General features: G+C 60.0%; 44 protein-coding genes, 1 pseudogene and 1 riboswitch. Of the genes and pseudogenes, 31 read left to right on the forward strand and 14 right to left on the reverse strand.

The genetic code is table 11. The features are described from left to right. The first annotated feature begins 749 nt into the window (after positions 1-749). From GWQ22_RS10435 to GWQ22_RS10450, 4 genes and pseudogenes are all read left to right on the forward strand, one after another. The gene (locus GWQ22_RS10435; RefSeq protein ID WP_275930247.1) at positions 750-2057 is read left to right on the forward strand and encodes a 2-hydroxycarboxylate transporter family protein; all 1308 of its coding nucleotides are present in this window, start codon (positions 750-752) and stop codon (positions 2055-2057) included. 10 nt (positions 2058-2067) lie between these two features. Further along, positions 2068-3520, forward strand: a pseudogene (gene maeA / locus GWQ22_RS10440) (oxaloacetate-decarboxylating malate dehydrogenase). A gap of 17 nt (positions 3521-3537) precedes the next feature. Beyond that, on the forward strand, positions 3538-5106 hold the full coding sequence (locus GWQ22_RS10445) for a sensor histidine kinase (RefSeq protein ID WP_042038224.1): 1569 nt from the start codon (positions 3538-3540) through the stop codon (positions 5104-5106). A gap of 3 nt (positions 5107-5109) precedes the next feature. After that, complete coding sequence (locus GWQ22_RS10450) at positions 5110-5802, forward strand: response regulator (protein WP_275930248.1); 693 nt, start codon at positions 5110-5112, stop codon at positions 5800-5802. Positions 5803-5890: 88 nt separating this feature from the next. On the opposite strand, the gene GWQ22_RS10455 is transcribed toward GWQ22_RS10450, so the two are convergent. Further along, positions 5891-6790 carry a DMT family transporter gene (locus GWQ22_RS10455; RefSeq protein ID WP_212513642.1) on the reverse strand — a complete coding sequence of 300 codons (900 nt, stop codon included), beginning with the start codon at positions 6788-6790 and terminating at the stop codon, positions 5891-5893. Between the two features lie 103 nt (positions 6791-6893). Here GWQ22_RS10455 and GWQ22_RS10460 point away from each other — a divergent pair, with 103 nt between their 5' ends. From GWQ22_RS10460 to GWQ22_RS10530, 15 genes are all read left to right on the forward strand, one after another. Then, positions 6894-7727 (forward strand): helix-turn-helix transcriptional regulator, encoded by an 834-nt coding sequence (locus GWQ22_RS10460; RefSeq protein WP_275930249.1) that lies wholly within the window; start codon positions 6894-6896, stop codon positions 7725-7727. A gap of 132 nt (positions 7728-7859) precedes the next feature. Beyond that, complete coding sequence (locus tag GWQ22_RS10465) at positions 7860-8357, forward strand: hypothetical protein (protein WP_275930250.1); 498 nt, start codon at positions 7860-7862, stop codon at positions 8355-8357. Positions 8358-8375: 18 nt separating this feature from the next. Beyond that, positions 8376-9140 carry a GGDEF domain-containing protein gene (locus tag GWQ22_RS10470; RefSeq protein WP_275930251.1) on the forward strand — a complete coding sequence of 255 codons (765 nt, stop codon included), beginning with the start codon at positions 8376-8378 and terminating at the stop codon, positions 9138-9140. A 56-nt stretch (positions 9141-9196) separates the two neighbouring features. Continuing rightward, positions 9197-9610 carry a VOC family protein gene (locus GWQ22_RS10475; RefSeq protein WP_275930252.1) on the forward strand — a complete coding sequence of 138 codons (414 nt, stop codon included), beginning with the start codon at positions 9197-9199 and terminating at the stop codon, positions 9608-9610. A gap of 102 nt (positions 9611-9712) precedes the next feature. Continuing rightward, positions 9713-10402: a phosphate regulon transcriptional regulator PhoB gene (gene phoB, locus GWQ22_RS10480; protein ID WP_042038237.1), complete on the forward strand. Its 690-nt coding sequence runs from the start codon at positions 9713-9715 to the stop codon at positions 10400-10402. 8 nt (positions 10403-10410) lie between these two features. After that, entirely contained in the window at positions 10411-11706 is a 1296-nt protein-coding gene (phoR, locus tag GWQ22_RS10485) for a phosphate regulon sensor histidine kinase PhoR (protein WP_042038238.1), read from the forward strand. Positions 11707-12082: 376 nt separating this feature from the next. Then, complete coding sequence (locus tag GWQ22_RS10490; protein WP_108535928.1) at positions 12083-13057, forward strand: phosphate ABC transporter substrate-binding protein PstS family protein; 975 nt, start codon at positions 12083-12085, stop codon at positions 13055-13057. Between the two features lie 163 nt (positions 13058-13220). Continuing rightward, positions 13221-14027 carry a M48 family metallopeptidase gene (locus GWQ22_RS10495; RefSeq protein ID WP_212513645.1) on the forward strand — a complete coding sequence of 269 codons (807 nt, stop codon included), beginning with the start codon at positions 13221-13223 and terminating at the stop codon, positions 14025-14027. Continuing rightward, the gene (locus GWQ22_RS10500; RefSeq protein WP_042038242.1) at positions 14015-14521 is read left to right on the forward strand and encodes a GNAT family N-acetyltransferase; all 507 of its coding nucleotides are present in this window, start codon (positions 14015-14017) and stop codon (positions 14519-14521) included. The genes GWQ22_RS10495 and GWQ22_RS10500 overlap by 13 nt, the downstream gene beginning before the upstream one ends. Before the next feature lie 110 nt (positions 14522-14631). Beyond that, on the forward strand, positions 14632-15534 hold the full coding sequence (locus GWQ22_RS10505; protein WP_275930253.1) for an ROK family protein: 903 nt from the start codon (positions 14632-14634) through the stop codon (positions 15532-15534). A 41-nt stretch (positions 15535-15575) separates the two neighbouring features. Further along, a complete protein-coding gene (locus GWQ22_RS10510; protein ID WP_275930254.1) occupies positions 15576-16322 on the forward strand; it encodes a copper homeostasis protein CutC in 747 nt (248 codons plus the stop codon). A 181-nt stretch (positions 16323-16503) separates the two neighbouring features. After that, a complete protein-coding gene (locus tag GWQ22_RS10515; protein ID WP_042038246.1) occupies positions 16504-17115 on the forward strand; it encodes an FKBP-type peptidyl-prolyl cis-trans isomerase in 612 nt (203 codons plus the stop codon). Between the two features lie 154 nt (positions 17116-17269). Beyond that, on the forward strand, positions 17270-18151 hold the full coding sequence (locus GWQ22_RS10520; protein ID WP_275930255.1) for an ABC transporter ATP-binding protein: 882 nt from the start codon (positions 17270-17272) through the stop codon (positions 18149-18151). 70 nt (positions 18152-18221) lie between these two features. Next, positions 18222-19235, forward strand: a complete 1014-nt coding sequence (locus tag GWQ22_RS10525; RefSeq protein ID WP_275930256.1) for an ABC transporter permease — start codon at positions 18222-18224, stop codon at positions 19233-19235. A 57-nt stretch (positions 19236-19292) separates the two neighbouring features. Then, positions 19293-19535 carry a DUF2845 domain-containing protein gene (locus tag GWQ22_RS10530; protein ID WP_275930257.1) on the forward strand — a complete coding sequence of 81 codons (243 nt, stop codon included), beginning with the start codon at positions 19293-19295 and terminating at the stop codon, positions 19533-19535. A 52-nt stretch (positions 19536-19587) separates the two neighbouring features. Here the strand turns inward: GWQ22_RS10530 and GWQ22_RS10535 are convergent, their stop codons facing one another. Next, a complete protein-coding gene (locus GWQ22_RS10535) occupies positions 19588-19806 on the reverse strand; it encodes a DUF1107 family protein (protein ID WP_042038252.1) in 219 nt (72 codons plus the stop codon). A 211-nt stretch (positions 19807-20017) separates the two neighbouring features. Between GWQ22_RS10535 and yfcD the strand changes: the two genes are divergently transcribed. The 3 genes from yfcD to GWQ22_RS10550 all read left to right on the forward strand — a co-directional run bounded on the left by yfcD (position 20018) and on the right by GWQ22_RS10550 (position 22420). Continuing rightward, complete coding sequence (gene yfcD, locus GWQ22_RS10540) at positions 20018-20500, forward strand: NUDIX hydrolase YfcD (RefSeq protein ID WP_275930275.1); 483 nt, start codon at positions 20018-20020, stop codon at positions 20498-20500. A gap of 354 nt (positions 20501-20854) precedes the next feature. Next, on the forward strand, positions 20855-21328 hold the full coding sequence (locus GWQ22_RS10545) for a redoxin family protein (RefSeq protein WP_275930258.1): 474 nt from the start codon (positions 20855-20857) through the stop codon (positions 21326-21328). 123 nt (positions 21329-21451) lie between these two features. Beyond that, positions 21452-22420: a calcium/sodium antiporter gene (locus GWQ22_RS10550; protein WP_275930259.1), complete on the forward strand. Its 969-nt coding sequence runs from the start codon at positions 21452-21454 to the stop codon at positions 22418-22420. Positions 22421-22508: 88 nt separating this feature from the next. On the opposite strand, the gene GWQ22_RS10555 is transcribed toward GWQ22_RS10550, so the two are convergent. Next, positions 22509-23660 (reverse strand): type III PLP-dependent enzyme, encoded by a 1152-nt coding sequence (locus GWQ22_RS10555; protein ID WP_275930260.1) that lies wholly within the window; start codon positions 23658-23660, stop codon positions 22509-22511. Positions 23661-24167: 507 nt separating this feature from the next. Beyond that, positions 24168-24283: riboswitch (glycine riboswitch) on the forward strand. Between the two features lie 119 nt (positions 24284-24402). Between GWQ22_RS10555 and GWQ22_RS10560 the strand changes: the two genes are divergently transcribed. After that, entirely contained in the window at positions 24403-25779 is a 1377-nt protein-coding gene (locus GWQ22_RS10560; protein ID WP_042038257.1) for a sodium:alanine symporter family protein, read from the forward strand. Between the two features lie 115 nt (positions 25780-25894). Here GWQ22_RS10560 and GWQ22_RS10565 read toward each other — a convergent pair whose 3' ends face one another. Then, complete coding sequence (locus GWQ22_RS10565) at positions 25895-26611, reverse strand: protein ligase (RefSeq protein ID WP_275930261.1); 717 nt, start codon at positions 26609-26611, stop codon at positions 25895-25897. Positions 26612-26713: 102 nt separating this feature from the next. Continuing rightward, complete coding sequence (locus GWQ22_RS10570) at positions 26714-28111, reverse strand: nucleobase:cation symporter-2 family protein (RefSeq protein ID WP_275930262.1); 1398 nt, start codon at positions 28109-28111, stop codon at positions 26714-26716. Positions 28112-28357: 246 nt separating this feature from the next. Between GWQ22_RS10570 and GWQ22_RS10575 the strand changes: the two genes are divergently transcribed. Continuing rightward, positions 28358-29497 carry a GGDEF domain-containing protein gene (locus GWQ22_RS10575; protein WP_275930263.1) on the forward strand — a complete coding sequence of 380 codons (1140 nt, stop codon included), beginning with the start codon at positions 28358-28360 and terminating at the stop codon, positions 29495-29497. Positions 29498-29531: 34 nt separating this feature from the next. On the opposite strand, the gene GWQ22_RS10580 is transcribed toward GWQ22_RS10575, so the two are convergent. Next, positions 29532-29780: a DUF2498 family protein gene (locus tag GWQ22_RS10580; RefSeq protein WP_042038263.1), complete on the reverse strand. Its 249-nt coding sequence runs from the start codon at positions 29778-29780 to the stop codon at positions 29532-29534. A gap of 150 nt (positions 29781-29930) precedes the next feature. Further along, a complete protein-coding gene (locus GWQ22_RS10585) occupies positions 29931-31310 on the reverse strand; it encodes an MATE family efflux transporter (RefSeq protein WP_275930264.1) in 1380 nt (459 codons plus the stop codon). 120 nt (positions 31311-31430) lie between these two features. Here GWQ22_RS10585 and GWQ22_RS10590 point away from each other — a divergent pair, with 120 nt between their 5' ends. Next, a complete protein-coding gene (locus GWQ22_RS10590) occupies positions 31431-32288 on the forward strand; it encodes an AraC family transcriptional regulator (protein ID WP_275930265.1) in 858 nt (285 codons plus the stop codon). 68 nt (positions 32289-32356) lie between these two features. Next, on the forward strand, positions 32357-34051 hold the full coding sequence (locus GWQ22_RS10595) for an NAD-dependent malic enzyme (protein ID WP_042038269.1): 1695 nt from the start codon (positions 32357-32359) through the stop codon (positions 34049-34051). A 607-nt stretch (positions 34052-34658) separates the two neighbouring features. On the opposite strand, the gene GWQ22_RS10600 is transcribed toward GWQ22_RS10595, so the two are convergent. The 3 genes from GWQ22_RS10600 to GWQ22_RS10610 form a co-directional block, all read right to left on the reverse strand. Beyond that, complete coding sequence (locus tag GWQ22_RS10600) at positions 34659-35660, reverse strand: OmpA family protein (RefSeq protein WP_275930276.1); 1002 nt, start codon at positions 35658-35660, stop codon at positions 34659-34661. 432 nt (positions 35661-36092) lie between these two features. Further along, the gene (gene ompA / locus GWQ22_RS10605) at positions 36093-37112 is read right to left on the reverse strand and encodes a porin OmpA (RefSeq protein ID WP_275930266.1); all 1020 of its coding nucleotides are present in this window, start codon (positions 37110-37112) and stop codon (positions 36093-36095) included. A 307-nt stretch (positions 37113-37419) separates the two neighbouring features. Next, positions 37420-38016, reverse strand: a complete 597-nt coding sequence (locus GWQ22_RS10610) for a hypothetical protein (protein WP_275930267.1) — start codon at positions 38014-38016, stop codon at positions 37420-37422. Positions 38017-38275: 259 nt separating this feature from the next. On the opposite strand from GWQ22_RS10610, the gene GWQ22_RS10615 reads away from it, so the two are divergent. Next, on the forward strand, positions 38276-38542 hold the full coding sequence (locus GWQ22_RS10615) for a helix-turn-helix transcriptional regulator (protein ID WP_005298604.1): 267 nt from the start codon (positions 38276-38278) through the stop codon (positions 38540-38542). 204 nt (positions 38543-38746) lie between these two features. After that, on the forward strand, positions 38747-40108 hold the full coding sequence (locus GWQ22_RS10620; RefSeq protein ID WP_275930268.1) for a sodium-dependent transporter: 1362 nt from the start codon (positions 38747-38749) through the stop codon (positions 40106-40108). A 286-nt stretch (positions 40109-40394) separates the two neighbouring features. Here GWQ22_RS10620 and GWQ22_RS10625 read toward each other — a convergent pair whose 3' ends face one another. Then, positions 40395-41264, reverse strand: a complete 870-nt coding sequence (locus GWQ22_RS10625) for a patatin-like phospholipase family protein (RefSeq protein ID WP_042038277.1) — start codon at positions 41262-41264, stop codon at positions 40395-40397. A gap of 45 nt (positions 41265-41309) precedes the next feature. Next, on the reverse strand, positions 41310-42851 hold the full coding sequence (locus tag GWQ22_RS10630) for a sensor domain-containing diguanylate cyclase (protein WP_275930269.1): 1542 nt from the start codon (positions 42849-42851) through the stop codon (positions 41310-41312). Between the two features lie 198 nt (positions 42852-43049). On the opposite strand from GWQ22_RS10630, the gene GWQ22_RS10635 reads away from it, so the two are divergent. The 3 genes from GWQ22_RS10635 (at position 43050) to GWQ22_RS10645 (ending at position 49825) form a co-directional block, all read left to right on the forward strand. After that, positions 43050-44099: an efflux RND transporter periplasmic adaptor subunit gene (locus GWQ22_RS10635; RefSeq protein WP_275930270.1), complete on the forward strand. Its 1050-nt coding sequence runs from the start codon at positions 43050-43052 to the stop codon at positions 44097-44099. Next, complete coding sequence (locus tag GWQ22_RS10640) at positions 44099-47215, forward strand: efflux RND transporter permease subunit (RefSeq protein ID WP_275930271.1); 3117 nt, start codon at positions 44099-44101, stop codon at positions 47213-47215. Before GWQ22_RS10635 ends, GWQ22_RS10640 begins: the two co-directional genes overlap by 1 nt. Positions 47216-47389: 174 nt before the next feature. After that, the gene (locus GWQ22_RS10645) at positions 47390-49825 is read left to right on the forward strand and encodes a YgiQ family radical SAM protein (protein ID WP_275930272.1); all 2436 of its coding nucleotides are present in this window, start codon (positions 47390-47392) and stop codon (positions 49823-49825) included. Between the two features lie 93 nt (positions 49826-49918). Here the strand turns inward: GWQ22_RS10645 and GWQ22_RS10650 are convergent, their stop codons facing one another. Next, on the reverse strand, positions 49919-50431 hold the full coding sequence (locus GWQ22_RS10650; RefSeq protein ID WP_275930273.1) for a hypothetical protein: 513 nt from the start codon (positions 50429-50431) through the stop codon (positions 49919-49921). A 284-nt stretch (positions 50432-50715) separates the two neighbouring features. Further along, complete coding sequence (locus GWQ22_RS10655) at positions 50716-51588, reverse strand: hypothetical protein (RefSeq protein WP_275930274.1); 873 nt, start codon at positions 51586-51588, stop codon at positions 50716-50718. Positions 51589-51657: the final 69 nt, after the last annotated feature.

The raw sequence follows: 51657 nt of genomic DNA on the forward strand, positions 1-51657 counted from the left end.
CGGCCGCACGATGAAGAGCAAAAGTTAGCATGATCGTTACCATGTTCGGGAGTCACATAGGAGATCAGATCCTGGAAATCGGGAAAAGTGCCAATCAGTTCACAATATTTGTGTATAAGAGTCAGGTCTGGAAGCGAGTGATATCTGTCATGAATTTGACCCCGCCAATATTCCACTGTTATTAGCCGAATAGTGAAAGCGAGCAGGTTGAAATGAGGCTCAGGCCATTCAGGCGAGCCTGATCCTTGGGGCATGCACTGTCCCACCTGCCTCATTTTATCGCTCTGGAAGGCACCGCTGTTGTTTCGCGCCCGCGGAGCAACCCACATCATATCCCTCCCGGAACTGCCTCTTGCCGGTGACACCCGGGGCCTGATGATCCACCAGCCTCAGCTCATGGGATCGCGCAGGTGCTATGCCAGCGTTGTTGCCCTGTTGATATGAAGGCGCAGCCTATATATGGGCTGTCGTCATCCGACTGCTATCCGATTATTTTTTGCCTGTTGGTGGGCGAAATTTAATCATTTTTTAATGCCTGTCCCGCCAGGTCGTGGCGTTACGCCGACATCACTCTTTATGTCTGTGTCTGGCCAGCGTAGTTCAGGGCGAGTGAATAACGCGGGCGGTGGCCATTTTATGGCCATAGCGTTTAAGGTTTTAATGTTTTTATATGCCTTTGTAATCGGGCTAACCGACAGGGAAGGGGAGGATCACTAGAGTAGCGCCACACCACACGTTGGAGCATAACAATGAAAAACCTCTCTACCCCACAAACCAGGGTTGCGCTGTTTGGCGACCGACAGATTGCCGGCATGCCCATGATGATCTTTCTCGGGCTTGCCACCTGCGTGCTCTTTTCAGGCCGGAATGGATCCTTGCTGCTCGGCATGGTCGGCGCGTTGGCGCTGATGTTCGTGCTCGGTACCCTGCTGACCGAGCTGGGCGAACGCATCACTCCCATACGTGAGTATCTGGGGGGCGGCACCATACTCGCCATCTTCGGCGGCGCCGCCCTGTTTGAATACCGGATCCTGCCAGTCGAGGCGGGTCAGGTGATCATCGGCTTCATGAAGGAGGGGGGCTTTCTCAACTTCTTCATCGCCAGTCTGGTGACCGGCTCTGTCTTTGGCATGAGCAGTGCCCTGCTGAAAAACGCCGCCATGCGTTACCTGCCGGTCATTCTGGGGGGCGTGACCCTGGCGCTGCTCAGCGTTGGCCTGGTCGGCTCTCTGATGGGTTATGGCTTCAAGAATGCCGTGTTGCTTATCGGCCTGCCCATCATGGGCGGTGGCATGGGTGCCGGCGCCGTACCGCTGGTGGAGATCCTCTCCGGCCCGATGCAGATGTCCAGCGCCGATCTGCTGTCACGCATGGTGCCCGCCGTGGTGATCGCCAACACCCTGGCCATTCTGGTGGGCACAGTGCTGGCCCGTCTCGGCCGTCGTTACCCCTCCCTGACTGGCAACGGCCAGCTGATGATCAAGGAGATCAGCCAGAACGTGGCCGAAGAGCAGACTCAGGCCCCGACGCTGGAGAGTCTCGGCATCGGGCTCTTTATCAGCTCCTGCATGTTCGTACTGGGATCCCTGCTCGGCAACTTCATTCCCATGCACCCCTTTGCGCTGATGATACTGGCAGTGGCCATCATCAAGGTGAGCGGCGTGCTGCCACGTCGTTACGAGCAGGCTGCCGCCGACTGGTACCAGTTCGTGGTCGGCAATCTGACTCCCTCCCTGCTGGTGGGGATAGGTGTCGCCTACACCAGCATCCCAGAGCTCATCAGCGCCTTCTCCATCAGCTACTTCGTGCTGGTGCTGGTGACAGTGGTTGGCGGTGCCCTGGGGGCAGCCCTGGTGGGGCGCATGATAGGTTTCTATCCCATAGAGGCGGCCCTCACCGGCGGTCTGTGTATGGCCAACATGGGGGGCACGGGCGATGTGGCTGTGCTGTCGGCGGCCCAGCGCATGAAGCTGATGCCGTTTGCCCAGATCTCTTCCCGTCTCGGGGGCGCCGTCATGTTGATCCTGGCCACCCTGCTCATCTCGCTGCTGGCATAAGGAATAGACAATGAACGACATCATGATGGGCACCAGCCTGCCCTATGCAGAACCCGTTCGATCAGCACCTGCTGCTGCGCCAGCTGCAAGAAGACAACCCGGTGCTGTTTTACGATCTGGTGCGCCACCACCTGCCGGAACTGCTGCCCATTATCTACACCCCAGTGGTGGGAGAGGCGTGTCAGCGCCACAGCGACCTCTATCTGCGCAGCCACGGTCTCTACCTCTCCTGGCATGACAGGGACGATCTGGACGCCATCTTCGCCGCGGTGGAGCAAGAGGTGGATGTCATCGTCATCTCTGACGGTGAGCGGATGCTGGGGCTCGGCGATCTCGGTATCGGCGGCATGGGGATCTGCATCGGCAAGCTGGCGCTCTACTCGGCCGCTGGTGGCATCGACCCGGCGCGCACCCTGCCGCTGTGCGTCGACGTCGGCACCAACAACCCCGAGCTGCTGGAGGATGACTCCTACCTCGGCTGGCAGGCCAACCGGGTGGATGGCGAATCCTATTACCACTTCATGGATCGGGTAGTGGCGGCCATTCGCACACGCTGGCCCCAGGTGGTGCTGCAGTTTGAAGACTTCGCCGGCAAGCATGCCGCGAACCTCTTGGCCCGCTATCGGGACGAGCTGTGCATGTTTAACGACGATATTCAGGGCACGGCGGCGGTCGCCTCAGCCTGTGTGCTGGCAGGCTTGCAGCAGGCGGGCAGCCAGCTGGCCGACACCCCTGTGCTCATCGTTGGTGCCGGCTCGGCGGGTTGCGGCATCGCCGCCATGCTGGCTCAACTGGCGGGTGGCTCGGAGCGGGTGCAGCTGTTTGATCAGGATGGACTGGTCTGCCTGGATCGCGCCAACCTGACCCCGTCCCTGCGGCCGTTTGCCCGCCCGGCGCAAGAGGCCTGCGGCGAGCTGCCTGCGCTCATTGAACGCCTGCGCCCCGGCGTACTGATCGGGGTGAGCGGCCAGGGCGGCCTGTTTGATGAAGCCGTGCTCAGCGCCATGGGCGCCGCCTGTGAGCGGCCCGTGATCCTGCCGCTCTCTAACCCCACCCGTAGCGCCGAAGCGACGCCGGAGCAGGTGTGGCAGGCCACCGGGGGACGCGCCCTGCTCGCCACCGGCAGCCCCTTTGCCCCTGTGACGGTGGCGGGGGAGGCGCGGGTAGTGTCCCAGTGCAACAACGTCTACGTGTTTCCGGGCATTGGCCTGGGGGCCTGCGCGGTCAAGGCGCGCCACATCAGCGATGGCATGCTGCAGGCGGCGGTGCGGGCGGTGGGTGCCTATCCACTGGCCGAGGGGCGGCTGTTGCCTCCCATTGAGCAGGTGGGGGAGGTGGCCCGCGCGGTCGCCAGAGCCGTGGCCCTCACCGCCCGCGAGGAGGGATTGGCCGATTTTAGTGGTGATCCTGCGCCGCTGATTGACCAGACCTGGTGGCGCCCGCACTATTGGTCCGCTTCCTGATGTTGCAAGGCTAATCGATGAAACTGCGCCACCAACTGGTTACCCTCTCTCTGGGTCTGTCACTGCTGCTGATCGTGATCCTGGGCAGCCTGCTTGCCCTTTTTATCCGCCATCTGCTGGAGAGCACTCTGCAGGAGAATGGTGCCGATCTGGCGCGGGTGCTGGCGGCCGACAGCCGGGTGGTGCAAGCCCTGCAACAGGGCAGTGATCCCGGTTTGCGCGACTATGTGGAGGGGATCAGCAATCGCACCGATGCCGCCTACATGGTGGTGACAGATGAACATGCCCATCGCCTTAGCCACCCTTCGCCCGAACGGATCGGTGGCCTCTTCCGTGGTGAAGACATCTGGCCGGCCCTCCATGAGCGGCTCAGCTACTGCTCCGAAGATGAGGGCACATTAGGCCCGGCCATTCGCTGTTTTGCTCCGGTGATCGGGCCCGATGGCCGCGCCATGGGTGCCGTGGTGGTGGGTTACCTGATGCAGACGGTGGAGGACATCTATCTGGAGCGGATCGCTCTGCTGGTCACTGCCATCCTTGCCGTGCTGGGTTGTGGTCTGCTGCTGGCGCTCTGGCTGCAACATCTGCTGCGTCGCACCCTGCTGGATCTGGAGCCCGAAGCCATTGTCAATCGCTTCGTGCTGCAGGAGCTGGTGCTGGAGCACATCTCGGAGGGGGTGATAGCCATCGACAGCGGGGGCAATATTCGGATGCTCAACAGCGCCGCCTTCTATCAACTGCGTCTGCCGGGCACAGGGCGTCATGCTCTGCTGGGGCAGCCCCTTGCCGAGTTATCACCACCACTGGCGCCCGCCTTGACCCAGCTCGAAACCGAGCTGGGCTTCACTGTGCACGGTGAGGCGTTCGTGGGGCGCTGGCAGGCGGTGGAGGGCAAGGTGCCCGGTCGCCTGCTGATCTTCAGTCGCCCAGAGGTGACCGGCAGCCTCGGCATGCAGGTAACCCATCTGCGCCAGTATGCCGAGATGCTGCGGATGCAGACCCACGAGTTCGCCAACAAGCTGAGCAGCCTCTCCGGCCTGCTGCAGCTTGGTCATGTGGATCAGGCGGTGGAACTCATTCAGCAGGAGAGCGAGGCCTGCCAGACCATGTTGCAGGGGCTGCTGCGGGCCATCGAAGATAAGCCGGTGGCGGGGCTTATTCTCGGCAAGTTCAGCCGGGCGCGGGAGCTGGGGGTGGAGCTGGTGCTGGATCCCGACTCGGCGCTGGGAGAGTATCCGGCGGCGGTGTCGGCAGATCTCATTACCCTCATTGGCAACCTGCTCGACAATGGCATTCGCGCCGCTTGGGCCAGGCGCAAGGCGTGTCCGCCGCGGGTGCTGATTTCCCTCAACGATTTTGGTCGCCGGCTGGTGATAGAGGTGGAGGACAGCGGCGAGGGGGTAGACGAAGCGCTGGCGGATCATTTGTTTGATTACGGCATCAGCCGTCAGACGGGTGATCACGGGGTTGGCCTCTTCCTGGTCAAGGAGACGGTGGCCAGACGAGGGGGTGTGATAGAATGGCGCCGCACCGCCGAACAGACCACTCTGTTCGGTATCTACTTGAATAAAAACCAATTGGTGTGATCTATGGCGCCCATATTCACTCTGGTGATCGAGGATGACGAACGGATTGGATCCATTCTGTCCGAGCTGGTCTCCTCTACCCCCGGATTTTCCCTGCTGGGTCGGGCCGAAAGCCTGACCCAGGCCGACCTCATGATGCGAGCGACCCAGCCGCAGCTGCTGCTGGTGGATATTTCCCTGCCCGACGGCTCTGGCCTCGAGTGGGTCAACCGGCTGCGTAGCCATAACCGTGAGGCTTACGTCATCATGGTGACCGCCTCCTGCGATGTTGAGACGATACAGCAGGCCCTCAACCTGGGGGGGCAGGATTACATCATCAAGCCGTTGCGGCTGTTTCGCATCCAGCAGAGCCTGGACGAGATCCTGACCCTGCACAGGCGTATCAGCGAGCGGGGCTCTCTGGAGCAGAGCGACCTGGATCGGCTGATGGGCAAGGGGCGTCCCCAGGCCAGGGAGATACGTGATACCCCCAAGGGGATCGACGCTATCACGCTGCGCCAGGTGCTGGAGCTGCTGGCCGGTGAGCCGGATACCGCGTTTTCCACGGATACGGTGGCGCTGCGATTGTCGCTCAGCCGCACTACGGCGCGCCGCTACCTGGAGTATCTGGAGTCCGAAGACAGGGTCGATGTGGATCTCAACTACGGCCAGCGTGGTCGGCCGGAGCGGCGCTACCACTGGCGCCGGGGCAACTGAGCCTGCGGATTTTAGCGCTGCAACACAATGCAAGAAGGGAGCCGAGGCTCCCTTCTTGCATTGTGTTGCAGCGGCTTGTCTCGCCGGTTTATGCCTCCCCGGCAAGGGCGGGGCGTACCCGTGGTCTGAGCTGGGAGAGCATGACGCCGGTCAGGATCAGACCGCCCCCCAGCAGGTGATAGCTGTGAACGGGCTCTCCCAGGGTGATGACGGCAATGAGGGCGGTACACAGCGGCATCAGGTTCATGAACACAGAGGTGCGCTCCGCCCCCATGCAGGCGAGGCCGCGCATCCAGCAGTAGGCGGCCAGCAGGGAGGAGGCTAGCCCGGCAAACAGCACCAGGCCCCAGCCCTCGGCGGGTACCGCCAGGGAGTCTGCGCTGAGGGCGACCGGGATCAGCAGCAGCACAGCCAACAGGATCTGCATGTAGAGGTTGAGCCAGGGACCGAACGGCAGTTGCCAGCGGCGGATCAGCAGACCATAGAGGGCGTAGCTGGCGGAGCCGAGTAACATGAGCCCATCCCCCGGGTTGATGCCGTCGTGCAGCAGAGCCAGCGGTTGGCCCTGGCTCAGCAGCCAGAATACCCCGAACAGCGAGATGCTCATGCCAAGCAGCGCCTGCTTACCGGGGCGCTGGCCGAAGAAGAGCGCGCTCTGCAGCAGGGTCAGCAGCGGGATGAGGGAGCCAATGACCCCCATGTTGGTGGCCGAGGTGGTGTGTGCGGCGTAATAGGCAAGGCACTGGTAGAGCACCATGCCAAGGGCCGCCAGCACCAGCAGCTTGCCGAGCCAGGGGCGGATTTCGTGGCGGCGGCGCCACAACTGCGGTAGGCAGAAGGGGGTCAGTGCCAGGGCGGCTATCACCCAGCGGTAAAAAGAGATGGCTGCCGGGTCGATCACACTGGCGGCGGCCTTGGACACCACTGTATTGGTGGCCCAGATCAGCACGGCCATCAGCGGAAACATAAGCGGAAAGAAGATACGCATCAAAGGATCCTTGTTAACAGGGGGCCAAGTCTACTCTTGTCTTTCTGTTATCAAATAACGTAAAACTGACAATTCATCCCGCAGAAAGGACAAGTCACCCGCAATGGCCGTGCATCAGTATCACCCGACCGACTTACATCTGCCCGAGCCCAACCCCCTCTATCTGCGCTATCAGCAGATCCAGGCCGAGAGCGCCTGCGCGCCACACAGCCACCCCTGGGGCCAGCTCAGCCTGATAAGCCTGGGGGTGATGGAGATAGTGCTGGATCAGCACCGGCTGGTGGCTCCCGCCGACTACCTTATCTGGGTGCCGGCGGGTCTGGAGCATGCCTCCTACAACCAGCAGGCCCTCGCCTACACCTCCATCTATGTCAATCATGCTCTGGCGGCCAAGCTGCCAGCCGAGCCACGCCTGCTGGAGATGACACCGCTCATCCGGACCATGCTGGCAGATTTTTGCGAGCGCAAGCTGGGCCACATGCAGGATGAATGGGATGTGCGCCAGGCCGAGCTGCTGGTGGAGAAGCTGACCCGCACCCGCTGCCAGGAGAGCTACCTGCCCATGAGCCAGGACAAGCTGCTGGCTCCCATGCTGGCGGCGCTCCACTGCGATCCTGCCGATCCGCGCACCCTGGCCCAGTGGGCCGAACAGTTGCACAGCACGGAGCGCACTCTGGCCCGGCGCTGCGTGCGCGAACTGGGCATGAACTTCGGCCAGTGGCGGGCCCGGCTCAAGCTGCTTAAGGCGCTGGCCTGGCTCAAGGGGGAATTGCCGGTGCAGGAGATTGGCTGGCGGCTCGGTTACGGCTCCACCTCGGCCTTTATCGCCATGTTCAACCGTGAGTTGGGCTGCTCGCCCCAGCGCTATCGCCTGCAGTCGGCAGAGCTTGGGGTCGCAATGGTGGGAAAAGGTGACGATGAGCTGCGAACACCTTGATAGGTGACCTGTTTCTTGTCGTTCCAGGGGTTATCATAGTGTTTTGTTATCGCGTGCCATGATGGGGATGCCGGAGAGTTTTCTGCCCAAACCAGATGGCCCAGGTGTCCATATTGATGCGATGGGGTCAGCATGATCGCTTCCAGTTCCCGTTTTGCCGAGTCGCTGTTCTGGTACCTGCTGGCGTTGACCTGCTGCTCCATCCTGCTGTTCGAGTTCGGCCCCGAGCGGGTGCTCGATATGAAGGGGGGGCCGCTCTCTGTGACCGTACAGCAGGCAGCGGATGCTGCGCCGGGGGCAGTGCGCTACCTCCCCTCGGCCGATGGTAACCCCGGGGTGGAGTGCATCCTGGTTGCCAGCCCGGACAGCTACCCCAGTTGCGGCCTGGTCCTCACCCTGACGTCGCGCCAGCAGGGGATTAATCTCGCCCGTTTCGACATGCTCCATATTCGTTTGAGCGTGACAGGGGAGGGGGAGCAGGATTGGCGCTTCTATCTGCGCAACTACAATCCGGCTTACGACACGGTGGATGACCCGTTGCAACCCAAGTTCAACGAAATCATCTTTCGTCCGGCCGATTACGGCAAGTCCCACGAGGTGCCGCTGGATGTATTCACTCCGGCGACCTAGTGGATCAAGTATTTCAATGTGCCGCTGCAGCAGCAGGGGGCGAATCTGGATCGGGTCTATGCCATGGAGGTGGTAGCGGGTTCCGACATGCCACCCGGCAAGCATGGGGTAGTGATCGAGGAGCTGCAGTTTCACGGCCCCTGGCTCGATGCCACCCTCTTCTACCGGCTGATCCTGTTTGTCTGGTTTATCTATGGCTGCGCGTTTTTTCTGGTCAACCATATCTATATGAAACATCGCTTGCAGTATGCCCATCAGGCCAAGCTGGAGGTGGAGGCGCTCAACCGCACCCTGAGCGAAGAGAGCCGCCGCTCCCGCGAACTGGCCTGTTACGATCCGCTGACCGGCGCGCTCAACCGGTTGGGTGGTGAACGCTTGTTAGCCGAGATAGACGAGCTGGCTTGCTCCTTTATCTATCTCGATGTGGATCACTTCAAGCAGATCAACGACACCCATGGCCACCCGGTGGGGGATGAGGTGCTCAAGCATCTGGTGAGCGAGATCCTGCGCCACTGTGATGCACTCTGCCATCTGGTGCGCTGGGGTGGGGAGGAGTTCGTGCTGGTCTGCTTCCACTACGATAGGCTGCGAGCCGCCAGTTTGGCCGAGCGGCTACGGGTCATACTGGCAGCCTATCCCCATTGGCCTTCAGCCCTGCGGGTCACCGCCTCGTTCGGGGTGGCCGAGCGTGCAGGGGATCCGCTGGAGCTGTTACTCAAGCGCGCTGACGAGGCGCTCTATCAGGCTAAAAAGCGGGGCCGCAACCGGGTGGAAGTGAACTGACCGCAGTGCTACCGTGCCGCCAACAGTCGAAAAATCAATGAATGCGAGAGAGCAAGATGACAACACAATCGATCGGGGCGCTGACCCTGCTGGTGGCCGATTACGATCAGGCCATTCGCTTTTTTACCGAGGGACTTGGCTTCGCGCTGCTGGAAGATACCCGGCTTGATGAGCCGGGCAAACCGGGCAAACGCTGGGTGAGAGTGGCGCCTGCCGGCGCGCCAGGCTCTGCCTTGCTGCTGGCCCGTGCCGTCACGCCCGAGCAGCAGGCCGCCATCGGTCAGCAGGGGGGCGGCCGGGTGTTTTTGTTCCTCGAAACCGACGACTTCTGGGGGGATTACCAGCGCATGCAGGCGTATGGTGTTCATTTTTGTGAACAGCCACGTAGCGAGCCATACGGCATGGTGGTGGTGTTCGAGGACATCAGTGGCAACCGTTGGGACTTGCTGCAACTCGCAGCTGCCAAATGAATCTGAAAACGTTTATCATCTCGCCTGTCATAAAGTCATAAAAGTGTCACAGAAAGTTCTAATAATTGGCGCACCCATCTTCACACAGGAGAGAGAAGGGATATGGCTAAGCGAATTCTGGTGGTCGAGGACGAAGCACCCATCCGCGAAATGCTCTGCTTCGTGCTTGAGCAAAAGGGATATGAGACGGTTGAAGCGGAAGATTACGCCGATGGACTGGCGAAGGTGTGCGAACCTTACCCCGAACTCATCGTGCTGGACTGGATGATGCCGGGTGGCAGTGGCATCCAGTTCATCAAGCAACTCAAGCAGGATGAGGTGACACGCCAAATCCCGGTGGTGATGTTGACCGCCCGCGGTGAGGAGGAGGACAAGGTGCGTGGTCTGGAGGCCGGTGCCGACGACTACATCACCAAGCCCTTTTCTCCCAAGGAGCTGACCGCCCGCCTTCATGCTGTGATGCGTCGTGTTTCGCCCACGTCGGTGGACGAGGTGATCGAGGTGCAGGGACTTAAACTGGATCCGGTTTCCCACCGGGTCAGCGCCGAGGAGAAGGCGCTGGACATGGGGCCGACCGAGTTCAGACTGCTGCACTTCTTCATGACCCACCCCGAGCGGGTCTATAGTCGCGAGCAGCTGCTCAACAATGTCTGGGGGACCAATGTGTACGTCGAGGACAGAACCGTGGATGTGCATATTCGTCGCTTGCGCAAGGCTATCGAAGAGACGGGTCACGATCGATTGATTCAGACGGTGCGCGGTGCAGGCTATCGCTTTTCCATCCGTCTCTAGAGGACGTTATGTTGCAACCTTACGCCTGGCGGCGACAGTTGTGGCGGATGGCGTTTTTTTATACGCCCTTCGTCTTGGTCGGTTGGTTGACGGATACCTTCACCCTTTGCCTGCTGGTGGCGACCGTGCTGCATCTGGGCTGGCACTATCGCTTTCAGAAGCGGCTGTCGGACTGGCTGTGGCACGATCGCAGCCTGGTGCCCCCCAACGGCAGTGGCAGCTGGGAGTATATCTTCAACGGCATCTACAAGTTGCAGCAACGCCACCGCGCCCGGCGCCGCGAGCTGGCGGGTCTCATCCGCCGTTTTCGGGAAGGGGCCGAAGCCCTGCCCGATGCCGCAGTGGTGTTTCGCACTGACGGCAGCATCCTTTGGTGCAACCGGCTGGCAGAGCAGTTGCTCGGTTTTCGCTGGCCGGAAGACGCCGGTCAGCACATAGGCAACCTCATTCGCAATCCCACCTTCGGTGCCTATCTGGGTGAGGGGCAGTATGACGAACCGTTCGAGATAGCCTCGCCCATCAACGAGGAGAAGAGTCTCGAGTTTCGCATCATGCCCTACGCCGAGGATCAGGCCATGCTGGTGGTGCGGGATGTTACCCGGCTGCGCAGCCTGGAGAAAACCCGCAAGCACTTTGTCTCCAACGTCTCCCACGAACTGCGTACACCGCTCACTGTACTCAAGGGCTATCTGGAGATGACCGAAGAACTGCCCCCCCCTGACCTGTGGGCCAAGGCACACAGGGTGATGATGGAGCAGACCATCCGCATGGATAACCTTGTCAACCAGCTGCTCACCCTGTCGCGCATCGAGGCGGCTCCCTCGGTGGATCTCTCCCACCTGGTGGACATGCCTGCCATGCTGGGGCTGCTGGAGCAGGAGGTACGGGTACTGTCGGGGGATCGGGCTCACCAGATCGAGTTCAGGGTGCAGTCCAATCTCTTCGTACGCGGGGATCAGGATCAGCTGCGCAGCGCCATCTCCAACCTGGTCTACAACGCCATTCACTACACCCCGGCGGGGCGCAAGATCAGCGTGGAGTGGCGCAAGCAGGGGGCCATGGCGCTGTTTGTGGTGCAGGACGAGGGGGAAGGTATCCCGCCCGAACATCTGGCGCGGCTCACCGAGCGTTTCTATCGGGTCGACAAGGCACGCTCGCGCCACACGGGTGGCTCAGGGTTGGGGCTTGCCATCGTCAAGCATGCCTTGAGTCATCACGACGCCCAGCTCGATATCGAGAGCCGGGTTGGCCTCGGTAGCCGTTTCAGCTTCCTCATTCCGGCCAATATGGTGGTGCTGAAATAGTCTTTTTCAGCAAGGGGTTAGCAGTGCAGAGAGGGCGGCGACGGCGGCCCTCTTTTCATTTGGCCCAACGCCTTGCCATGTCATTAAAGTGTCACATTAAATCCATAAATTTGTCACTGCCAGGTCAGATACTGGCGCCGTCTTGAGAACGGACCTTCTGTCACGTTGGCGGGGACGAAATGAAGCCCGACCAACAGTACGAGCGGGTTTTAACCAGGTTTGACATCAGATTGACGATAGCCTTTTGCAACCTCGGACTGGGTGGAGAGGGCATGGAATGAAACTCAACAAATCGGTCGTCGTGACCGGCGTTGAGCGAAGTTAACACCGTTTTTGAATGGACTGCGTTCTACAACCTTGGACTTGGAGAGATTGGATGAAACTCAACAAACTGGCTGGTGTAATCGGATTCACCGCAGCAACCCTGTTTTCCGTCAGCGCCCTGGCTGCCGGTGTGGATAAAAATCTGCCGGATTACACACCGACCAGCGGCATCTCGGGCAACCTGTCCTCTGTCGGTTCGGACACCTTGGCCAACATGATGACCCTGTGGGCCGAAGAATTTAAGCGCATGTACCCCAACGTCAACGTGCAGATCCAGGCCGCCGGTTCCTCCACCGCGCCAACTGCCCTGACAGAAGGTGTTGCCCAGTTTGGCCCCATGAGCCGCGCCATGAAGACAGGTGAAGAGGAAGCATTCGAGAAGCGCCATGGCTACAAGCCGACCGCCATCCGCGTTGCGGTCGATGCCCTGGCCGTGTTCGTCAACAAGGACAACCCCATCAAGGGGCTGACCATGCCGCAACTGGATGCCATCTTCTCCAGCACCCTCAAGTGTGGCGAAGACAAGGCGGCCACCAAGTGGTCTGATCTGGGTCTGGACGGCAACTGGTCCTCCAAGGATCTGCAGCTGTTCGGTCGCAACTCTGTCTCCGGTACCTACGGTTACTTCAAAGAGCACGCCCTGTGTAACGGCGACTTCAAGAGCGGCGTGAACGAGCAACCGGGGTCTGCCTCCGTGGTGCAGTCAGTCTCTGCCTCTCTGAACGGTATCGGCTACTCGGGTATCGGTTATGTCACCTCCGGTGTGCGCGCCGTGCCGCTCTCCAAGGATGGCAAGACCTTCATCGAAGCGACCGCTGACAACGCCATCACCGGTAAGTATCCGCTGTCGCGCTTCCTGTACGTTTACGTGAACAAGCATCCGAACAAGCCGCTCTCCCCGATGGAGCAAGAGTTCGTCAAGCTGATGCTCTCCAAAGCGGGTCAAAGCATCGTTGCCAAAGATGGCTACGTGCCGGTGCCGGCCAAGGTGGTCGAAGCCGACCTGAAGAAACTGGGCATCATGTAAGCCAGTTTCCTCTGCCACACGGGCCCCGCGGGGCCCGTTTTCTTTTTGAGTGGATCCACCATGGCGACCTGTGACCGCTTTCGCCGAACAGTATGATTTGGCGACTTGCGCCGGACGCCCGCATTTCCGAAAATAGGGCATCTTTATGGTGAAGGACACCTCCATGACATCCCCCCTGTTCAAGCTCGGCCTGGCGGCACTCTGTTCTACCCTGCTGGCCAGCTGTGCCCAGTCTCCTACCGGTCGTAGTCAGATGTTGCTGTTCTCGCCCCAGCAGATGAACCAGCTGGGCGCCGACTCCTTCGAGCAGATGAAGAAGCAGGAGAAGGTGAGCAAAGATGCCAGGATGAATGCCTACGTCTCCTGCGTCGCCAAGGCGGTGACTGCCCAGGTACCCGCCAGCTATGGCATCACCAGCTGGGAAGTGGTGGTGTTTGACTCCAAGCAGGTCAACGCCTTCGCCCTGCCCGGCGGCAAGATAGGGGTCTACAGCGGCCTGCTCAAGGTCGCCAAGAATCAGGATCAGCTCGCCACCGTCATCGGCCACGAGCTGACTCACGTGCTGGCCCAGCACTCCAACGAACGGCTCTCCCGCAGCCAGCTGACCGGTCTCGGTCTGGCGGCGGCCGACATCGCCATGGGCAGCAGCGAGTATCGCGGCGCCACCATGGCCGCCCTTGGCCTCGGGGTCGAGGTCGGTGTCATGCTCCCTTATGGCCGCACCCAGGAGAGTGAAGCGGATCGGTTGGGGCTGGAGTTGATGGCCCGCGCCGGTTTCAATCCGGCTGAAGCCATTCCCCTGTGGCAGAACATGAGTGCCGCCGCCGGTGGCAACACCCCGCCGAAGCTGCTCTCCACTCACCCCAGTAACGAGAACCGGATCGCCGAGTTGCAGGCGCAACAAGCGCACGTGCTGCCGCTCTTTAAGCAGGCTCGCGCCAACGGTCTGGTGCCCCAATGCAAGGCGTAAGCCTGCGCATGGCGCGGCCCGATGACGCCCCCGCCATGACGGTGACGCAGCGGGCCAGCTGGCTCGCAGCCTATGGCGAGGTGCTCGGTGCCGACATGCTGACCCAGCTTTCGGTGACCGAGCACCTGCAGATCTGGCAGAGCCGGCTCGCCGGATCCGGCCCCAGGCCCATGTTGATCTGCCAGGACGAGGTGGTTATAGGCCTGCTTTACTGGCAACTCGTGCTGGATAGCACAGAGCCGAGCGCCCTGATCCGCGCTTTTTACCTCCATCCCGAGCACTGGCGCCTGGGTCATGGCAAGCGGCTATGGCAGGCGGTGGCGATGCAGATGCGTCGTGCAGGTTGTGGCAGCGTCAGATTGTGGCTGCTCGATGGCAACCGGATCGGCGAGGGGTTTTACCTGAGGCGCGGCTTCGTCTTCGACGGTCAGGCACGCACCCTGATGAGCCTTGGGCAGGCTTGCCTGCAACGGCAAATGTTCCGTTTGCTTTGATCTCTCTCCCATTTTTCGCCCCCGATCACTTTATTTTTTTTGCGAATTAATACAATGTGCAGCTCTGGACAGGCTGAGGTGAGGTGACTCACCGACAAGGGAGTGTGGGCATGTATTACGGCTTTGATATTGGTGGCACCAAGATAGCGTTCGCCGTGTATGACGACGCCTTGAACCTCTGTCATGAGGAGCGCATGAGCACGCCCGGTAACGATTACGAGGGATTGCTGCAGCTCATCCGTGCCCGGGTCGAGCAGGCGGACGCCCGTTTCGGCGCGAGAGGCGCCGTGGGTATCGGCTTTCCTGGCATCCTCAATCGGCACGATCACAGCATAGTGGCGGCGAACCTGCCCTCCATCAATGGCCGCCATCTGGGCGCCGATCTGGCCGAGCGGCTGTGCCGTCCGGTCAAGGTGGACAACGATGCCAACTGCTTCCTCTGGTCAGAAGTGCACCAGGGGGCGGCGGCCGGGGCCGACAGTGCGTTGGGGGTCACCATCGGCACCGGCATCGGCGGCGCCGTCTATCTGGCGGGCAAGCTGATCCAGGGCCGCAACTGGCTGGCGGGGGAAATAGGTCACTATCCGCTGCCAGCCACCATGTTGATGAAGTATCCCGACCTGCCTCGTCCCCGTTGTGGCTGCGGCCGCCTGGTCTGTTTTGAAACCTATGCATCCGGCACCGGGCTGGAGCGGCTCTATCACCATTTTCATGGTCAGCGTGCCAGCGGTCACCAGATAGTGGGGCGCTTCGAGGCCCATGAGCCCCATGCGCTGGCCACGGTCGACTGCTGGCTGGAGATCATGGCCGCCGGGCTCGCGACCGCCATCTCTGTGGTTGATCCCGAGGTGGTGGTGCTAGGGGGCGGCTTGAGTGGCTTGCCTGCCCTGTACCAACAGCTGCCGCTGCGTCTGCCCGGCCATCTGTTGCCCGGTGTCGCCCTGCCCGAGCTCCGCCAGGCCCGCTTCGGTGGCGCCGGCGGGGTGCGCGGCGCGGCCTTGCTCAATTTATGAGATCAGATGTGCTGTCTGATCTCTCCAATAAAGGAGTCATCATGACCCGTCTTGAAATTTGTATCGACAACCTGGAATCCCTGTTCACCGCCCAGCAAGCAGGCGCGGATCGCATCGAGCTCTGCTCTGCGCTGGGGCTGGGTGGCCTGACCCCCTCTTACGGCTTTATGCAGCTGGCTGCGCGCCACGCCAACGTGCCTGTTTACGCCATGATCCGCCCCCGCGCCGGGGATTTTTGCTTCAGCACCGCCGAGTTTGAACTGATGTTGGTGGATATCGCTGCCGCCCGCGCAGCCGGGTTGCAGGGGGTGGTCATTGGCCTGCTGGATCAAGAGGGGCGGGTGCCCGCCGACCAGCTGCGCCAGCTGGTGGAGGCGGCCGGGCCGCTCGGTGTGACTTTCCATCGGGCCATTGACCTCTCCTCCGACTGGCGGCTGGATCTGGAGACGATCGTCGCGGCCGGCTGCGAGCGCATCCTGAGTTCGGGTCATGCGCCGACCGCGCTGGCGGGGCTGGAAACCCTGCAGGCCATGCAGCAGGCGCTGGCGGGCCGTGCCAGCCTGATGCCGGGTGCCGGGGTCAATGCCGACAACGTGCGCACCATCCTGGAGTTCACCGGGGTGAGCGAGGTGCATATGTCCGGTATGGGCTGGCGTGGCGGCATGGTACCGCATGGGGTGAACATGGGCACGTCTGATGACGGCCGGGTCAATATCACCGACGCCGGCAAGGTGGCAGCGGTGCGGGCCCTGCTGGATCGCACTGATGCCACCGAAAGCGTGGTTTGAGTCCAAAGGTTCAGTGTGTCATTGTGCCTGACAGGATCGCCGCCGATAGGCGGCGATCCTGCTCTTCTTGTGTGAAGTTCCTCCCACTGGCGTGGAAATCAGGGCTGCCACCGGCAGCACCTCGCCAAAAAGTCTGATATCATCCCGCCTCTTTATTACTTGGATCTGGAGCAACATCTCAATGTCCCAATACGACGCTATCGAACAGAAGGCCAGCTATGGCATCGGCCGCAACATGGGTGATCAGCTGGCGCAGCAAGCCTTCGCCGGTCTGGATATCCCGGCCCTGCAACAAGGTCTGGCAGATGCCCTGAATGGTCTGGAGTTCGCGGTTAGCCGTGACGATATCAATGATGCCTTCCAGGTGATCACCGCTCGCATGCAGGAAGAGCAGGAAGCCGTTGCCAAGGCTGCCGCCGCCGATGGCGAAGCCTTCCTGGCTGACAACGCCAAGCGTGCCGACGTCAAGGTGACCGATTCCGGTCTGCAATACGAAGTCATGGTAGAAGGCAATGGCGCCGTGCCGGTAGCCGGTCAGTCCGTGCGCGTGCACTACCACGGTACCTTCACCCACGGTGGCGTGTTCGACAGCTCGGTTGCCCGTGGCGAGCCGGCCGAATTCCCGGTCACCGGCGTCATCGCCGGTTGGGTTGAAGCGCTGCAGCTGATGCCGGTTGGTTCTAAGTGGAAGCTCTACATTCCGCAGGATCTGGCCTATGGCGCCCGTGGTGCCGGTTCCATCCCGCCCTACTCAGCCCTGGTATTCGAAGTGGAGCTGCTGGACATTCTGTGATCCGGCTGGCTTGATGCAAACGGCGACCTCAGGGTCGCCGTTTCTGTTTGAGGTTTACCCTGTCTGGCGGGCCCTCGTCGATAGACAATGTGCCTTTGCGGGGGATTTGGATATAGTCAGGGCTTGGCGTTCCCGGTCACTCTGGAAAACACGCATGGCTGCCATCATAGAAGTCATTGACCTCATCAAGCACTTTCCCGGCGTCAAGGCGGTGGATGGGCTCAGCTTTACCATTCCCGCCGGGTGCTGTTTCGGCCTGCTCGGTCCGAACGGGGCAGGCAAGACCACCACCATAGAGTTGCTGGAGGGGATCCTCACCCCGGACAGCGGCCAGATCCTGTTTCATGGTGCTGCCCGTGGCACCGATTACCGCTCCCGCATCGGCATCCAGTTTCAGCACACGGCGCTGCAGGATTTTCTGACGGTGCGCGATACCTTGCGCCTGTTTGCCAGCCTCTATCCCAATCCCTTGCCACAGGCGCAGCTCATCGAACTGTGTGCCCTTGGCGAGTTCATCGATCGGGACAGCCGCAAGCTCTCCGGCGGCCAGCGTCAGCGCCTGCTGCTGGCGCTGGCCCTGCTTGGCGACCCCGAGCTGCTGTTTCTGGATGAACCCACCACAGGGCTGGATCCCCAGGCCCGCCACCACTTCTGGCAGCGCATCGAGGCGATCAAGGCCCAGGGCAAGACGGTGGTGCTCACCACCCACTACATGGACGAGGCGCAGCAGCTGTGCGATCGCATCGCCATCGTCGATCACGGCCATCTGCTCAGCCTGGATACCCCGGCCGCCCTGCTGGCTCGTCACTTCGATGGGGTGCTGGTGCGTCTGCCGGATCATCCGGCCCTCGCCAGCCTGGGTTATCCACTGTTGCCCCACGGCGATCTGGTAGAGCTGACTTGTCCCGATGTGGCACTGCTGTTGCCGCAACTGCTGGGTTTGGGGGTGCCGCTGACCGGCATGCAGGTGCGATCCCCCAATCTGGAAGATCTCTTCTTGCACCTGACCGGCCATAGCCTGAGGAGTGGCGCATGAACGCAGTCATGAGGTGCCGTGTCGAGGCTCCTTCTTACCCGCGAGCCTTGCCGTGGCCGGGGAGCAAAACATGAAGGGGACCATCAAGCGGATCGGTGCGCTTTTTTATGCCCGCAATCTGGAGTTTGTGCGCGACAGGGCCGCCCTGGTGTGGAACCTGGCCTTCCCGTTACTGCTGGTGGTCGGTTTCTCTCTTATCTTCTCCGGCCCACCCAAGCCGCTGGTGCAGATGGGCGTGGTGGGCGAGCTGACGGCGGCCTATGCCCCCCTGAACGCCATTCCGCTGCTCAAGCTCATCCCCTATGACGATGAGCGCAAGGGTCAGCTCAAGGTGCGCCATCATCAGCTGGATCTGCTGCTCTCGCCCGGCTCGGACCGTTACTGGGTGAACCCGGACGCCGGCCAGGGCGCCATGGCCGAATACCTGTTGCGCCAGGCTATCTCCCGGCCGCTGGTGAAGGAGACCCTGAGCGGGCAGGCGATCCGCTACGGTGACTGGCTGCTGCCCGGGGTGATCGGCATGAACCTGATGTTTTCCGGCCTGTTCGGGGTGGGCTTCGTCATAGTCCGCTATCGCAAGAACGGTGTGCTCAAGCGACTGAGGGCCACGCCGCTCTCTGCCGCCGAGTTTCTCTGCGCCCAGTTGCTGTCGCGCATTGTGATCACCCTGGTGGTGAGCCTGCTGGTGTTTCTGGTCGCGTACTGGCTGCTTGGCGTGCCCCTGCTCGGCTCAGGCTGGTTGCTGCTGCTGATCGCCCTGGCAGGTGGCGCGGCCATGGCGTCGCTGGGCCTGCTCATCGCTGCCCGGATCCAGAACGAGGAGCTGGCGAGCGGCCTGCTCAACGTCATCAGCATGCCCATGATGTTTCTCTCCGGGGTCTGGTTCTCGCTGGAAGGGGCGCCGGTCTGGCTGCAACAGTTGGCGGCCTGGCTGCCGCTCAGCCAGATCATTACGGCGGCCCGTGCTGTCATGCTGGAGGGGGCTGGCTGGGCCGAGGTGGCCGCACCTCTCGGCTGGATCCTGTTGTTTACCCTCTGTTGTCTCACCCTGGGCAGTGCCCTGTTTAAATGGAATAGCCAATGAAGCGACATCTGAACCTGGGGGTTGTCCTGACTGAGCATACCGGCCAGCGCCGATGCAATGCGTTGCAAGAATGCTCTCATCACCGAAGGGGACAGCACCGCCGAGATGCTGCTCAAGTGTGGTGAGCCCATGCTGCGCGAGGAGCTCAGCCGCAATGAGGTGAGCCAATTGGGCAATCTGGTGCAGGTCAAATTTGGCGAGCGCTGGACCTACAACTTCGGTAAGAACGAGTTCATGCGTTTCGTCACAGTGCGCAATGGTGTTGTCACCGACATTGAAAATGGCCCGCGCGGCGAGTAGCCGGCGGGCAAAGCATGGATGCACAACAGACGGTATGGCAAGGCCCTTTGACTCACATGTCCGGCAAGGGCTCGTTGTGACGAAGCTGGCTGACGGCCTGATTGATCTGGCGAGCCAGCCTTAGCCGTTGGCGGCAGGTCAGGCCATGGAGGTTGATCCTGCCCGCGTTGAATTCAAATGTCCCCAGCGACTCGATGGTAAAATAGCCTCGGTGAAAGCTCTTGATGTAGCGAGCGATCTGCCGTGGGGATAACTGCTTGAACACCTTCATCACAAGGTTCCCTGATTGCCTGGACAGGGCACACTATGCCGTCGTCGGATGACACTGATATGACAGTGGGGTGAGGGATTGTATAAATCCTTTGATCTGCGTCGATGAACGGGGGGATTTGCTGGCACACGTTGAAAAAAGTGCTGCCATGACAAGCCCTTACCCCGATATACTGCTGTCAGTTGAGCAACATGAGCAAGAGGACCTGCACGTGGAATGGGTGGATGTGGTGGATGCGGATAACCGGGTGATTGGCGTGGCCGAGCGCGCCAGAGTGCGGCGGGAGAACCTGTGCCATCGCGCCAGTTATATCCTGGTGCTCGACGAGGCGGATCGCATCCTGGTGCAGCGGCGCACCCTCAGCAAGGATTTCTGCCCCGGCATGCTGGATGCCTGCGCCGGTGGCGTCGTGACCACGGGCGAGCAGATGGAACCGGCCGCCCGCCGCGAGCTGGCCGAGGAGTTGGGTATCGAGGATGTCCCCCTGCAGGGCTTTGGCAGCTTCTACGCCGAAGGGGAGGGCTATCGGGTTTGGGGTGGCCTCTACAGCTGCCATTATCAGGGGCCGCTGCGCTTGCAGGCTGAAGAGGTGAGCGAGGTGTACTGGATGAGCCAGGCCGAGATCGCCGCCCGCGCCACCGAATTTACCCCGGACTCCCTGCTCGCCATTGCCACCTGGCAGGCGAGGCGTTAAACCGCTTCTCATCTCCTCATGCAAAACGGGCAGCCACTGGCTGCCCGTTTTGCATTGTCACACCCGCCTGAGGCGCAGGCTGTCGCTAGGGATCCCGGCCAGCTCAGCCGGCGAAGGGCGAATTGGCCTGTTGGGCGGCAAACCGCTCGGCGGCGTCGGGCAGGGACAGTGTATTCTGCTCGCGCAAGGCGGAGGGGCGAATCTCCAGTCCATCTAAATGGTTCTGATTGAGATCTTATGGGCTGGTGGAACCTGCTCAAGGTTAGTGCAAATGGCGGCGCTGATGGGGGTGTGTCTCGCGTGCATGGGCTGGGGTAGACTGTGGCTCCTTACCTCCACCACGGACGAGAGATCATGATAGCGATTGGCCAATCCCTGCCTTTGGGCGAGTTCACCTTCATCACCCAGGAGGGCAAGCAGGTTCAGGATAGCCAGGCCCTGTTTGCCAGCAAGAAGGTGGTGCTGTTTGCCGTGCCGGGCGCCTTTACCCCCACCTGTTCCAACGCCCACCTGCCCGGTTATGTGGCGCTGGCCGACCAGTTCAGGGCCAAGGGGGTCGATGCCCTCTATTGTCTGTCGGTCAACGATGCCTTCGTGATGAAGGCGTGGCAGGCGGCCCAAGATGCCGACGCCATCACCATGCTGGCCGATGGCGACGGCAGCTGGACCCGGGCGCTCGGCCTTGCCAAGGAGACGGGGGCCTTCGGCGGTATTCGCGCCCAGCGTTTTGCCCTCATCGTCAACGATGGTGTGGTCGAGCAGCTGTTCGTGGAAGCACCGGGCAAGTTCGAGGTCTCGGCTGCCGAGAGCCTGTTGGCGGCGCTGTAAATGTTCATCGTCGTTTGATTTCCCCTTGAAATGGGAGGTCGGCCCGTTACACTGGGCCACTTCTGGATAGAGCCAGGCACTGTGCCTGGCTCTGTTGTTTGCAGGCGTTGGGATGGATACGTTATGACCCTGGCTGTTGTTGCCGTGATTGCCGGACTGGCGCTGCTGGTCTGGAGTGCAGATAAATTTGTGGACGGCGCTGCGGCGACCGCCCGTTATGCGGGCATGCCGCCGCTGCTGATCGGTATGGTGATCATCGGTTTTGGCACTTCGGCCCCCGAGATGGTGGTCTCCGCGCTGGCGGCTTCCCAAGGCAACCCCGGGTTGGCGCTCGGCAATGCCTATGGCTCCAACATCACCAATATTGCCTTGATCCTGGGGCTGACTGCCCTGATCAGCCCTATTGCTGTGGCCTCTCAGGTGGTGCGCAAGGAGATCCCCATACTGCTCGGCATTACCCTGCTCTCCGGTGCTTTGCTGCTCGATGGTCATTTGGGGCGGATGGATGCGGCCATTCTGGGTGTGGCGTTTGTTGGTCTGATGGGCTGGTCCATCTGGGCTGGCATGAGTGGCAAGGGGGATGCGCTGGATGCGGAGACCGCCGAGGATATCGAGAGCGAGGGGATGTCCCTCAAGCGCGCCATTCTCTGGCTCATTGTCGGGTTGGTGCTGCTGATCGGCGCTTCCCGTTTGCTGGTATGGGGTGCGGTGACCATCGCTCAGGCATTTGGCATCAGTGACCTGGTGATTGGTCTCACTATCGTTGCCATCGGTACTTCGCTGCCAGAGCTGGCGTCGTCCCTGATCGCTATTCGCAAGAATGAGCACGACCTGGCGCTGGGCAACGTGATCGGTTCTAACCTGTTCAATACCCTGGCGGTAGTCGGGATTGCGGCGGGGATTCACCCGCTCGACGTGGCACCGGAGGTGCTTACCCGTGACTGGACCGTCATGATGGGGCTGACCCTGTTGCTGCTGGTGATGTGTCTGGGCCGCAAGGGGCAGGGGCGGATCAACCGGCTGGAGGGGGGCGTGCTGCTCGCCTGTTTCGTCGCCTATACCGGCTGGCTGCTGACCAGTCAGTTTATCTGACCTGTGCCGGTGAAATGAGAGAGGGGGAAGCTTAAGCTTCCCCCTCTTGTTTTTGCTCGGTGAGTCTGTTGGCCGGTGAGTGGTTTGCTCAGGCAACCGCCACCAGCTTTTTCCCTTTCTGGCTGCTGTCCAGAATGAGGATGCTCGCCTTGGGGAAGAAGTTGAAAGTCGAGGCCGAGGCCCAGGTGTAGGCACCCATCACACGGCCCACCACCAGCTCGCCGATAGTCAGGTCAGGCAGCATGATGCCATCGCGGATCACGTCCACGCTGTCGCAGGTGGGGCCGGAGAGCACCGAATTGTGCTGCGCGCCGCTGGCATAGGGGGTGCTCACCGGGTAGGTGACGTGGTCGTAGAGCTGACCGTTATAGCTGCCGTATAGGCCGTCATCCAGGTAGTACCAGATCTTGTCGCCGCGGTGGGCCTTGCCCATCACGCTGGAGACCGAGGTCATGGCCGGTGCGCTGATAAAGCGGCCCGGTTCGGCAATTTTTTGCACGGTAGCGGGCAACTTGGCCAGCGCCTCGCGGATCGGGGCGCAGAAGCCGTCGATATCGAATTCGCCGCCCTCATAGTCAACCGGAAAACCGCCGCCGATATCCAGTACCCAGGGCTTGAGCCCCAGCGCCCATGCCTGCTCCATGATCTCGCGGCAGGCATCGATGGCCTGCACATGGCGACGGGCATGGGGCACTTGGGAGCCGACGTGGAACGACAGCCCCATCACCTTGATCCCCTTGGCGTGGGCCAGTTGCAGCAGCGGCAGGGCTTGCTCCGGGGTGCAGCCGAACTTCTTGGAGAGGTCGACCTTGGTCTCCGGGTTCGGGAAGCTGACCCGCAGCAGCAGTTTCACTTCGTCCTTGTAGGGAATGAACTTCTCCAGTTCCAGCGGGTTGTCGTAGACAAACACGGTGCAGCCGAACTCCAGCGCATAACGAATGTCGCTGTCGCGCTTGATGGGGTGAGTATGAATACAGCGTCCCGGGCGAACCCCTTGGCTACGCACCAGATCCACTTCGCCATTGGTGGCCAGATCGAAACAGGCCCCCTCTTCCTTCAAGACAGAGACCACGGCCTCGTGGGGCAGGGGTTTGAGTGCATAGTGCAATCGCACATCGGGCAGGGCGGCAGCCAGGGCCCGATACTGTTTGCGGATGGCTGCCTTGTCGAGCAGCAGCAGGGGAGAGCCGAATTGTTCAACCAACTGACGGTAGTCTTGTGCGATCAGGGTTTCGTTCATTCTCTTTTGAAAGTCCTTAGGGGGCAGATTTGCCCTAGCCTTGGTTTGTTGAGACGGCAGCGGCCGGCTCAGGCGAGTGGTCCGGAGGGACCAACCAGACACAATGCATAACTCCATCGCAAAGTGCTTAGTTATGCGCGGAATTATCTGCCTATTGAGTTTCTGTGCAAGCATTTTGAGTGGATATGTTGGAAAGTTTTTCTGGTCGAGATGACAGGTCATCCTGATATGCGACCTGGTGGCGCAACCGGCTCGCGGGATGCCCAAACTGGCTTCGTTAAAGCATTGAAAGTTAACAAACAAATAACATGCCTCACTGTGGTGCCCGAGGTGGAAAAAAAGCGGCGCAGCGGACGGCCGAGTGGGAGACAGCTCACATTTTTTGGATTAACATGCCCGCTTCCTAATCCAAACTAGTTCGGATGAAGGTAGCAGGAGAGCGATGGGCAACCATCCACCGAAGAAGTGAATCTTTCAGGTACCGGGCAACCGGTGTGGACTGCTACTGGACGATACTCTGGAGAGACCCGTTAAATCGGGCGCCGAAGGAGCAAGGCACCATGACTACCCGCAAGGGCAGGCTGGCGCCGGAAACTCTCAGGCAAAAGGACAGAGGGGATGGGATGGTTGTACTTTGGGTTGTACTTTGGCTTAGCCCGCATCCGATCGCCTCTGGCCGATCGCGACACCTATGGGAAGATCATCCTTCTCCTCCTTAATCTTTGTTTTTTAAGGAGGATGCATGTCATCAATTCAATCGGCGTTAACCGCCATCGATAGCTTTATCTGGGGTCCGCCCCTGCTGATCCTGCTGGTCGGGACCGGTATCTATCTCACCCTGCGTTTGGGTCTGCTTCAGGTCGTGCGCTTACCGCTCGCCCTGCGGTTGGTGTTTGGCCGCGATCAGGGACAGGGCAAGCAGGGGGATGTCTCCAGCTTTGGTGCCCTGTGCACCGCCCTCTCTGCCACCATAGGTACCGGCAACATCGTCGGCGTCGCCACCGCCATCAAGCTCGGCGGCCCCGGCGCCCTGTTCTGGATGTGGATGGCGGCGCTGTTCGGTATGGCCACCAAGTACGCCGAATGCCTGCTGGCAGTCAAATACCGCGAACAGGATGCCAACGGCCAGATGGCTGGCGGCCCCATGTACTATCTGGAGAAGGGGCTCGGCTCCAAACCGCTTGCCAAGCTGTTCGCCCTGTTCGGCATAGGTGTGGCCTTCTTCGGCATCGGTACCTTCCCGCAAGTTAACGCCATCTCCGATGCCATGAGCCTCTCTTTCTCGGTGCCCCGTGAAGTGACGGCCGTGGTGCTGACCCTGATAGTGGCACTGGTGACCCTGGGGGGTATCAAGTCCATTTCCAGCGTGTCGAGCAAGGTGGTGCCCTTTATGGCGATTTTCTATATCGTCGCTTGCCTGGGGGTGCTGGTGAACAATGCGAGCGCCGTGCCCGATGCCGTCATGCTGGTGATCGAGAGCGCCTTTACCGGCCATGCGGCGACCGGCGGCTTCGTCGGCGCCAGCATTATGCTGGCGATCCAGTCCGGTGTCGCGCGCGGGGTCTTCTCCAACGAGTCGGGGCTGGGCTCTGCCCCCATCGCGGCAGCGGCGGCTAAGACAGATTCTTGCGTGGAGCAGGGGCTGGTTTCCATGACGGGCACCTTCATCGACACCATCATCATCTGCACCATGACCGGCCTGGCCCTGGTGGTGACAGGGGTGTGGAGCGGGGACTTGAGCGGCGCAGCCATGACCAGCCAGGCCTTTGCCCAGGGGCTGGATGCCCACATAGGCCAGTATCTGGTGAGCATAGGGTTGCTGTTCTTTGCTTTCACCACCATCCTCGGATGGAACTATTATGGCGAGCGCTGCACCGAGTATCTGTTCGGGGTCAAGGCGATCAAGCCCTATCGTCTCATCTATCTGGTGCTGGTAGCGAGCGGCGCCTTCCTCCATCTGGACATGATTTGGCTGCTGGCCGACATCGTCAACGGCCTGATGGCGGTACCCAACCTCATCGGCCTGATTGGCCTGCGCCATGTGGTGATCGCCGAAACCCGCGCCTACTTTAGCCGGGATCTGGATGGCGAAGCCGAGCCGGATCCGCAGACGGCCTGAACGCCTCAGCCCGTTTCACGTTCCCCTTGAAATGAACAAGCCACGACTCCGGTCGTGGCTTTTTTTGTGCGCTGTGTCTATGGATGGGTACTTTCCCTCTCCCTTCGGGATAAGGTCAGGATGAGGGGGATAGCCCCTCGCTCAGCAGGCTATCCAGACGTGCTCGCACCTTGTCCACCAACGCCTGGTCACTACCGCGCCAGCCGATGCAGCTTGCCAGCGTGGTGGAGGTTCCCGCCATAAAACGCAGTTCGCCGCCCGCCAACTCGTAGAAACGGCTCGCCATCCGGGTACCCTCATCCACATCTCCTGCCACCAGCAGCATGGCCTGGGCCAGCACGGCGCCGCCGTGATCCTGCCCCGGTGCCAGCCAGCGCTGGGCGGTGCCGGTGATCTTGCGCCCCCCGATCACCAGATTGTACTGGCCATCGCAAAAGGAGCCGGGCACGAAGTCATAGTTTCCCTCAAGGCCGTACTCCCCCAGCAGGGCCAGCAGCGGCGCCCCCAGCAGCCGGTAGTAGTGAGCCAGATCGGTGGTGGTTCGGGGCAGTAACAAGGAGAGGTTGAGGATGCCAGCGCCGTGGGGCACGGCGGTGCCGCCACTGTCGCGCACATGCACCGGCCAGCCTTCGGCGGCGAGCTGCTCACAGGCGGCAGCGTAACGGGGCAGACGGGTATCCTTGCGGGTGACAATCAGGCATTGGGGGGCCTGCCAGAGGTGGGCTCGGGGCTGGCCGTCACGGGCACAGTCGCGCAGCCAGTGCTGCTCTTCGGCCAATATCTGTGCGGGGGAAGCGGTATCGGGGAGGAGAGAGAGCAGGCGATAGGGCATGGCGACATCCTCAAAAAAGGCTGCTCAGCACACTACCCGTGGCGGCTGACAAGGTAAAGCCCCGCAGTGCGGGGCTTGAGTCTGCTATCGGTTGATGACGTCTCAGGAGTGACGCTGTTCGCGCTTTGGCAGCAGCAGGTTCATCACGATGGCGGTGAGGCCGCCGGTGGCGACGCCGTAGGAGAGCACGCTTCTGGCCAGATCCGGCAGGTGTTGCAGCACTTCCGGCACCTGGGCGACCCCCAGCCCCATGGCGAGCGACACCGCCAGGATCATCAGGGCGCGTCTGTCCAACTCCTCGCGGGAGATGATGCGTACCCCGGCGGCGGCTATGGTGCCGAACATGACGATGGTCGCACCGCCCAGCACGGGCTCGGGGATCTGCTGCACCAGGCTGGCGACCGCGGGGAACAGGCCGAGCAGTGCCAGCATGGCGGCGATGAAGAGGCCGATATGGCGACTGGCCACCCCGGTCAGCTGGATGACGCCGTTGTTCTGGCTGAAGGTCGACATGGGAAAGGTAGCAAACAGGGCAGCCAGCATGGAGTTGCAGCCATCGGCCAGTACCCCGCCCTTGATACGTTCCAGATAGACAGGGCCACTGACAGGCTCACCCGAAATGTCCGAGGTGGCCGTCATGTCGCCGATGGCCTCCAGCGCCGTCACCACGAAGATGATGGTGAGCGGCACGAACAGCTGCCAGTCAAAACCGAGGCCGTAGTGCAGCGGGATGGGCACCATCACCAGGGGACCATCGAAGGTGGGGGCGCTCACTTTGCCCAGCAGCAGTGCCACGGCATAGCCCGCCAGCATGGCGATCATGATGGCGGAGAGGCGCAGCCAGGGATTACGGCTGCGTTGCAGCAGCACGATGAGGCCGAGTACCAGCAGGGAGAGGAAGAGGTTGCTGTGGCTGGCGAAGCTGCCATCCGAGAGGGCGGCATAGCCGCCACCCATGCTGATGAGCCCGACCTTGATCAGGGTCAGGCCGATCAGCAGTACGACGATGCCGGTCACCAGCGGTGTGATCACCCGTTTGACCAAGTGGAGGAAGCGGCTCATCACCACCATGGTGAGGGCGGCCACCAGCATGGTGCCAAACAGGGTGCCCAGCAGATCCTCGGTGGGCATGGCGGCCTGCTTGAGGGCGAGACCGGAGGCGATGATGGGGCCGAGGAAGTTGAAGCTGGTGCCCTGCACCGACAGCAGGCCCGAGCCGATGGGGCCGAAGCGACGGGTCTGGATGAAGGAGGCGATGCCGGACATGACCAATGACATGGAGACGATATAACGGGTGTCGGCGGCAGGGAGACCGAGGGCATTGGCAATGATGAGGGGCGGGGTAATGATGGCAACAAACATGGCGAGCATATGCTGCAGGGCGGCGAACAGAGTCTGGGGCAGGGGGGGGACATCGTCTATGCCGTAGACCAGTTCGCTGTGGGCTCGTCTGGGAGGATGAGCCTCTGGGGTTGCACGGACGGCGGCAGCCTGTTCCATAAATACCTCGAATGTGTGGGGGAGGGGGGAGAAAATTGGGCGCTATTTTAGTGATTGAAATGGCGCTGACCAGCGCTAATTCGGGCTGAAACCGGTTTATTTTTTCATGGGTTGAAACGTTTGCGTGTGGCGATTATGATCCGCCGGTTTGTGTGACGGCGCTCGCCCTGAAATGGCGCCGGTTGCATAGGATTTTGAGCCTGTGCGGCGTAGAATGAGCCCTCTGTCGAGATTTGGAGGCTCTGGATGCTGAAGTTGTCGGAGTTCTGGAGTGCCCGTGCCCACTCCGAAGATTTTACCCTGACCCGCATGGGCTTCATGACGGTGCGCTTGCGCCTGCTCACCTGCCTGCTGATGGTGGGTCTGCCCGCCTGGGCCCTGGTGGACTGGCTGACTCTGCCCTCTGCCCAGTTCGATGAACTGCTTCAGGCCCGGATTTTCTGCCTGCTGGCCCTCTCTCCACTTATCCCCCTCTCCTACCTCATCCATTTCAGGCACGAGCGCATGAAGCTCGCGCTGGGCTATCTGATGGCGGTGATGATGCTGTTCTCCCTCATCTGCCTGCACAGTTTCGGTGCGGATCAGGAGTTGCAGGCGGGCTACATGGCCTTTCCCTATCTGCTTGTCAGCCTGTTTGCCATCTTCCCCATTCCGCTCTCCCTCGGCCTGCAGCTGGCGGGGGGCATTCTGGTCACCATGCTGGCGGGCAACTGGTTGCTGGTGGGGCAGCCGCTGTGGAGCGTGCAGACCCTCAACCAGGTCTGGCTGCTGGTGCTGTTTGCCCTGGCCAGCAGCTGGGTGCAGTGTGGTCAGCTCAATATGCTGCTGCAGCTCTATCGGGAGTCCACCACGGACGAGCTGACCGGTATGATGAACCGTCGACTGCTGATGAAGCGACTGGAGAAGGCCTGGATGAACATGAGCCGCAAGCAGACGCCCTTTGCCGTCCTGTTGCTGGATCTGGACCGCTTCAAGCGTATCAACGACACTTTCGGCCATCTGGCGGGGGATGCGGTACTCAAAGAGGTGGCGGCGACCTTGGCGGAGCAGCTGGAGTCTGACATGGTGTTGGGACGTTATGGCGGCGAGGAGTTTGCCATCCTGCTGCCCAACTGCGGCGATCTGATCCAGGCGAAGCGCGTGGCGGAGCGGCTGCGGGTGGCGGTGGAGGCGCGGCTGGTGAAGAGTCCCACCTCGGATGAGTTGTTGGAGGTGACCGTGAGTATCGGCCTGACCCTGGTCCAGCGCGGGGAGAGCATAGAGGATCTGTTCAATCGGGCCGACGAGTACCTCTACATGGCCAAGATGGCGGGGCGCAACTGCGTGGTGGGCGAGCTGGCCGGCAAGCCGGCACTGCCCCACGCCATCAAGACAGATGCCGCCTGAGGGCGGCATCTGTCTGTCATGGGCACGGGAGAGATCAGCTCAGCTGGTACTTGCCGGAGAGCTGCTGGGCCAGCAGCTTGAACATGTTGAACACCGCCATTGTCTTGCCGGTCGGGGTGCCATCTTCGGCCAGGAAGAACTCCCCCTTGAACACCAGAATATCCCCTTTCTGCTCTACTGCGTCGGCGCGCATGCCGTGGATGAAGTCTTCGTGGCGCTTGATGATGCCGTTGGCCATCTCCAGCAGGGCAGTCTCGGTGATCAGCTCTTTCTGTGGTTGCATGCTCGTCTCCTGAAACGACGACGGGACAGGGGCATTGGACACGTGCACTTAGCGGCGCCCTGTCTCTGATTGAAGAGGGGGCCAGCATACTGCAAACGGGGATTTTCTGTCATTGATATGACCCCGCATTTTGCCTCTTCCTGCGTCCCCTTATCCTATCACCAGATTTCTGAGCCAGCGGCGCTGGCGGATCCTGCGCTGCACCAGCACGACCTTGCACAACTCCTCCAGCAGCACCACGGCCACCACCCAGGAGAGAGGCCAGCCGAGCAGGCTGACCGCCACCCAGGCGAGCGGCAGGCCTATGCACCACATGGCGATGATGTCGATGACGATGCTGTAGTTCACGTCGCCGCCGGAGCGCAGCACCCCGATAATCCCCACCATGTTGAACACCTTGAGCAGCATGCCCAGACACATGACGGCGAGCACCTGCCCCGCCTCTCCCAACATCTCGCCCGGCAGGTTGCCGACCCACTGTAACAGGTGGGTCTGCAACAGCCAGACTGCCATCCCTACCAGCAGGGCGCCTATGGGGGCGAGCAGCAGGAACAGCTGGGAGTGTTGCCAGGCGATGTCGTACTCCTCGGCCCCGAGCCGGTGGCCGAGCAGGGTGGAGCAGGCTACCGCCAGCCCGAAGAAGAGAGAGATGAGGATGCTCTCGAGCGTCCCCAGCGTGGTCATGATGGCCAGTGAATCTGTGCCCAGATGGGCATAGAGAAAGCCGTAGAGCAGCATGCCGAAGGCCCAGAGCCCGTCGTGGAACAAGAGCGACAGGGCGATCAGGGTGAAGCGCACCACCTCCTTGCGCTTGAAGGCGTCCCACCACTCCTGTCTGCGCGGGATGAGGCGGGGCTCCTGCCGCCACACATAGATCAGCAGCAGCGCCGTTTGCAGCAGGCGTGAAATGGTCGTGCCCCAGGCAGAGCCTGCCACCCCCATGGCCTCGAAGCCGAAATTACCGAAGATGAGGGCGTAGTTGAGGATGACGTTGGCGATGATGGCTATGATGCCGATCCGGGTCGGGGCGGCGGCGTTGCCCACCGAACGCAGCGCCGATTCCAGTGGCACTACGATGGCGGTACAGAGAATAGTGGCGCCGGTGATCATCAAGAACGGGTCGGCGAGGGCGCGCAATTGGGGTTCCTGGCTGGCAAAATCCAGCACGCTGCCCGGGGCGAGCACATAGATGAGTGCAAACGGCAGACTCACCAGCAGGGCACCCACCAGCGCCAGTAGCAGGGCGCGGCGCACCCCGGCCAGCTCGCCGCGACCGTAATATTGTGCCGCCAATACCGAGACGCCACCCGAGAGTCCCGCTATCACCAGCAGATTGAAGAAGAAGACCCGGTTACCCAAGCCCACTGCCGCCACCGCCGTGGTGCCGAGCTGGCTCACCATCATGATGTCGATGAGGCCGAGCAGGGAGAACATCATGGATTGCAGCGACACTGGCAGGGCCAGCCGCCACAGTCGTGTCATGAACTCGCGATCGGTGGTTTGTTTTAAAATCGCTTGCCAATAATTCATTTATGTTAACCAGGTATGTGAAACGCAAGGTTTGTCATGGGTATGATAGGGGGAGTGGCGAGCGACTTCACTGTGAGCCCCTCTCGGGTTTCTTGTTTAAAACTATCATGTTGAGGCGTTATGGCTTTTGTCCGCGAGTGTCTGGAAATAGCCCCGGCCTGCGAGGAGCGGATGCTGGGCCGTGAAGGGCTGCCCCTGCTCGGCGAGGCGGGTATTTTTCTGACCGGCCTTTCGCACATCAGGGAGCACTACCTCATTCGTCGCAATCGCCCTGAGTTCCACATCCTGATGGTGAGTCACGATGAGGGAGGCGCCTTGCTCACTGACGAGGGGGAACAGCCGATTCCGGCAGGATCGCTCATCTTCCTGCCCGCCGCCGTGCCAGGTGGTCTCAGGCTGATTGGCGAGCGCTGGCAGATCAGCTGGATTTTGCTCGATGACGTGCCGCGATGGCAGCACCTGCACCGGCTGGGTCACCGCATCTGGCAGGGAGAGGAGGGGGATCAGCTCTATCACCTGCTCAGCCTGATGCAGGGGGAGGGGGTACGTTCACCCCTGCAACCCCAGCTGCTCAGCCTGTTGCTGGCGCTGCTGGAACGCACTCTGCAAGGGGAGGTGCGCGGTACCCCTGAGCTGAGGTTGCAGGCGCTGTTTCGGCGGGTGGAGGCGCGCCTTGACGAGCCTTGGAGCGTAGCACTGCTGGCTCGGCAGATGGCCTGCTCTGTGCCCCATCTGCACCGGCTCTGCCAGCAGGTGTTCGGCATGGGGCCCATGGCCTGGCTCACCGGGCTCAGGATGAACAAGGCGCGTCAGCTGCTGCTCTACACCAACTGGCCGCTCGGCGAGTTGGCCAGCCGGGTCGGCTACAGCGATGGTGCCAACTTTGCCAACCGTTTTCGCCGCATCACTGGTCAGACCCCCGGCGCCTTTCGTCGCCTAGGTCGCAAACCTTTTGCACCGGATGTGCAAACTCTTTGAAATTAATGGCGCAAGCCCATAGGATCGGCGGATCCCTTCGTCCAGGTCATTGTGTAGGTACCCGATCCATGTTTGAAGATAATAACCAGAAACGCCCCCTCTACATTCCCTATGCCGGTCCGGCCCTGCTGGAGACCCCCTTGCTCAACAAGGGCAGCGCCTTCACCAGTGAAGAGCGCAGCAATTTCAACCTCGAGGGCCTGCTGCCCCAGAATATTGAAACCATCGAAGAGCAGGCCGAGCGGGCCTACCGTCAGTTCATGGCGTTTGGCAACGACATGAACAAGCACATCTATCTGCGTAACATCCAGGATACCAACGAGACGCTCTTCTACCGTCTGCTGCACGACCACCTGACCGAGATGCTGCCGGTCATCTATACCCCGACCGTGGGCAAGGCGTGCGAGGAGTTCTCCAACATCTACCGCCGCGCCCGCGGCCTCTTCATCTCCTATCCGGACAAGGACAGGATCGATGACATGTTGCAAAACGCCACCAAGCAGAACGTCAAGGTAATCGTGGTCACCGACGGCGAGCGGATCCTGGGTCTTGGCGATCAGGGGATTGGCGGCATGGGCATTCCCATCGGCAAGCTCTCCCTCTACACCGCCTGTGGTGGCATTTCCCCGGCCTACTGCCTGCCGGTGGTGCTGGATGTGGGCACCAACAATCAGCAGTTGCTCAATGACCCCTTCTACATGGGCTGGCGCAATCCGCGCATCTCGGGTGAAGAGTACGCCGAGTTCGTCGATGCCTTTATCCAGGCGGTCAAGCGCCGCTGGCCCGATATCCTGCTGCAGTTCGAGGATTTCGCCCAGAACAACGCCATGCCGCTGCTCAACCGCTACAAGAACGAGCTCTGCTGTTTCAATGACGACATTCAGGGCACCGCCGCCGTGACGCTCGGCAGCCTGATCGCCGCTTGCAAGGCCTCCGGTGCCAAGCTCTCCGAGAAGCGGGTCGCCTTCCTCGGCGCGGGCAGTGCAGGTTGCGGCATTGCCGAGCAGATAGTGGCGCAGATGAAGGCCGAAGGGCTGACGGATGCACAGGCCCGTGGCCGGGTCTTTATGGTGGACCGCTTTGGTCTTATCACCGACAAGATCCCCAACCAGCTCGACTTCCAGCGCCGCCTCTCCCAGCCGGTTGAGCGCATTGCCGACTGGTCGGTGGGGGACAATATCTCCCTGCTGGAGGTGATGGAGCACGGTCGCCCGGACATTCTGATCGGGGTCTCCGGCCAGCCGGGCCTGTTCACCGAAGAGGTGGTCAAGACCATGCACAAGCACTGTGCCCGTCCCATCATATTCCCGCTCTCCAACCCCACCTCGCGGGTCGAAGCAACTCCGGCAGATCTCATCCGCTGGACCGACGGTCAGGCGCTGGTGGCCACCGGCAGTCCGTTTGCACCGGTGGAGCACAAGGGCAAGCGCTATGTCATCGCCCAGTGCAACAACTCCTTCATCTTCCCGGGGATCGGCCTTGGTGTCATCGCCTCCGGTGCCACCCGGGTAACCGATGCCATGCTGATGTCTGCCAGCCGCGCCCTGGCGGAGTGTTCGCCGCTGGTGAAGGGGGCCGAGGGCTCGCTGCTGCCGGATCTGGCGGACATTCACGAGGTATCCCGCTACATAGCCAAGATGGTGGCCAAGACCGCCATGCTGCAGGGCAAGGCGGTGCAGACCCCGGATGAGGTGATAGAGCAATCTATCGAAGCGAATTTCTGGCAACCAGAATACCGCCGCTATCGCCGCACCTCCTTCTGATCTTTCGCACAGACGAAAAGCAACAGGGATGCCTCGGCATCCCTTTTTTGTGCACCTTTCACCGGTTTCCCTTTCAGTACCTCTCCCACACGCCTGACTGCTCTTTTCGTTGTTTGACTCGGCCTATGGTGCGGCTGGTTCTGCGACGGGGGCCTCGGGGGCACCCTGAGAGCCGGTGACCGGTTGCTCTCGCCACTGCCCAGGATGCTCACCTTGTCGGCGGGCTGGCCGAGGCTGGCTCGCGGTGCCAAGTTGATGGACTTGACGCGATAGAGATAACCGCTCCCTTCCGCCAATACCGAGAAGATGTCGCCAGGGGGCAACCGGCCTATCACCGACAGGGAGGCCTCATGGCTGCCAATGCAATTCAAACAGGTTTCGGTCTTATGTTCATCGCGTATCCTCGTCGATGTTTGATGCCGCAGAGCGCCAGCGCTGTTGTGTACAACCCCGACGATTGATAGGCGATGCAGGTTTTTTAACCACTTAGGTGGTGCTTGGGATTGCAACGAGCGGGACGAGGTGACAAAACGGGGAGGGTGAGCGGTGATCACGGGGCAATAAAAAAGGAGGCCATCAGGCCTCCCTCATATGCCACCTGAGTGACTTACTGTTTCACTTCTTTTACGCCGGTGACGCTTACTTCAACGCGACGATCCGGTGCCAGGCAGGCGATCAGCTGTGCCCGGGCCTGGATGCCGTCACACTGGGTGCCGGTGACCGGGTTGGCTGTGCCACGACCTTCGATGGTGACCTTGCCAGCAGGCAGACCCTTGCTGATCAAGACGTCGGCTACGGTGCGGGCGCGGGCTTCGGACAGTCTCAGGTTGTGCGCTTCAGAACCGATGCGGTCTGTGAAGCCGACGACTACGGCGCTGCCATCTCTCGGCTGCACGTCGACGATCTGCTGATACAGGGTATTCAGCGCGGCAACTCCTTCCGGCTTCAGAGTGGATTTGCCAAAGGCAAACAGCACGTCCGAGCTCAGGGAGAAGTTCTTTTCGACCATCACCGGCTCAGGAACCGGCTCGGGAGCCGGTGCCGGGACGGGGGCAACGTAAGAGGTGCGGTTCGGGTGAAACACCAGTTCCAGGGTGGCCAAACTCATGTTGGTTTCCCCGGTCACATTCTCATCACCCACGTTCCACAGGTAGCGGTAGCGGGCTTGCAGATCGAGGAGGTCGGTGAGCTTGGCGGTCAGGCCCAGACCGGCCAGCGGTACGGTGACTTGGTCGCTGCTGTTCTTGCCGTTGACATTGGCGAAGTAGGCTCCGCCTTCTGCAAATACGGAGAAGATGTCGCCCAGCGGCAGACGGGCAAGACCGGACAGGGTAGCGCCCTGGGTCCTGAAGTCGACACCGTCGGTACCGAATTGGCCGGCGTAGAGGTAGCCCAGTTCGGCGGCGTAGTTATCATTGAAGTTGTAACCACCAAACAGGGAGAGCGCAGTAGCGTCCTGGTCAGCGTCTTTGCCAAAGTCGTTCAGGTCATGGCCATAAGCCCAACCGGCGCCGATACCTGTGTACCAGTCGTTGGCTGCCTGAGCGGTGGTAGTTCCCATTGCCGTGATGGCCAGAGCAATCAGGGCAGGTGCCATTTTCATTTTCATCATTTCATCCTCGTTGAGTTTGCTGTGCTAGGGCGTACTGCGCACTCTTCAGTTATACCGGTCACAGGTGACAATTCAGCTGCGACTTCCATGGTGTATCACGACTGGCTTGAATGAAAAAAGAGACGGTATCCTGGATACTCATGAAGTCTTGGCCTCATGGACAACTAACCGGACAATAAGCACTTTTAAAAGTTCATCTAATCCCTCACAAGCAGAGTAACTGTATTCTTTTGACCCACTTTTATCAAGTTTCTGTACAGGTATCCAGCACTTGTGCGGGTTTGAGCGAACAAGCAGGGCGTGTGGCGGGGGAGACGGTTTGACAGAAAGTGTCGCGTCTTGCTGCGTTCACTATTAATCAATGGAAAGCGGGAAAACAAAAGGGGATGCCGTGGCATCCCCTTTTCGCATCATCTGAACAGAGTCAGATTATTTCTGAACTTCTTTTACGCCAGAGATGCGAACTTCTACGCGACGATCCGGTGCCAGGCAGGCGATCAGCTGTGCTCTGGCCTTGATGCCGTCGCACTGGGCGCCGGTGACCGGGTTGGCGGTGCCACGACCTTCGATGGTGACCTTGCCGGCAGCCATACCCTTGCTCACCAGGAAGTCAGCAACGGTACGGGCGCGGGCTTCGGACAGCTTCAGGTTGTGTGCTTCAGAACCGATACGGTCTGTAAAGCCGACGACCACGGCGCTGCCATCTCTCGGCTGCACGTCGACGATCTGCTGATACAGGGTATTCAGCGCGGCAACACCTTCCGGCTTCAGAGTGGATTTGCCAAAGGCAAACAGCACGTCTGAGTTCAGAGCGAAGTTCTTCTCAACAACCTGCGGGGCAGGAGCCGGAGCTTCTTCAACAATCGGAGCCGGAGCCGGCGCTACGTAGGAAGTACGGAACGGGTGGTATACGGCTTCCAGGGTCGCAACGCTCTGGTTGGACTTGTAGCGTACATCGTTGACTTGCAGGTCAGCCACGTCCCACATGTAGCGGTAGCGAGCTTGCAGATCCAGCGCGTCGTTAACCTTGTAGGTCACACCCAGGCCAGCCAGCGGGGATACTCTGGTATCGCTGGTGCCCATGCCGTCGGTGTGAGCCCAGTAGGCGCCGCCTTCAGCGAAGGCAGAGAAGTCGCCGCCCAGCGGCAGACGAGCGATACCGGATAGGGTGGCACCCTGGTTTTCGTAACGGTTGCCATCGGTGTTGCCACGGCCAGCGTACTGGTAGCCTAATTCGGTACCGAAGTTTTCGGTGAAGTTGTAACCAACGAAGGCGTTGGCAGCAGCCGCGTTTTCTTCGCCAGTGTTCACGCCTTCAATCTTGTTCAGACCGTTGAAGTGGGCAGCACCGACACCGGCACCGAAGTAGATGTCGTCAGCGGCGTGAGCTGCAGTTGCACCCATGGTAGCCATAGCGATGGCGATCAAGGAAGGGGCCATTTTCATCATAAAAAAATCCTCGTAGAGATGGCACGTTGTTCACGTGCTTCGCACTTTTTAATTTATGTAAGCTGCAGGCTCTGCCGAACAACAGCGTTGAGTCTGGCAGGGATCCCGGTTCCATCCGGGAGGCACACATTCCTGGTGCACAAGCGAGCGGGTAGCAGCGTAAGCAATGCCTTCACCCTTCACGAACAGCCGACGTCATTCCGATGACGTGGCGCACTCTATGCCGATTTCAAAACATGATCAAGCTCACACATAATACATATGGCAAATTGTGTCGCGTGGATAACTGGCTGTTTATCCGAATTAATTAGTGATCCAAATAGGCTCTGTGCAGCTTCTTTTCGAGTTTAATATAGGCCTGAACCCAGTCGGATTGCGCCATAGAGGGAGATACCCTCGCCTGGAATACCGCCAGATAATCGGCCTCGGTTGCTTCGCACAGTAAGGGTGTGAAGCTGAGCAAAAAATGACGGGCGAGGTAGGGGTCGAGGGGCCAGATGTTGAGGATGGCCCGCGCCACGGGCTGAACCGCAGCTGAACAGCGAAAGTGGCGGTGACCCGCCTCCAGCCAGAGCGCCATCTCGGCGAGCCCGCTTTCAGGCACCAGACCCCCGTCACCCTGCTCGTTGGCAAGGGCAAGGCTGTGGCCATTACCGAGCAGCAGATGTCCGTCTTCTTGCAAGACTCCATCGTGACTGCGCAGGGTCAGGCCGGGCACGGGCTGTTCGAGAAACAGGCTGCTTTTGTCATTGAGCGCGCTCAAAATCGCTGCCGCCTGATCATGCATGGCCGCAGGTAACCAGAAGGCTTCGGCGCGTGTCTGCTGGCCTTGCATCAACTGGCGGGTGAGGTCTGCGAGTGTTGAAACTGGGTGTAAACAGGAGATTATGCCGGGGAGTGCCATGAGTTCCTACTCTTTAGGGATAGCTAGCGGATTATACGAGTTATTTCTGCTGCAACAATAAAGGTTTCTTTTCGAGACTGTTTACCTGAGGCGGTTGAGCGATTACCATCCCCAATGTTTGCAAGGGTTGTCGTCGAAAGACGCTGATTAAAGATAGAGGCTCGACCATAACGAGTCCGTTCAAAACTGATACACTTGACTACGAGTCGTCGCGAAAAATAAAGGTGGAGTTAATCCGCCGTACGGAGTATTGAACAATATGAATTCAAATATCGTAACTGTTGGTAAAAAGATCCGTCAGATCCGTGAAGCGGTCGGTTTGAGCCGTCCCAAGTTTGCCGATCTGCTGGGTGTTCCCCCTACCACCCTGAAGAACTATGAACTGGGTTATCGTGAAGTTGGTGGCGCCTTCCTGGTGGCACTGGCGCATCACCCGGAGCTGCACAAGTTCACCCTCTGGCTGCTGGCTGACAAGAAAGTCGCCGAAATTGGCCAGATCGGTCCGGACGATATTGCCAAGGCTTGATTTATTTGGGCTTTGACAAAAATGCCGCCATTGAGGCGGCATTTTTTTATCCATCTAATAACCACTTCAGTTAATTAAATTTGGCTAATTGTGCACTCGTCCGGGATTTTAACGAAAATACCTTGGTAAGCTGGATTAATCCTCAGAAAATTCCTGCTATAAAATCAGTGTTATCCTTCGCGTGATGCGCACAGTGAGACAAGTATGAGTCAAACCATTCCCCAGGCCAGAGATGGCTTTACCAGTAAATTTGGTGTGCTTGCCGCCACCCTGGGCTCTGCCGTCGGGCTGGGCAATATCTGGAAATTTCCCTATCTGACGGGTGAAAACGGCGGCGCCGGTTTTCTGCTGGTCTATGTGATTGCCACCCTGCTGGTGGGATTGCCGGTGATGATTTCCGAGATCATGCTGGGTCGCAAGGGCAAGGCCGATGCGGTGACTACCCTGAGCAAACTGAGCCCCAAGGGGCAACCCTGGTGGCTGATTGCCGTGATGGGAGTGGTCGCCGCCTTCCTCATCATGTCCTTCTATTCCGAAGTGGCGGCCTGGGTGTTCGCCTATATCTTCAAGGCCATCAGTGGCGAGATACTGTCGACCGACCCTGCGGTCACGGGGGCTGCCTTCAATGCGCTCATCACCAACCCGCTGCAGAGCCTGCTCTGGCAATGGCTGGTGTTGGCGCTGATGGGGGGCATACTGCTGATGGGGGTTTCCAAGGGGATCGAAGCGGTCACCAAGAAGCTGATGCCGGTGCTCTTTATCTTGCTGCTGGTCATCGGTATCCGCAGTCTGACTCTGCCGGGGGCGAGCGAAGGTCTCTCCTTCCTCTTCTCGCCAGATTTCTCCAAGATCACCGGGGCCGTGGTACTGACCGCCATGGGGCTGGCCTTCTTCAAGCTCTCCATCGGTATGGGTTGCATGATGACCTATGGCAGCTACTTCCGGGATGATCAGAACATTCCGCTCACCACCTTCCGGGTGATGTGCGCCGATCTGTTTGTCTCCATACTGGCGGGGATCGCCATCTTCCCAGCCGTGTTTGCCTTCGGGTTCGAGCCCTCGGCCGGCCCCTCCCTGCTGTTCATCACCATTCCGGCAGTGTTTGCCAGTATCCCGTTTGGCCATGTTTTCATGGTGCTCTTCTTTGTACTGTCCGCTATTGCGGCCACCGGTGCCATGCTCTCCATTCTGGAAGTGCCGGTCTCGGTGCTCTCCGAGCGCTTCAAGATGAGCCGCCCCAAGGCGACCCTGATCAACCTGCTGGTACTGGGTGCTGTGGGTTCCACTTGTGCGCTCTCCAACAGCTCGCTGGCGGATGTACAGATTGCGGGCAAGACCTTCTTCGATCTGTTTGACTACCTCTCCTCCAACATCCTGATGCCGCTGGGCGGTATCTTCCTCTGCCTGTTTGTGGGCTGGGTATGGGGTGAGGAGAAGATGCGCGATGCTCTGACCAATGGCGGCGAGCTGGCTCTGCCGATCCTCAAACCACTGTTCTTCATCATTCGTTACGTATCGCCGCTGTTGATCCTGATCGTGATGCTCAAAGGGCTGGGGCTGTTCTAAGCCCGCTGTTTTGTCATAGAAAAAGAGCGCGGCAAAGCTAATGCCAGTCAGTTAAGAGAAAGTGAGTCTCAGCCCGCGAGGTATAAGGGCCAAAGAGTGATGGAGGCATAATGCCTCCCTCTTTTTATTGGATGCCCATCAGGGCAAAGGTGTCAGCCACATTGACGCGTTAACCATGGTACCGTTCCTGTTATTCAACATTTCGAATATTCAGTCACAAAAATGCTTAACTGACAGGCGTTACGCTGCAAGGCGCTCTTTTTTGGTTGGTGCGATTGGGGGAGGGTTACAGCAACCCGAGGCGGCCCAGCTCCTCCTTGAGCTGATCGAGGTTGCGTTCGACACAGGCCTCCCCCTCGTTGATGGCATCGCTGGCACGATGAAAATCCATGATGGAGAAGCTGCCCAGGCGTGGACAAAGCTGGATTTCCGGCGGGTCCCCCGCCATTCGGGCGCGGGTGATCCGTTCCTGCATGATGTTGATAGAGCCGCTCATCACGCTCCACAGGCCGGGAGTTGCCGGTGCCGATTCGCCGCGATTAAGCCACTGACTGAGCAAGCCGCCGCCACCCGGTTGATCCGGTCCGTCGGTCCAGGGCTGGTGCATGTCGTTGTTGAGGTTAACCGCAATCACTACCTCTGCGCCCATGGCGCGGGCCAGCGAGATGGGAACCGGGTTGACCACGGCGCCATCTACCAGCCAGCGGTCGTTGACCCGGGTTGGAGTGAGGATCCCCGGCATGCCACAGGAGGCGCGCACCGCCTGGCGTAGCGAGCCCCGTTGCAGCCAGATCTCGCGGCCGGTGTCGAGTTCGGTGGCGATGCAGGCAAAGGGGATGGGCAGGTTCTCGAGATCGGGATCCCCCAGATGGCTGGCGGCGAGACCAAATACCTTCTCGCCGCGAAACAGGCCGCCGGAGAGGGCGGGATCGAGCAGGCCGACGACTTGTAGCCGGCTGAAGCCGCGAACCCAGGACTCTAGCTTGTCCAGCTTGCCCGCAGCATAGGCGGCGCCGACGAAACTGCCGATTGAGCAGCCTGCTACCAGATCTGGTTTGACGCCGAGGCGATCAAGGGCACGGATGACACCAATGTGGGCCCATCCTCTGGCGGCGCCGCTCCCGAGAGCGAGCCCTACGCGGGGTTTACGTGGCACAACTTTCCTCCAAAAAAGGGTTGGGTGACCAGCTTACCTCGCAAGTCAGGAGGCGTCACCCAGCCATCTTTCACTGCGGTTGCGTCCGTTGGCCTTGGCCTGATAAAGCGCCATGTCGGCGCGGCGCACCGCTTCATGGAGCTGGATGCTCTCCTCGTGGGGGTAATAGCCGAGGCTGATGGTGACGGCCAGCTCAGGTTCGATGGTGGCCCAGTCGTGGTCGGCGACCGCGATCCTGATCTGTTCCGCCAGTTCGCCGAGACGGGATACGTCGCTGTGGCCGATCAGTAGCAGGAACTCCTCACCGCCCCAGCGGACCAGGCGGTCTGATGGGCCGAGTTGCTGCTGGCAGATTTGTACCAGCTGGATCAGCACGATATCGCCAACGGCATGGCCGAAGTTGTCGTTAACCCGTTTGAAGTGATCCGCGTCGAACATCAGCATGCCCGGCCGGAGCCGCGCCAGGCTGCCAGTTTGCTCCAGCAGGACCAGATAGTGGCGGTTGAAGGCACCGGTGAGGGCATCATGACAGGAGAGATAGTTGAGCCGCTGGTTGAGGCGATGGGACCTCAGATTGGAGAGTGCCGCCAGCAGTAAGAAAAGGATGGCGAGCAGGGTTGGAGCGGACTGGTAGGCAAGGGTCCATGCCAGCGGCAGCAGAGTGACGCTGTGCACCAGCAGCAAGGGGGTATCGGGGACAGCTAGCGTCAGTTGCAATGCCCCCTCTCGCCACTGGTACTGTACAGTTGGAGCAAGATCCTGGGGGATTCGGGGTTCCTTCGTACTGCTGGCCAGCACCTGATGGTATTGGTTGAGAAGCAGATACTGTCCCAGCGCTGGCGTCAGCCGATCGAGTTGCAGTTGCAGGCGTGAGAGCAGAATATCCATGCTAATCATCCCCACCAGCGACCCGTCTTTGTAAAGAGGTTGGGACATGGTGACCATGGTGCCAAGTCCGGCGAAATCTTCGTAAGGGCGGGAGAGAATGGTGTCCTGTGTGGGGTTGGGTGACATCAGCGCATCCTGCCAGTAGTGCTTCTCATAGATGCTGCGGCTAAAGCGGAACTGGCTGGAGGGGATCCATGGGTAGAGGTAGATGAAGTTGTCCACACCGGTAAAGTAGACCCAGGCGATCTCCTCGCTAAGGCGCTGGCTGGCGGTGGCTAGCAAGGGGGAGAGACTCAGCGCCAGATGAAATCGCACCTCCCGCTCACTGCCGGGGGGAGGCAATGGGCCTTCCCCGGTGAGGTTGCCTGCCAGCCCCGCAGGCAGGTCGGCGGGGAGCTTGTCGAGCACCAGTCCCTGATCCGGCAGTTGTTGGATATAGCTGTAGAGCTGGCGGGTCAGCGCCGATTGAGGGTCGCTGCGCAGCCGCTCTTCGGCCTGACCGCGCATCGCTTCGAGAAAGGTGTCGGTCCTCTGGAACTGATCCTGAAGGTGAATAGCACTATTGAGGGTGTCGCTCAGGTAGAGGCTCTCTATCTGTTTCAGGTTTTGCCGCAAGGTCAAACCAATCAGCAGGATGACCAGAGCGAACAGCAGCCAAGTAAGGCGTGTGGGAAAGCGGGCGTCGGACACGTTGAGCATAGGCAGCTATCTGGCGTTACAAAGGAAACTGTCGTTAGTGTAAGCGAGGTAGCCGGAAAAAAAATAGAACCGCAAAAAATACAGTGATCTCATCGCCTTCCTGTTACGTTTTGTCACATTTATACATAGTCACGGCATAGTCTGTGGCTAAAATGGCCCCAATCTGGATTTACCCTTTCACTCTTCATGGATTGTTCGATGAAAATGCGTATCTGGCTCGGCTCGGGCCTTCTCTTTATCGTGGTTGCCGGTGTCTGGGCGCTGCGTCACACCGAACCGGCCCCCAAAGCGCCGGCCAGACAGGTCAATATCCGCACCGAAACCGTCAAGCCGAGCCTGGCCGAACCCACCATCAAGCTGGTGGGCAAGCTGGCCGCCAACCGCTCCGTGGTGATAAGCCCCGAGGTGACAGGGCGTATCGTCAAGATAGCGGTGCGTTCCGGTCAGCAGGTCAAGCAGGGCGATACCCTGATAGCGCTGGATGCGGGCAAGCAGCAGGCGGAGCTCGCGGAGCAGAACGCCAGCGTGCGCGATGAGGCCCGCAAGCTGCGGGATATGCGCCGGCTGGTGGCGCGCGGTGCCATCACCACCTCCGAGCTGGAAGGGCAGGAGGCCATAGTGGCCCAGGCCCAGGCCCGTGCCGATGCGGCCAAATACGAGTTGTCGCTGCGCACCCTGCAGGCTCCCTTCAACGGCACCGTCAGCCTGATTGATCTCAGTGAAGGGGCCCTGGTCAACAGCGGTGATACCCTGCTTCATCTCGATGAGTTGGCCAAGTTGCGGCTCGATCTGGCGGTGCCCGAGCGCTATCTCTCCCAGCTGCGTCCCGGCATGGCGGTGACGGCAACCAGCTCGGCCTGGCCTGATCAAGCGTTTCGTGGCGTGCTGGAAACCCTGGACAGCCGTGTCTCCAACGATACCCAGAACATCAAGGCGCGCGTCATCATCCCCAATCCCGACGGTCAACTGCGGCCCGGCATGCTGCTCAACCTGGAGCTCTCCCTGCCGCCCCAGAAGATGACCCTGATCCCGGCCCAGTCGGTGGAGTATGCCGGCGAGCTGCGCTTCGTCTATCGCCTCGAGCCTGATGGCCTGGTCAAGCGGGTGCCCGTGGTGCTGGGGGATACCCATGGCGAGGAGGTGTGGGTTACCGAGGGCCTGAAGGTCGGCGATCGCATCGCGGTTGAGGGGCTGGTCAATCTGCGTGACGGCGTCAGCGTGAACGATCTGGCGGAGGTAAAAGGCTGATGTGGCTCTCCGATATCTCTGTACGTCGCCCGCTGGTGGCCGTGGTAGTGAGTGCTTTGCTGACCGTGTTCGGTCTGGTGGCCTTCAGCAAGCTGACGGTGCGGGAGATGCCGGACGTGCAGACGCCGTCCGTCTCCATCTCCACCACCTATGAGGGGGCGGCGCCAGCCGTCATGGAGAGCCAGGTCACCAAGCCCATCGAGGATCAGCTCTCCGGCATCAGCGGCATCAAGAACATCAACTCGGTGACTCGCAAGGGGCGCTCCGTCATCACGGTGGAGTTCAAGCTCGGCTGGAACATGGTGGAGGGCACCTCGGATGTGCGTGACGCCATCTCCCGCGCCCGCCCCAGGCTGCCGGATGGTGTGGATGAACCTATGGTCACCAAGGACAACGGCAACGGCGACGTGGCGATCTGGCTCAACTTCAGTAGCAGCCAGATGGATCGCACCGCCATGACCGATTACGCCAACCGGGTGCTGGTCGATCCCCTGAGTCTGGCGGACGGGGTGAGCGAGGTGATGCTCTCCGGCGACCTGACCCAGGTGATGTATGTGCGGCTGCGGCCCGCCGACATGGCGGCCCGTGGTATCACGGTGACGGACGTGCAGGAGGCCCTCAAGCGGGAGAACATCGAACTGCCGGGCGGCGAGATCCGCAACAACTCCATGACCATGTCGGTGCAGATCGCCCGTCTCTATCACACCGCAGATGATTTCCGCCAGTTGCAGATCCGCACCGCTGCCAACGGCCAAAGCATCTACCTGGCGGATATCGCCGACGTGGAGGTGGGGGCCAAGAACGAAGACAGCGCCTATCAGCGCAACGGCCGCGAGAGCCTGGGGATAGGCATAGTGGCCCAGTCCACCGCCAATCCGCTGGCGGTGGCGCAGGGGATCGAGAGGAAGATCGTCGAGATGCAGCGCTTCCTGCCACAAGGGGCTGTGCTCGAGGTCGATTACGACTCCACCATTTTCATCAAGCAGGCCATCGACGAGGTCTACATGACCCTGGCCATCTGTGCCGTGCTGGTGGTGGCGGTGCTATACCTGTTCCTCGGGCAGGGGCGCACCACCCTGATCCCGGCCATTACCGTGCCTGTGTCGCTCATCTCAGCCTTCATCGGCGCTTGGTATCTCGGCTTTTCCATCAACCTCATCACCTTGCTGGCGCTGATCCTCGCCATCGGTCTGGTGGTGGATGACGCCATCGTGGTGGTGGAGAACATCCACCATCATCTGCAACGGGGCGAGCCACCGCTGCTTGCCGCCTGGCACGGCACCCGCGAGGTGGGCTTTGCGGTGATCGCCACCACCGCCGTGCTGGTGATGGTGTTCGTCCCCATCGCCTTTATGGATGGTATGGTGGGGCGGCTCTTTACCGAATTTGCCATATTACTCTCGCTCGCGGTGCTCTGCTCCTCGCTGGTGGCGCTCACTCTCACGCCCGCCATGGGCTCCTGGCTGATGCGCCCGCTCGATCGGCCGAACCGGCTGACCGCCGCCCTCGACCGCGGCCTTGGCTGGGTCGAACTGCACTACCGTGCATGGCTGGCGCAAGTGCTGCGCCACTCCCGCTGGGTGCCGCTGGTGCTGCTGCTCTGTCTTGGCGGCATCGGCGCCCTGTTCAGCCTGCTGCCCAACAGCCTCACCCCCACCGAGGATCGCGGTGTGGTGTTCGTTTTCGTCAAGGGGGCTGAGGGAACCAGCATCGAGCGGATGAAGCGCAACATGCAGCAGGTGGAAGCCGCCATCATGCCGATGCTGGGGGATGGCGTGGTGCAGGCCATGAGCTTCAGCACCCCCGCCTTTGGCCGTGGCGGCGACCAGACCGGTATGGTGATCATCCAGCTCTCCGACTGGGCCGAGCGTGATGTCACCGCCACCGAATTCTCCCGCTCGCTGGGCGCCAAACTGGTCGGTATTCCCGACGTGATGATCCGCACCTTCCAGCCCGGTTTCCGGGGAGGCTCCACCGCGCCGGTGCAGTTCGTGCTGCAGGGCAATGACTATGCCGAGCTGTATCAACAGGGGCTGGCGCTGCAGAAAGCGGCGCAGGCCAGCGGCCTGATGCTGAGCCCGGATCTCGACTATGCCGAGAAAACCCCCGAGCTGCAGGTGACCATCAATCGCGACAGCGCCAGCCAGCTCGGCATTCCGGTCTCCACCGTTGCCAGCACCTTGCAGGCGATGCTGGGCGGGGTGAGCAAGACCACTTATGTGGACAGGGGGGAGGAGTATGACGTCTACCTGCGCGGCAACCAGACCGAATTCAACGGCGTCTCGGATCTCAGCCTCATCTACCTCAAGGCCGCCAGTGGCGAGATGGTGAGTCTCTCCACCCTAGCCACCGTCAAGCAGGTGGCGACGGCCAACCGCCTTAACCACTACCAGCGGCAGAAGGCGATCACCCTGACGGCGGATGTGCATCCTGATCACACTCTCGGCGAAGCCCTCAATTTTCTCGATGGCTGGGCCGACGCCAACTTGCCGAGCGGCATGACGGTGGATTATGCCGGTGAGTCCAAGGACTATCGCGATAACCAGGGCGAGATGGTGATGATATTCGCGCTGGCCCTGCTGGTGGTCTATCTGGTGCTGGTGGCCCAGTTCGAGAGCATGCTGACCCCGGCGGTGGTGATGGTGACTGTGCCGCTTGGCATCTTCGGCGGTCTGCTCGGTCTCTGGTTGACGGGGCAGGAGATGAGCATCTACAGCCAGATCGGCATGATCATGCTGATCGGCATGGTGACCAAGAACGGCATCCTCATCGTTGAGTTCATCAACCAGTTGCGCCAGCGTGGCGAAGGGTTCGAGGAGGCGATAATCAAAGGCTCGGTGCGCCGCCTGCGCCCTATCCTGATGACCTCGCTCACGGCCATTATCGGCGCGGTGCCACTGATGCTCTCCATGGGGGCGGGCTACGAGAGCCGGATGGCAGTGGGTACCGTAGTCTTCTTCGGCCTCTCTTTGGCGACGCTGGTGACCTTGCTGGTGGTGCCCGCCATCTACCATCTGCTGGCGCGCAAAGCCGGTATGACCGGCGCGCGGGATCAACAGGTAGACGAGGCGCTGGCCGCCAAGGGGGCAGGGGGGGCACCCCCCCCGGCGCCCTGACCTGAATTCAACAGGGGCCAGTGGCTACCCTCCATCATCACAAGGGCGCCTGCGGGCGCCCTTGCTATTGCCAGTGGCCGCGCTATTCCGTGGGATCTATAGGGGCAAAAAGCCATCGCCCCCGCTTCGCTCTGCCGGTATAATGCGCGACCCGAATTGTTCCAGGTGTTCAAAATGCAGCCGGTTACCCACCTTTTCTCCTATCCCCGCTATTGGGCCGAGTGCTACGGCACAGCGCCTTTCCTGCCCATGTCCCGTGCGGAGATGGACAAGCTCGGCTGGGACAGCTGTGACATAGTCCTGGTGACCGGTGACGCCTATGTGGATCACCCGAGTTTCGGCATGGCGGTCATAGGCCGCATGCTGGAATCCCAGGGTTTTCGGGTCGGCATCATCGCCCAGCCGGACTGGTCATCGAAGGATGACTTTATGCGCCTGGGCAAGCCGAACCTCTTCTACGGGGTGACGGCGGGCAACATGGACTCCATGATCAACCGCTACACCTCCGACAAGAAGCTGCGCCACGACGACGCCTACACCCCGGGAGATATAGGCGGCAAGCGGCCCGACCGCGCGACTCTCGTCTACACCCAGCGCTGTAAAGAAGCCTTCAAGGAAGTGCCGGTGGTCATCGGCGGCATAGAGGCGTCCCTGCGCCGCATCGCCCACTACGACTACTGGTCCGAGACTATCCGCCGCTCCATCCTGCTCGATGCCAAGGCCGACATCCTCATTTATGGCAACGCCGAGCGGCCGCTCATCGAAGTGGCACACCGCATCGCCAATGGCGAGACCATCGACACCATGCAGGACATTCGCGGCACCGCGGTGATCCGCAAGGAGCCGCTGCCCGAGTGGCGCGGGGTGGATTCGAGCAAGCTGGATCAGATCGGCCGCATCGACCCCATCATGAACCCCTATATGGAAGGGGCGCCCTGCAGTGACGACGAAGGCACGGCACCGGTGGAGCAAGAAGCCAAGCCGGTATTGGTGCAGCCACCCAAGCAGAAGCCGTGGGAAAAAACCTATGTGAAGCTGCCGGCGTTCGAACGGGTGAAGGAAGACAAGGTGCTCTACGCCCATGCGTCGCGCATCCTGCACCACGAGACCAACCCGGGCTGCGCCCGCGCGCTCTCCCAGGCCCACGGCGATCGCATCGTCTGGGTCAACCCGCCTGCCTTCCCGCTGGAAACCGACGAGATGGACGGCGTGTTTGGCCTGCCGTATCAGCGGGTGCCGCACCCGGCTTATGGCAAGGAGAAGATCCCGGCCTACGAGATGATCAAGACCTCGGTCAACATCATGCGTGGCTGCTTCGGCGGCTGCTCCTTCTGCTCCATCACAGAGCACGAGGGGCGCATCATCCAGAGCCGCTCGGAAGAGTCGATCATCAAAGAGATCGAAGAGATCCGCGACAAGGTGCCGGGCTTTACCGGCGTCATCTCGGATCTGGGCGGCCCCACCGCCAACATGTACAAGCTGCGCTGCAAGAGCCCCAGGGCCGAGCAGACCTGCCGCCGCGCCTCCTGCGTCTGGCCGACCATCTGCCCGCATATGGATACCGACCATACCCCGACCATCAGCCTTTATCGCAAGGCGCGTGATGTGAAGGGCATCAAGAAAATCCTGATCGCCTCCGGGGTGCGTTACGACATAGCGGTGGAAGATCCCCGCTACATCCGCGAGCTGGCCAAGCACCACGTCGGCGGCTATCTGAAAATTGCCCCCGAGCACACCGAGGAGGGGCCGCTCTCCAAGATGATGAAGCCGGGCATGGGCAGCTACTACAGCTTCAAGGAGCTGTTCGACAAGTATTCCAAAGAGGCGGGCAAGCAGCAGTACCTGATCCCCTACTTCATCTCGGCCCACCCGGGCACCACGGATGAAGACATGGTGAACATGGCGCTCTGGGTCAAGACCAACAGCTTCAAGCTCGATCAGGTGCAGAACTTCTACCCGTCGCCGCTCGCCAACGCCACCACCATGTATTACACCGAGAAAAACCCCCTCAACAAGGTGAGCCGCCAGGGCGGGGACGTGTTCGTGGTCAAGGGCGAGCGTCGCCGCCGCTTGCACAAGGCGCTGCTGCGCTATCATGATCCGGCCGGCTGGCCCATGATCCGCGAAGCCCTGCTGGAAATGGGCAAGGGCCACCTGATCGGCAACGGTCCCAACTGCCTGGTGCCGCCGGAAGGCCGTGGCGAAGCCAAGGCCGAGCGCAGTCGCAGCAAGGGGCTGAAACCGGCCCTGACGCGCCACAGTAACATTGCCCATCAGCGCGGCAACGGTGCTGGCAACAAGGCAGCGGGCCAGAGCAACGGACGTGGCAACAGTGCCGCCCGCAGTGAGGCTGGCGCAGGTCATGCCCCGGCGATCAGCAAACATGGCGGCAAGGCGGGCAATGGCAAACCTGTGGGTGGCCAGTTGCAAAAAGGGGCTGGCAACGGCAAGCCCGCCGCTCCAGATGCTAAACCGGCAGGGCAGTGGAAACCCGCTCACAAGGGCAAGGCTCCGACCCGCGCAGGCTCCGCCAAGCCGGGTGCCAAACCCGCGTCTCAAGGCGGCAAACCTGCGGCGAAAGGGAATGGTGCCAAGCGACCGGCTCGGTGAGTTTTCTGATTGGAAAGCGATAGAAATAAAAAGGCGACCGGATGGTCGCCTTTTTATTTAAAGTAATCGTACCTGTAAATTTATTAACAATGTTTACTCACAAGGGTTTTCATCACTTATTTTTGTAACGACTAGGTCTGAGTAAACAGATGAGTTAGATTTGCTTGGGACAGCGTGTAATTCTATGCCCGTGGCTTGCGTCCCAACTTTTATTTTATCTAGATTTATATTTTTAAATGCTATTCCAAGGCTTTTTCCAACATGTATTATAACTCTTTCTGGTGAATGCATGTTATCCATAACAGTTCTGTATTCATTATTTAAGTAACCTTTATTCAAAGCATTGCCACATACATATGTAGCCTCATAGTGTCGCTCTTTTTCGAACTGTTTTTCGTATCGAATTTTACCATTAGATAACCACCATCCATTCTTATCTTTATTTATTTCTATGACATAATGTGCTCGGCCAGCAGCATATTTTTGATGAAATAATTTCTCTGGGGTTTTATCAACAATCGTGGTAACACCACCTTCCAATTCTATATATTTTGCTGCAGAGGCAGGCAGAGTAATTGCTAAAAATATTAATGAAACGAAACGCATTATAAATCTCCTTAAAAAATGCTGGTAGCAGAAATCTGGGACACCCACCTTTCTGATCATGGATAAATCCTATAGGTCTATTAAAACTTAACGTATTAATAACCGCTGTCACACCTCACTTACATGAGAGATGGCTAGCCTCTTATGTTGGGATAATAGTTGTATGTTGATGCTGAAAGAAATTAAGTCCAATGTTTACCGCAATAACTAATCTTTATTGGCAGTGTTACAGCTCTCAATATTTAATCTGTTCAGGTGCGTAGGGATTTCTATATGATGCTGAGTTACAATAATTCAGCTTTGCCATCGATAAGCACTAACCGCTTACCATCTTCACGCGGGCTGATCAAGGGTAGTGTGTTCTTGCCTGACTTATAAACACCGTCCTTCATATAAAAATAGACATCTGGAGCATCATTTTTTTGGATCAAATCCGACTCATTTCTGGTTAAAAAAACTCCATATCTGCCAGGCTTGAGATTGAGGATTTTTCCAAATTCTTCTCCCGTCGCAGGGCGGGCTGCAGTGATATAAATAGTGGAGTAGCTCACGCCTGGCAGCGTACATTCGTGGGTATACTGGTAAGGTTTGTTCTCCACACAAGTGATTTTATTGATATCAATCATTCCCAGTCTTAGCTTAATCTTGGGCGTGTCATCGGGCTCAACAGGTCTGACTTTGAAATTATTGATAATGAAGCGTTCGATTACGCGACTCTGATTATATGTCTCACCATTTTCAAGCTTTGCAGTCCACACTTCAGATGGCTTTAGTGGATAGCCTTCCGTCAGTCCTCCAATAAACCCAGCACCCAACCCTAGTGCCCCCCCTGCAAGGGCGCTCCCAAGATCTGACGTTAGATTCATTGCATATGAAGTCGAGTTAACCATCATATCGATAGATTTGTCATATGTATGATCGCTTAGGACCCATGGGTAGCCTGCATATGCACCGACGTTCCAAGCAAAGCTTTTGGTCTTGTCATCTTGATAATAACTTCCAAGTGCTTCTGGGCTTCGGATATTGTCGTATATTTTGAATGCACTACAACCGCTTACCCCCAGGGCAAGATCGCGAACGTTTTTTGACCAAGAAAAACAGGTTTGACCCTGCGATCCAGCTGTGATCTTATGCTCCTTTTTCAGGAGTGCCTTCATGTCTATTGATGCTGTTTTTGCTCAGTTTTTCGATAATATTCCCGACCCTCGCCAGCATGCCAAGATTTA

The sequence above is a fragment of the Aeromonas sp. 1HA1 genome (genome assembly GCF_029237385.1).
Taxonomy (GTDB): domain Bacteria; phylum Pseudomonadota; class Gammaproteobacteria; order Enterobacterales; family Aeromonadaceae; genus Aeromonas; species Aeromonas popoffii.

What these genes read in the sequence shown, in the direction of transcription:
- GWQ22_RS10520 (WP_275930255.1), top strand. Translation starts at nt 17,270, where the DNA reads ATGGCTGCCATCATAGAAGTCATTGACCTCATCAAGCACTTTCCCGGC.
- GWQ22_RS10640 (WP_275930271.1), top strand. Translation starts at nt 44,099, where the DNA reads ATGTGGCTCTCCGATATCTCTGTACGTCGCCCGCTGGTGGCCGTGGTA.
- GWQ22_RS10455 (WP_212513642.1), bottom strand. Translation starts at nt 6,790, where the DNA reads ATGCGTATCTTCTTTCCGCTTATGTTTCCGCTGATGGCCGTGCTGATC.
- GWQ22_RS10630 (WP_275930269.1), bottom strand. Translation starts at nt 42,851, where the DNA reads ATGCTCAACGTGTCCGACGCCCGCTTTCCCACACGCCTTACTTGGCTG.
- GWQ22_RS10490 (WP_108535928.1), top strand. Translation starts at nt 12,083, where the DNA reads ATGAAACTCAACAAACTGGCTGGTGTAATCGGATTCACCGCAGCAACC.
- GWQ22_RS10590 (WP_275930265.1), top strand. Translation starts at nt 31,431, where the DNA reads ATGGCTTTTGTCCGCGAGTGTCTGGAAATAGCCCCGGCCTGCGAGGAG.
- GWQ22_RS10545 (WP_275930258.1), top strand. Translation starts at nt 20,855, where the DNA reads ATGATAGCGATTGGCCAATCCCTGCCTTTGGGCGAGTTCACCTTCATC.
- phoR (WP_042038238.1), top strand. Translation starts at nt 10,411, where the DNA reads ATGTTGCAACCTTACGCCTGGCGGCGACAGTTGTGGCGGATGGCGTTT.
- GWQ22_RS10445 (WP_042038224.1), top strand. Translation starts at nt 3,538, where the DNA reads ATGAAACTGCGCCACCAACTGGTTACCCTCTCTCTGGGTCTGTCACTG.
- GWQ22_RS10535 (WP_042038252.1), bottom strand. Translation starts at nt 19,806, where the DNA reads ATGAAGGTGTTCAAGCAGTTATCCCCACGGCAGATCGCTCGCTACATC.
- GWQ22_RS10530 (WP_275930257.1), top strand. Translation starts at nt 19,293, where the DNA reads ATGCGTTGCAAGAATGCTCTCATCACCGAAGGGGACAGCACCGCCGAG.
- GWQ22_RS10460 (WP_275930249.1), top strand. Translation starts at nt 6,894, where the DNA reads ATGGCCGTGCATCAGTATCACCCGACCGACTTACATCTGCCCGAGCCC.
- GWQ22_RS10475 (WP_275930252.1), top strand. Translation starts at nt 9,197, where the DNA reads ATGACAACACAATCGATCGGGGCGCTGACCCTGCTGGTGGCCGATTAC.
- GWQ22_RS10435 (WP_275930247.1), top strand. Translation starts at nt 750, where the DNA reads ATGAAAAACCTCTCTACCCCACAAACCAGGGTTGCGCTGTTTGGCGAC.
- GWQ22_RS10575 (WP_275930263.1), top strand. Translation starts at nt 28,358, where the DNA reads ATGCTGAAGTTGTCGGAGTTCTGGAGTGCCCGTGCCCACTCCGAAGAT.
- GWQ22_RS10550 (WP_275930259.1), top strand. Translation starts at nt 21,452, where the DNA reads ATGACCCTGGCTGTTGTTGCCGTGATTGCCGGACTGGCGCTGCTGGTC.
- GWQ22_RS10510 (WP_275930254.1), top strand. Translation starts at nt 15,576, where the DNA reads ATGACCCGTCTTGAAATTTGTATCGACAACCTGGAATCCCTGTTCACC.
- GWQ22_RS10570 (WP_275930262.1), bottom strand. Translation starts at nt 28,111, where the DNA reads ATGGAACAGGCTGCCGCCGTCCGTGCAACCCCAGAGGCTCATCCTCCC.
- GWQ22_RS10600 (WP_275930276.1), bottom strand. Translation starts at nt 35,660, where the DNA reads ATGAAAATGAAAATGGCACCTGCCCTGATTGCTCTGGCCATCACGGCA.
- GWQ22_RS10565 (WP_275930261.1), bottom strand. Translation starts at nt 26,611, where the DNA reads ATGCCCTATCGCCTGCTCTCTCTCCTCCCCGATACCGCTTCCCCCGCA.
- GWQ22_RS10615 (WP_005298604.1), top strand. Translation starts at nt 38,276, where the DNA reads ATGAATTCAAATATCGTAACTGTTGGTAAAAAGATCCGTCAGATCCGT.
- GWQ22_RS10500 (WP_042038242.1), top strand. Translation starts at nt 14,015, where the DNA reads ATGCAAGGCGTAAGCCTGCGCATGGCGCGGCCCGATGACGCCCCCGCC.
- GWQ22_RS10450 (WP_275930248.1), top strand. Translation starts at nt 5,110, where the DNA reads ATGGCGCCCATATTCACTCTGGTGATCGAGGATGACGAACGGATTGGA.
- GWQ22_RS10595 (WP_042038269.1), top strand. Translation starts at nt 32,357, where the DNA reads ATGTTTGAAGATAATAACCAGAAACGCCCCCTCTACATTCCCTATGCC.
- GWQ22_RS10620 (WP_275930268.1), top strand. Translation starts at nt 38,747, where the DNA reads ATGAGTCAAACCATTCCCCAGGCCAGAGATGGCTTTACCAGTAAATTT.
- GWQ22_RS10655 (WP_275930274.1), bottom strand. Translation starts at nt 51,588, where the DNA reads ATGAAGGCACTCCTGAAAAAGGAGCATAAGATCACAGCTGGATCGCAG.
- GWQ22_RS10650 (WP_275930273.1), bottom strand. Translation starts at nt 50,431, where the DNA reads ATGCGTTTCGTTTCATTAATATTTTTAGCAATTACTCTGCCTGCCTCT.
- GWQ22_RS10635 (WP_275930270.1), top strand. Translation starts at nt 43,050, where the DNA reads ATGAAAATGCGTATCTGGCTCGGCTCGGGCCTTCTCTTTATCGTGGTT.
- phoB (WP_042038237.1), top strand. Translation starts at nt 9,713, where the DNA reads ATGGCTAAGCGAATTCTGGTGGTCGAGGACGAAGCACCCATCCGCGAA.
- GWQ22_RS10525 (WP_275930256.1), top strand. Translation starts at nt 18,222, where the DNA reads ATGAAGGGGACCATCAAGCGGATCGGTGCGCTTTTTTATGCCCGCAAT.
- GWQ22_RS10555 (WP_275930260.1), bottom strand. Translation starts at nt 23,660, where the DNA reads ATGAACGAAACCCTGATCGCACAAGACTACCGTCAGTTGGTTGAACAA.
- GWQ22_RS10585 (WP_275930264.1), bottom strand. Translation starts at nt 31,310, where the DNA reads ATGAATTATTGGCAAGCGATTTTAAAACAAACCACCGATCGCGAGTTC.
- GWQ22_RS10645 (WP_275930272.1), top strand. Translation starts at nt 47,390, where the DNA reads ATGCAGCCGGTTACCCACCTTTTCTCCTATCCCCGCTATTGGGCCGAG.
- GWQ22_RS10560 (WP_042038257.1), top strand. Translation starts at nt 24,403, where the DNA reads ATGTCATCAATTCAATCGGCGTTAACCGCCATCGATAGCTTTATCTGG.
- ompA (WP_275930266.1), bottom strand. Translation starts at nt 37,112, where the DNA reads ATGATGAAAATGGCCCCTTCCTTGATCGCCATCGCTATGGCTACCATG.
- GWQ22_RS10495 (WP_212513645.1), top strand. Translation starts at nt 13,221, where the DNA reads ATGACATCCCCCCTGTTCAAGCTCGGCCTGGCGGCACTCTGTTCTACC.
- GWQ22_RS10610 (WP_275930267.1), bottom strand. Translation starts at nt 38,016, where the DNA reads ATGGCACTCCCCGGCATAATCTCCTGTTTACACCCAGTTTCAACACTC.
- GWQ22_RS10465 (WP_275930250.1), top strand. Translation starts at nt 7,860, where the DNA reads ATGATCGCTTCCAGTTCCCGTTTTGCCGAGTCGCTGTTCTGGTACCTG.
- GWQ22_RS10505 (WP_275930253.1), top strand. Translation starts at nt 14,632, where the DNA reads ATGTATTACGGCTTTGATATTGGTGGCACCAAGATAGCGTTCGCCGTG.
- GWQ22_RS10515 (WP_042038246.1), top strand. Translation starts at nt 16,504, where the DNA reads ATGTCCCAATACGACGCTATCGAACAGAAGGCCAGCTATGGCATCGGC.
- GWQ22_RS10580 (WP_042038263.1), bottom strand. Translation starts at nt 29,780, where the DNA reads ATGCAACCACAGAAAGAGCTGATCACCGAGACTGCCCTGCTGGAGATG.